General features: G+C 72.4%; 40 protein-coding genes (1 of these 40 cut by a window edge). 30 read left to right on the forward strand and 10 right to left on the reverse strand.

Annotated elements, in window-relative coordinates; all coding sequences use genetic code 11:
- From ACFZCD_RS13880 to ACFZCD_RS13910, 7 genes are all read left to right on the forward strand, one after another.
- On the forward strand, nt 1-1,537 hold the 3' portion of the coding sequence (locus tag ACFZCD_RS13880; RefSeq protein WP_391830277.1) for an acyl-CoA dehydrogenase family protein. It extends 398 nt beyond the left edge of the window; only the last 1,537 of its 1,935 coding nucleotides appear in the window; the start codon falls outside the window, past its left edge; its stop codon occupies nt 1,535-1,537.
- A 228-nt stretch (nt 1,538-1,765) separates the two neighbouring features.
- A complete protein-coding gene (gene dxr, locus ACFZCD_RS13885) occupies nt 1,766-3,043 on the forward strand; it encodes a 1-deoxy-D-xylulose-5-phosphate reductoisomerase (RefSeq protein WP_391830279.1) in 1,278 nt (425 codons plus the stop codon).
- Nucleotides 3,040-4,341, forward strand: a complete 1,302-nt coding sequence (locus tag ACFZCD_RS13890; RefSeq protein ID WP_391830281.1) for a M50 family metallopeptidase — start codon at nt 3,040-3,042, stop codon at nt 4,339-4,341. The genes dxr and ACFZCD_RS13890 overlap by 4 nt, the downstream gene beginning before the upstream one ends.
- Nucleotides 4,342-4,515: 174 nt before the next feature.
- Entirely contained in the window at nt 4,516-5,673 is a 1,158-nt protein-coding gene (ispG, locus tag ACFZCD_RS13895) for a flavodoxin-dependent (E)-4-hydroxy-3-methylbut-2-enyl-diphosphate synthase (RefSeq protein ID WP_391830283.1), read from the forward strand.
- Between the two features lie 210 nt (nt 5,674-5,883).
- Nucleotides 5,884-6,729: a GNAT family N-acetyltransferase gene (locus ACFZCD_RS13900; protein WP_391830285.1), complete on the forward strand. Its 846-nt coding sequence runs from the start codon at nt 5,884-5,886 to the stop codon at nt 6,727-6,729.
- Between the two features lie 45 nt (nt 6,730-6,774).
- Nucleotides 6,775-7,308 carry a GNAT family N-acetyltransferase gene (locus tag ACFZCD_RS13905; RefSeq protein ID WP_391830287.1) on the forward strand — a complete coding sequence of 178 codons (534 nt, stop codon included), beginning with the start codon at nt 6,775-6,777 and terminating at the stop codon, nt 7,306-7,308.
- Nucleotides 7,309-7,506: 198 nt separating this feature from the next.
- A complete protein-coding gene (locus ACFZCD_RS13910) occupies nt 7,507-9,204 on the forward strand; it encodes a proline--tRNA ligase (RefSeq protein ID WP_391830289.1) in 1,698 nt (565 codons plus the stop codon).
- Nucleotides 9,205-9,315: 111 nt separating this feature from the next.
- Here ACFZCD_RS13910 and ACFZCD_RS13915 read toward each other — a convergent pair whose 3' ends face one another.
- Genes ACFZCD_RS13915 through ACFZCD_RS13925 form a run of 3 tightly spaced genes read right to left on the reverse strand, consistent with a single transcriptional unit; the run spans nt 9,316 to nt 10,963 of the window.
- On the reverse strand, nt 9,316-10,245 hold the full coding sequence (locus tag ACFZCD_RS13915) for an aminoglycoside phosphotransferase family protein (RefSeq protein WP_391830291.1): 930 nt from the start codon (nt 10,243-10,245) through the stop codon (nt 9,316-9,318).
- 29 nt (nt 10,246-10,274) lie between these two features.
- Nucleotides 10,275-10,775, reverse strand: a complete 501-nt coding sequence (locus ACFZCD_RS13920; RefSeq protein WP_391830293.1) for a ferritin-like domain-containing protein — start codon at nt 10,773-10,775, stop codon at nt 10,275-10,277.
- Nucleotides 10,772-10,963: a hypothetical protein gene (locus tag ACFZCD_RS13925; RefSeq protein WP_391830295.1), complete on the reverse strand. Its 192-nt coding sequence runs from the start codon at nt 10,961-10,963 to the stop codon at nt 10,772-10,774. Before ACFZCD_RS13925 ends, ACFZCD_RS13920 begins: the two co-directional genes overlap by 4 nt.
- Nucleotides 10,964-11,630: 667 nt before the next feature.
- Here ACFZCD_RS13925 and rimP point away from each other — a divergent pair.
- From rimP to ACFZCD_RS13970, 9 genes are all read left to right on the forward strand, one after another.
- Nucleotides 11,631-12,176, forward strand: a complete 546-nt coding sequence (gene rimP, locus ACFZCD_RS13930; RefSeq protein ID WP_391830296.1) for a ribosome maturation factor RimP — start codon at nt 11,631-11,633, stop codon at nt 12,174-12,176.
- 2 nt (nt 12,177-12,178) lie between these two features.
- Nucleotides 12,179-13,180 (forward strand): transcription termination factor NusA, encoded by a 1,002-nt coding sequence (nusA, locus tag ACFZCD_RS13935; protein ID WP_120759658.1) that lies wholly within the window; start codon nt 12,179-12,181, stop codon nt 13,178-13,180.
- A gap of 118 nt (nt 13,181-13,298) precedes the next feature.
- A complete protein-coding gene (locus ACFZCD_RS13940; RefSeq protein WP_391830297.1) occupies nt 13,299-13,604 on the forward strand; it encodes a YlxR family protein in 306 nt (101 codons plus the stop codon).
- 166 nt (nt 13,605-13,770) lie between these two features.
- On the forward strand, nt 13,771-16,833 hold the full coding sequence (gene infB, locus ACFZCD_RS13945) for a translation initiation factor IF-2 (RefSeq protein WP_391830298.1): 3,063 nt from the start codon (nt 13,771-13,773) through the stop codon (nt 16,831-16,833).
- A 148-nt stretch (nt 16,834-16,981) separates the two neighbouring features.
- On the forward strand, nt 16,982-17,278 hold the full coding sequence (locus tag ACFZCD_RS13950; RefSeq protein ID WP_106679766.1) for a DUF503 domain-containing protein: 297 nt from the start codon (nt 16,982-16,984) through the stop codon (nt 17,276-17,278).
- Between the two features lie 51 nt (nt 17,279-17,329).
- Nucleotides 17,330-17,785 carry a 30S ribosome-binding factor RbfA gene (gene rbfA, locus ACFZCD_RS13955; RefSeq protein WP_120759654.1) on the forward strand — a complete coding sequence of 152 codons (456 nt, stop codon included), beginning with the start codon at nt 17,330-17,332 and terminating at the stop codon, nt 17,783-17,785.
- Complete coding sequence (gene truB / locus ACFZCD_RS13960) at nt 17,782-18,684, forward strand: tRNA pseudouridine(55) synthase TruB (protein WP_391830300.1); 903 nt, start codon at nt 17,782-17,784, stop codon at nt 18,682-18,684. The genes rbfA and truB overlap by 4 nt, the downstream gene beginning before the upstream one ends.
- Nucleotides 18,685-19,041: 357 nt before the next feature.
- On the forward strand, nt 19,042-23,247 hold the full coding sequence (locus ACFZCD_RS13965; protein ID WP_391830302.1) for a serine protease: 4,206 nt from the start codon (nt 19,042-19,044) through the stop codon (nt 23,245-23,247).
- Between the two features lie 51 nt (nt 23,248-23,298).
- Nucleotides 23,299-24,264, forward strand: coding sequence for a bifunctional riboflavin kinase/FAD synthetase (locus ACFZCD_RS13970; protein WP_391830304.1), 966 nt, complete (start codon nt 23,299-23,301; stop codon nt 24,262-24,264).
- 97 nt (nt 24,265-24,361) lie between these two features.
- Here the strand turns inward: ACFZCD_RS13970 and ACFZCD_RS13975 are convergent, their stop codons facing one another.
- Nucleotides 24,362-27,529, reverse strand: a complete 3,168-nt coding sequence (locus ACFZCD_RS13975; protein WP_391830306.1) for an SCO5717 family growth-regulating ATPase — start codon at nt 27,527-27,529, stop codon at nt 24,362-24,364.
- A gap of 1,054 nt (nt 27,530-28,583) precedes the next feature.
- On the opposite strand from ACFZCD_RS13975, the gene ACFZCD_RS13980 reads away from it, so the two are divergent.
- The gene (locus ACFZCD_RS13980; protein WP_391830308.1) at nt 28,584-30,020 is read left to right on the forward strand and encodes a PQQ-binding-like beta-propeller repeat protein; all 1,437 of its coding nucleotides are present in this window, start codon (nt 28,584-28,586) and stop codon (nt 30,018-30,020) included.
- Nucleotides 30,021-30,106: 86 nt separating this feature from the next.
- Here the strand turns inward: ACFZCD_RS13980 and ACFZCD_RS13985 are convergent, their stop codons facing one another.
- Both ACFZCD_RS13985 and eccE read right to left on the reverse strand, forming a co-directional pair.
- Complete coding sequence (locus ACFZCD_RS13985; protein ID WP_391830310.1) at nt 30,107-30,862, reverse strand: hypothetical protein; 756 nt, start codon at nt 30,860-30,862, stop codon at nt 30,107-30,109.
- Complete coding sequence (eccE, locus tag ACFZCD_RS13990; protein ID WP_391830312.1) at nt 30,862-32,142, reverse strand: type VII secretion protein EccE; 1,281 nt, start codon at nt 32,140-32,142, stop codon at nt 30,862-30,864. The genes ACFZCD_RS13985 and eccE overlap by 1 nt, the downstream gene beginning before the upstream one ends.
- A 184-nt stretch (nt 32,143-32,326) precedes the next feature.
- On the opposite strand from eccE, the gene eccB reads away from it, so the two are divergent.
- The 4 genes from eccB (at nt 32,327) to ACFZCD_RS14010 (ending at nt 36,547) form a co-directional block, all read left to right on the forward strand.
- On the forward strand, nt 32,327-33,943 hold the full coding sequence (gene eccB, locus ACFZCD_RS13995) for a type VII secretion protein EccB (RefSeq protein ID WP_391830314.1): 1,617 nt from the start codon (nt 32,327-32,329) through the stop codon (nt 33,941-33,943).
- A 152-nt stretch (nt 33,944-34,095) separates the two neighbouring features.
- Nucleotides 34,096-35,541: a type VII secretion-associated serine protease mycosin gene (mycP, locus tag ACFZCD_RS14000; protein WP_391830396.1), complete on the forward strand. Its 1,446-nt coding sequence runs from the start codon at nt 34,096-34,098 to the stop codon at nt 35,539-35,541.
- 226 nt (nt 35,542-35,767) lie between these two features.
- Nucleotides 35,768-36,160, forward strand: coding sequence for a WXG100 family type VII secretion target (locus ACFZCD_RS14005; protein ID WP_391830316.1), 393 nt, complete (start codon nt 35,768-35,770; stop codon nt 36,158-36,160).
- Between the two features lie 78 nt (nt 36,161-36,238).
- On the forward strand, nt 36,239-36,547 hold the full coding sequence (locus ACFZCD_RS14010; RefSeq protein WP_391830318.1) for a WXG100 family type VII secretion target: 309 nt from the start codon (nt 36,239-36,241) through the stop codon (nt 36,545-36,547).
- A gap of 96 nt (nt 36,548-36,643) precedes the next feature.
- Here ACFZCD_RS14010 and ACFZCD_RS14015 read toward each other — a convergent pair whose 3' ends face one another.
- Both ACFZCD_RS14015 and eccCa read right to left on the reverse strand, forming a co-directional pair.
- Nucleotides 36,644-36,874 (reverse strand): DUF397 domain-containing protein, encoded by a 231-nt coding sequence (locus ACFZCD_RS14015; protein ID WP_391830320.1) that lies wholly within the window; start codon nt 36,872-36,874, stop codon nt 36,644-36,646.
- Between the two features lie 207 nt (nt 36,875-37,081).
- Complete coding sequence (gene eccCa, locus ACFZCD_RS14020; protein ID WP_391830322.1) at nt 37,082-41,038, reverse strand: type VII secretion protein EccCa; 3,957 nt, start codon at nt 41,036-41,038, stop codon at nt 37,082-37,084.
- A gap of 229 nt (nt 41,039-41,267) precedes the next feature.
- Here eccCa and eccD point away from each other — a divergent pair, with 229 nt between their 5' ends.
- The 6 genes from eccD (at nt 41,268) to ACFZCD_RS14050 (ending at nt 48,481) form a co-directional block, all read left to right on the forward strand.
- A complete protein-coding gene (gene eccD / locus ACFZCD_RS14025; protein WP_391830324.1) occupies nt 41,268-42,719 on the forward strand; it encodes a type VII secretion integral membrane protein EccD in 1,452 nt (483 codons plus the stop codon).
- Nucleotides 42,720-43,064: 345 nt separating this feature from the next.
- Nucleotides 43,065-43,352: a 30S ribosomal protein S15 gene (gene rpsO / locus ACFZCD_RS14030; RefSeq protein WP_045934183.1), complete on the forward strand. Its 288-nt coding sequence runs from the start codon at nt 43,065-43,067 to the stop codon at nt 43,350-43,352.
- Nucleotides 43,353-43,617: 265 nt separating this feature from the next.
- Nucleotides 43,618-45,843 (forward strand): polyribonucleotide nucleotidyltransferase, encoded by a 2,226-nt coding sequence (locus ACFZCD_RS14035; RefSeq protein WP_391830326.1) that lies wholly within the window; start codon nt 43,618-43,620, stop codon nt 45,841-45,843.
- Entirely contained in the window at nt 45,840-47,219 is a 1,380-nt protein-coding gene (locus tag ACFZCD_RS14040; RefSeq protein ID WP_391830328.1) for a M16 family metallopeptidase, read from the forward strand. Before ACFZCD_RS14035 ends, ACFZCD_RS14040 begins: the two co-directional genes overlap by 4 nt.
- A 45-nt stretch (nt 47,220-47,264) precedes the next feature.
- Nucleotides 47,265-48,017 carry a 4-hydroxy-tetrahydrodipicolinate reductase gene (gene dapB, locus ACFZCD_RS14045; protein ID WP_391830330.1) on the forward strand — a complete coding sequence of 251 codons (753 nt, stop codon included), beginning with the start codon at nt 47,265-47,267 and terminating at the stop codon, nt 48,015-48,017.
- Between the two features lie 5 nt (nt 48,018-48,022).
- Nucleotides 48,023-48,481, forward strand: coding sequence for a hypothetical protein (locus ACFZCD_RS14050; protein WP_391830332.1), 459 nt, complete (start codon nt 48,023-48,025; stop codon nt 48,479-48,481).
- Between the two features lie 40 nt (nt 48,482-48,521).
- Here ACFZCD_RS14050 and ACFZCD_RS14055 read toward each other — a convergent pair whose 3' ends face one another.
- Nucleotides 48,522-49,091, reverse strand: a complete 570-nt coding sequence (locus ACFZCD_RS14055; RefSeq protein ID WP_391830334.1) for a hypothetical protein — start codon at nt 49,089-49,091, stop codon at nt 48,522-48,524.
- A gap of 125 nt (nt 49,092-49,216) precedes the next feature.
- Nucleotides 49,217-49,459: a hypothetical protein gene (locus tag ACFZCD_RS14060; RefSeq protein WP_120759614.1), complete on the reverse strand. Its 243-nt coding sequence runs from the start codon at nt 49,457-49,459 to the stop codon at nt 49,217-49,219.
- 221 nt (nt 49,460-49,680) lie between these two features.
- Here ACFZCD_RS14060 and thyX point away from each other — a divergent pair, with 221 nt between their 5' ends.
- The 3 genes from thyX to ACFZCD_RS14075 all read left to right on the forward strand — a co-directional run bounded on the left by thyX (nt 49,681) and on the right by ACFZCD_RS14075 (nt 53,399).
- Nucleotides 49,681-50,430: an FAD-dependent thymidylate synthase gene (gene thyX / locus ACFZCD_RS14065; protein ID WP_391830336.1), complete on the forward strand. Its 750-nt coding sequence runs from the start codon at nt 49,681-49,683 to the stop codon at nt 50,428-50,430.
- Between the two features lie 213 nt (nt 50,431-50,643).
- A complete protein-coding gene (gene dapA, locus ACFZCD_RS14070) occupies nt 50,644-51,546 on the forward strand; it encodes a 4-hydroxy-tetrahydrodipicolinate synthase (RefSeq protein ID WP_391830338.1) in 903 nt (300 codons plus the stop codon).
- 167 nt (nt 51,547-51,713) lie between these two features.
- Complete coding sequence (locus ACFZCD_RS14075) at nt 51,714-53,399, forward strand: ribonuclease J (RefSeq protein ID WP_391830340.1); 1,686 nt, start codon at nt 51,714-51,716, stop codon at nt 53,397-53,399.
- Nucleotides 53,400-53,760 lie beyond the last annotated feature (361 nt).

Below are 53,760 nucleotides of genomic sequence, written 5' to 3' on the forward strand. Positions count from 1 at the left end.
GCTGCTCTCCGCCCACCAGTCCATCGGAGTGCCCCAGCCGCTCAAGCTCTTCGGTACGCAGCAGCAGAAGGAAGCCTTCCTCCCGCGCTGCGCCCGTACCGACATCTCGGCCTTCCTCCTCACCGAACCCGACGTGGGGTCCGACCCCGCCCGTCTCGCCACCTCCGCGGTCCCCGACGGGGACGACTACATCCTCGACGGCGTCAAGCTCTGGACGACCAACGGCGTCGTCGCCGACCTGCTCGTCGTGATGGCCAGGGTGCCCAGGAGCGAAGGCCACAAGGGCGGCATCACGGCCTTCGTCGTGGAGGCCACGGCCGAGGGCGTCACCGTCGAGCACCGCAACGCCTTCATGGGTCTGCGCGGCATCGAGAACGGCGTCACGCGTTTCCACCGGGTGCGCGTCCCCGCCGCCAACCGCATCGGTCCGGAGGGCTCGGGGCTCAAGATCGCCCTGACGACGCTCAACACCGGCCGGCTGTCCATCCCCGCCATGTGCGTCGCCGGCGGCAAGTGGGCGCTGAAGATCGCCCGGGAGTGGTCCACGGCGCGCGAGCAGTGGGGAAAGCCCATCGCCAAGCACGAGGCGGTCGGCTCGAAGATCTCCTTCATCGCGGCGACCACCTTCGCCCTGGAGGCCATCCTCGACCTGTCGGGCCAGATGGCCGACGAGGACCGCAACGACATCCGGATCGAGGCCGCCCTGGCCAAGCTGTACGCCAGCGAAATGGCCTGGCTGATGACCGACGAACTCGTGCAGATCCGCGGTGGCCGGGGCTACGAGAGCGCCGCCTCGCTCGCGGCACGGGGCGAGCGCGCGGTGCCCGCCGAACAGATGCTGCGCGACGCCCGCATCAACCGCATCTTCGAAGGCTCCACGGAGATCATGCACCTGCTGATCGCCCGTGAGGCCGTGGACGCCCACCTCTCCGTCGCGGGCGACCTCATCGACCCCGAGAAGTCCCTGGGTGACAAGGCCCGCGCAGGCGCCCGCGCAGGGGGCTTCTACGCCCGCTGGCTGCCCAAGCTGGTCACCGGCCCGGGGCAGCTCCCGCGCACCTACGCCGAATTCCACCCCGCGGGCCACCGCGACCTCGCCACTCACCTGCGTTACGTGGAGCGCTCCTCGCGCAAACTCGCGCGCTCCACGTTCTACGCGATGTCGCGCTGGCAAGGCCGTATGGAGACCAAGCAGGGCTTCCTGGGCCGCATCGTCGACATCGGAGCGGAGCTCTTCGCGATGAGCGCGGCATGCGTCCGCGCGGAGCGGCAGCGCGCCGAGGGCGAGCACGGGGCGGAGGCGTACGAGCTCGCAGACGCCTTCTGCCGGCAGGCCCGTATCCGTACCGAGGAGCTCTTCGGGCGGCTGTGGACCAACACCGACGACCTCGACCGCAAGGTCGTCTCCGGCGTGATGTCCGGGTCGTACGAGTGGCTCGAGGCCGGCATCCTCGACCCCAGCGGCGACGGCCCCTGGATCGCGGACGCCACCCCCGGCCCTGCCAAGACGGACAACGTGCACCGCCCCATCCGCTGAGCTCTGCTGCCTCATGCTGGCGTGGCCCGCCCCATGCGGGCCTTGCCTGCCCCATGCGGTGTCTCCCGCCCCGTGCGGGCATTCCCCCGCCCCGTGCGGGACACCCGCCCCATACGGACGCCCCCGCCCCGTGCAGCCGGTCTTCCGCCCCATGCGGATGTCACCCACCGGCGGGCGGGCGGGGGCTCCCTGTCCGCCCTTCGTGCGGAAGAGGCAACAATGGAGCCCATGACGGACTCCCTTGCTGACCCGCACCTGCGCTACTCCGCCCCGACCCCCGCGGGCGGACCGCGCGAGATCGTGATCCTCGGGTCGACCGGCTCGGTCGGAACCCAGGCCATCGACCTCGTGCTCCGCAACCCCGACCGGTTCCGGGTGACCGGCCTGTCGGCCGCCGGCGGCCGCGTGGGGCTCCTCGCCGAGCAGGCGCGGCAGCTGCGGGTGCGCACCGTCGCCGTGGCCCGTACCGACACGGTGCCCGCGCTGCGCGAGGCGCTGGCGGCGCAGTACGGGGCGGAACCGCAGCCCGAGATCCTCGCGGGCCCCGAGGCGGCCACCGAGCTGGCGCGCAGCGAGTGCCACACCGTCCTGAACGGCATCACCGGCTCGATCGGCCTGGCGCCGACCCTGGCCGCCCTGGAGGCCGGCCGGACGCTCGCGCTGGCCAACAAGGAGTCGCTCATCGTCGGCGGCCCTCTGGTGAAGGCTCTCGCCAAGCCCGGGCAGATCATCCCCGTGGACTCCGAGCACGCCGCGCTCTTCCAGGCGCTGCTGGGCGGCACGCGCGCCGAGGTCCGCAAGCTGGTCGTCACGGCCTCGGGCGGGCCCTTCAGGGGCCGTACGAAGGCCGAGCTGGCCTCCGTGACCCCGCAGGACGCGCTGGCCCACCCGACCTGGTCCATGGGGCCGGTCATCACCATCAACTCCGCCACCCTCGTCAACAAGGGCCTCGAGGTGATCGAGGCCCACCTGCTGTACGACATCCCCTTCGAGCGCATCGAGGTCGTCGTCCACCCGCAGTCCTACGTCCACTCGATGGTGGAGTTCGTCGACGGCTCCACGCTGGCCCAGGCCACGCCGCCCGACATGCGCGGCCCCATCGCGATCGGCCTCGGCTGGCCGGAGCGGATCCCGGACGCGGCGCCCGCCTTCGACTGGTCCACGGCCTCCACCTGGGAGTTCTTCCCGCTCGACGACGATGCCTTCCCGTCCGTCGGGCTCGCCCGGCACGTCGGCGGCCTGGGCGGCACGGCGCCCGCCGTCTTCAACGCCGCCAACGAAGAGTGCGTCGATGCCTTCCTGGCGGGCGGGCTGCCGTTCAACGGGATTGTCGATACGGTCGCGGAGGTGGTGGCGGAACACGGAACGCCCACCACGGGAACCCGCCTCACCGTCGCGGACGTCTTGGAAGCGGAGGCCTGGGCACGCGCCCGGGCCCGTGAACTGGCAGCGCGGACGGCCCCGGCGGCCCGTACCGCGAAGGCGACCTCGGAGGCCCGCGCATGACAACCCTGATGACGGTCCTCGGGATAGTCGTCTTCGTGGTGGGCCTGCTCTTCTCGATCGCCTGGCACGAGCTGGGCCATCTGTCGACCGCGAAGCTCTTCGGCATCCGCGTGCCGCAGTACATGGTCGGTTTCGGGCCGACGATCTTCTCGCGGAAGAAGGGCGAGACCGAGTACGGGGTCAAGGCCATCCCGCTCGGCGGCTACATCCGCATGATCGGCATGTTCCCGCCCGGTGCGGACGGACGGATCACCGCCCGCTCCACCTCGCCGTGGCGCGGCATGATCGAGGACGCCCGTTCGGCCGCCTTCGAGGAGCTCCAGCCCGGTGACGACAGCCGGCTGTTCTACACGCGCAAGCCGTGGAAGCGCGTCATCGTGATGTTCGCCGGCCCGTTCATGAACCTCGTGCTGGCCGTCGCGATCTTCCTCGGCGTGATGATGTCCTTCGGGATCAGCACGCAGACGACGACGGTCTCGACCGTCTCCGAGTGCGTGGTCGCCGCCAGCGCCCCGACCGACAAGTGCGGCAAGGGCAACCCGGACTCCCCGGCCAAGGCCGCCGGCCTCAGGCCGCGCGACAAGATCGTGGCCTTCAACGGGCACCGTACGGCCGACTGGGCCACGCTCCAGAAGGAGATCCGCAAGACCACCGGCCCGGCGACCGTCACGGTCGAGCGCGACGGCGTCCGCAAGACCCTGAGCGCGAACCTCATCTCCAACCAGGTCCAGAAGTACGACAGCAAGGGCATGCCCATCAAGGGGCAGTACGTGACGGCCGGGTTCCTCGGTTTCGCGCCCGCCACGGGCGTCGTGCCGCAGACCTTTGGCCAGTCCGTCGACCGTATGGGCGACATGGTGCAGTCCGGCGTCGAGTCGCTGATCGCCCTGCCCGGCAAGATCCCGGACCTGTGGAACGCCGCGTTCGACGGCGGCGAGCGCAAGGCCGACTCCCCTATGGGTGTCGTGGGGGCGGCACGGGTCGGCGGCGAGGTGTTCAACCTCGACATCCCGCCGTCGCAGCAGATCGCGACCATGCTGTTCCTGGTCGCCGGCTTCAACCTCTCGCTGTTCCTGTTCAACATGCTGCCTCTGCTGCCGCTGGACGGCGGGCACATCGCCGGGGCGCTGTGGGAGTCCGTGCGGCGCACGTTCGCCAAGGTGTTCCGCCGCCCCGACCCGGGGCCGTTCGACGTCGCGAAGCTGATGCCGGTCGCCTATGTGGTGGCGGGAATCTTCATCTGCTTCACTCTCCTCGTCCTCATCGCGGACGTGGTGAACCCCGTGCGGCTCACCTAGCGCGGAGTGGGGACAAACACCCGTTTGTGGCGACCGGCCGGAGCTTGTGGCCGGTCGTCCGTGTTTGAGGGGCCTCCATGGTGGGATGTGCCTCGAACGGACCGGGTGCCGTAATCTCGAAGCGGAGCCCGCCGATCTCGGGACCTTGATTCACACCTTGGGGTTGCTCGCCACATGACTGCGATTTCGCTTGGAATGCCTTCCGTTCCGATCAAGCTCGCCGACCGCAGGGTCAGCCGCAAGATCCAGGTCGGCTCCGTGGCCGTCGGAGGCGACGCACCCGTCTCGGTGCAGTCGATGACGACGACGAGGACGTCGGACATCGGTGCCACGCTGCAGCAGATCGCGGAGTTGACGGCTTCGGGCTGCCAGATCGTGCGGGTGGCGTGTCCGACGCAGGACGATGCGGATGCGCTGCCGGTGATCGCGAAGAAGTCGCAGATCCCGGTGATCGCGGACATTCACTTCCAGCCGAAGTACGTGTTCGCCGCGATCGACGCGGGGTGTGCTGCGGTGCGGGTGAACCCGGGGAACATCAAGCAGTTCGACGACAAGGTCAAGGAGATCGCGAAGGCGGCCTCCGATGCGGGCACCCCGATCCGGATCGGTGTGAACGCGGGGTCGCTGGACCGGCGCCTGCTGCAGAAGTACGGCAAGGCGACGCCTGAGGCGCTGGTGGAGTCGGCGCTGTGGGAGGCGTCGCTGTTCGAGGAGCACGGCTTCCGCGACATCAAGATCTCGGTCAAGCACAACGATCCGGTGGTGATGGTCAATGCGTACCGTCTGCTGGCGGCGCAGTGCGACTACCCGCTGCATCTGGGCGTGACCGAGGCCGGCCCCGCCTTCCAGGGCACGATCAAGTCGGCCGTGGCCTTCGGCGCCCTGCTGTCGGAGGGCATCGGCGACACGATCCGGGTCTCGCTGTCGGCGCCGCCGGCGGAGGAGATCAAGGTCGGCATGCAGATCCTGGAGTCCCTGGGGCTGCGCCAGCGCCGGCTGGAGATCGTCTCCTGCCCGTCGTGCGGCCGTGCGCAGGTGGACGTGTACAAGCTCGCCGACCAGGTCAGCGCCGGTCTGGAGGGCATGGAGGTGCCGCTGCGGGTCGCGGTGATGGGCTGTGTGGTGAACGGCCCGGGCGAGGCGCGTGAGGCCGACCTGGGCGTGGCCTCGGGCAACGGCAAGGGGCAGATCTTCGTCAAGGGCGAGGTCATCAAGACCGTGCCGGAGTCGAAGATCGTGGAGACCCTCATCGAGGAAGCCCTGAAGATCGCCGAGCAGATGGAGAAGGACGGCGTCGCTTCCGGCGAGCCCGAGATCAGCGTCAGCGGCTGACCGCTCCGCCCGCGCCCCGTGCGCCCACGCATGACCGCCCCGTGCACCTCCGCACGGGGCAGTGCCCCGCCTCCCGTCCTGCACGGGGCGGGGCACCGCTGTTTCCTGCCTCATGCGGGCCGCGAGGGGGTACGCCGGAGGGCTGGGAGGTACAGTTCCAAGACCTGTTCTCATGGCCTCGGGCCCCGCGACGGTGAGGCAAAACCACACGTGCTGACGACGACCACCACCAAGGTCCTGGAGCCCGGCGACATCGAGGCCGCTCTCGCCGTCCTCGACCGTGATCCCGTCGCCAACGCCTTCGTCGCCGCCCGCGTCCACGTCGCGGGCCTCGACCCCTGGCGGCTGGGCGGTGAGATGTGGGGCTGGTACTCGGGCGGGCGCCTCGAATCCCTCTGCTACGCCGGTGCCAACCTCGTCCCCATCTGTGCGGGCCCCGAGGCCGTCGCGGCCTTCGCCGAGCGTGCGCGCCGCTCGGGGCGCCGCTGCTCGTCCATCGTCGGCCCCGCGGAGGCCACTGCCGCACTGTGGTCGCTCCTCGAGCCCCACTGGGGCCCCGCGCGCGAGGTCCGTGCCCACCAGCCCCTCATGGTCGCCCGCGCCATGCCGGCAGGCATCGAGCCCGACCCCCTCGTCCGCCGCATCCGCAAGGACGAGATAGACGTGGTCATGCCGGCCTGCGTGGCCATGTTCACCGAAGAGGTCGGGGTCTCCCCGCTCGCCGGCGACGGCGGCCTCCTCTACCAGGCCCGTGTCGCCGAGCTCGTCGGTTCCGGCCGCTCCTTCGCCCGCATCGAGGACGGCCAGGTCGTCTTCAAGGCGGAGATCGGCGCCGCCACCCCCCAGGCCTGCCAGATCCAGGGCGTCTGGGTCGCCCCCGAACACCGCGGCCGCGGCCTGTCCGTCACCGGCATGGCGGCCGTCCTGCGCTACGCCCTCGCCGAGGTGTCGCCCGTCGTCAGCCTTTACGTCAACGACTACAACACCGCCGCACGGGCCGCGTACCGGCGTGTGGGCTTCGAGGAGACCGGCGCGTTCATGAGCGTGCTGTTCTGAGCCGCCCGGCCCCCTGCGCGGCGAACGGACGGGTAGCCTCCCCGCATGGATGACATCGTGGTCGGTCCCCTCGACCTCGCCGCGCGGGTCGACGACGCGCTGGCCGTGCAGGCACTGGCCTTCGGGCTCACCGAGGAAGAGATCGCGGTACGGCGCCACATCGTGCTGCGCCACCTCGCTTCCCGCGGTGCCCGCGCCCTCGGGGCGACCACCCGCAGCGGGCGGCTCGTCGGCTTCGTCTACGGCATGCCGAACGACCGCGGCCACTGGTGGTCGGGGGTCGTCGAACCGTACCTGCGCGCCACCGGCGCCGACGGCTGGCTCGACGAGTCCTTCGTCATCACCGAACTGCACGTGCATCCCGGCTTCCAGAAACAAGGCATCGGCCGGTCCCTCATCACCACGATCACCGACAGCGCTGCCGAGCCCCGCTCCATCCTCTCGGCCATCGACACCGAATCCCCCGCCCGCGCCCTGTACCGCAAGCTCGGATACCGCGACTTGGCACGGCCCGTGCACTTTCCGAGCGCGCCGAGCCCGTACGTGGTGATGGGGGCGCCGCTGCCGCTGCTCGGCTGAGGGCCCCGGGAAAAGGAGGCTCTTCCGGGATCGTTGGAGTGTCCTACGGTTTGTGCGAGGCTGCAGCGTCTCTGTTGGGGTACCCAACGTTTGCGCATGGGGCGGCTGCCGCCACCGCCGCCGAGAACTCGTTTCAGGGGCGCCCCCGGCTCCCGCTAGGCTCCTGGCAATTCCCTACGCCTTGCCAGGAGACCGACCATGGCCCATGTCCAGCGCATGTCCGCGACGCTGCTGAAGACACTGCGCGACGACCCGGCCGACGCGGAGACCGCCAGTCACAAGCTGCTGGTCCGCGCCGGCTACGTCCGCCGCTCGTCCGCCGGTGTCTGGACCTGGCTGCCGCTCGGCAAGAAGGTGCTGGACAACGTCTCCCGCGTGGTGCGGGAGGAGATGGACGCCATCGGGGGCCAGGAGGTCCTGCTTCCTGCGCTGCTGCCCAAGGAGCCCTACGAGGCGAGCGGGCGCTGGGAGGAGTACGGCGACCTCCTCTTCCGCCTCAAGGACCGCAAGGGCGCGGACTACCTGCTGGGCCCCACCCATGAAGAGATCTTCACCCTCACCGTCAAGGACCAGTGCACGTCCTACAAGGACCTGCCCGTGATCCTCTACCAGATCCAGACGAAGTACCGGGACGAGGCCCGCCCCCGTTCCGGCGTGCTGCGCGGGCGCGAGTTCCAGATGAAGGACTCGTACTCCTTCGACACCACCGACGAAGGGCTCGCCGAGTCCTACCGCCTGCACCGCGAGGCGTACACGCGCATCTTCGAGCGTCTCGGCCTCGACTACCGCGTCGTCTCGGCCGTGTCGGGTGCCATGGGCGGCTCGGCGTCCGAGGAGTTCCTGGCGCCCGCCGCGGCGGGCGAGGACACCTTCGTGGACTGCCCCAAGTGCGACTACGCCGCCAACACGGAGGCCGTGACCGTCGTCGTGAGCCCCGCGGACCCCGCCGGGCACGGGGCCGTCGAGGAGCTCGACACGCCGGACACCCCCACCATCGAGACGCTCGCGGCCCACCTCGGCGTGCCGGCCTCCGCCACCCTGAAGAACCTCCTCGTCAAGGTCGACGGCGAGATCACCGCTGTCGGCGTGCCGGGGGACCGCGAGGTCGACCTGGGCAAGCTGGGGGAGCACCTGGCGCCCGCGGTCGTCGAGCTGGTCACCGCCGAGGACTTCGCGGACCGGCCCGACCTCGTACGGGGCTACGTCGGCCCGCAGGGCCTCGGCGTGCGCTACATCGCCGACCCGCGCGTGGCGCCCGGCACCGCGTGGATCACCGGCGCCAACAAGCCCGGCAAGCACGCCCGCAACGTGGTGTGCGGACGGGACTTCGAGGTCGACCAGTACCTCGACGTCGTCGTGGTCGAGCCGGGTGACCCCTGCCCCCGCTGCGGGGCGGGCCTGGAGATCGGGCGGGCGATCGAAATCGGCCACATCTTCCAGCTGGGCCGCAAGTACGCCGACGCGTTCGGCCTCGACGTCCTCGGGCAGAACGGCAAGCCGGTCCGCGTCACCATGGGCTCGTACGGCATCGGCGTCTCGCGCGCCGTGGCGGCCCTCGCGGAGCAGACGCACGACGAGTCCGGCCTGTGCTGGCCCCGGGAGGTCGCGCCCGCCGACGTCCACGTCGTCGCGGCCGGCAAGGCCGTCCAGACCGAACTCGCCCTGGAACTGGCGGACAAGCTGGGCGCGGCGGGTGTCCGCGTCCTCGTGGACGACCGCACCGGCGTCTCCCCGGGCGTGAAGTTCACCGACGCCGAACTGATCGGCATTCCGGCCATCCTGGTCGTCGGCCGTGGCGCGCCCCAGGGCATCGTCGAGCTGAAGGACCGCCGTACGGGCACCCGTGAGGAGCTGCCGGTCGCCGAGGCGATCGAGCGCCTCAGCGCGCTCAGCTGACGGACTGCAGAAAGGCGGCCGGGGCTCCGTGCCCCGGCCGCATGGGGCGGCCCCGTCCGGTCCGCATGGGGCAGCTCCAGCCCCGCCCCACGCCGCCGTCAGAGCATTTCCTCAGAGCATCCCCGCGAACTCCAGGAGGAGTTCGCCCCGTGCGCGGGCGCCGTGGGCGAGTTCGCGGACGCCCGCTTCCGCCGCGCGGAAGAGGGTCCAGTCGCGCAGGCGGTTGGGGTCGACGTCCAGGGCGTCGGCCAGCTTGGCCACCCGCCGGCGTGCGATCGCGGCGGCGCCGGGGGAGGCCATCAGGGTGTCGACGCGGTCCAGGGCGAGCCACGCCAGGTCGTAGGCGCGCTCGCCCACCAGCGGCCTGGGGCCCACGGCCAGCCACGGTGCACGGTCACCCGCCAGCACCTTCCCCTGCTGGTACTCGCCGTGCAGCAGGGACGGCTCCTCGCCGGAGCCGGCCGTCAGCGCGTCCCGCGCTTCCAGCGCCTCGTCGACGACGGTCCGTACGTCGGCCGCCCACGGCTCCTCGGACTGCTTTCGCAGCACCTCGGCGAGCCGGGCCGTGTGGTCGCCCACCGTCGTGAAGGAACGGCCCTCTGCGGGTCGTACCCACAGCCGTTGCAGCGTCGCGGTCGCTTCCAGGACGGCCTTCGCCTCCGCCAGGGACCGCAGGCTCACATCGGCCTGGAGCCGCTCCAGGAGGAGCGCACCCGCCGCGGGCTCGGCGCGCAGGACCCGCACCGCCCCCAGGCCGTTCCAGCGCGTGAGCGCCGCGTGCTCCGACTCGGCGTCCGCGCCCGGCTTCTGCAGCTTGAGCGCGGCGCCCGTGCCGTCCGGCAGGCGCACGAGGACGACCACGCTGCTCCGCCCGCCCGGCAGATGCACCCGCTCGGGCGTCAACTCCCAGCGCTCCGCGAACTCACTCACCCGCTCGGGCAGCGACGCCAGCCACTGCCGCTCCGCCCCGTCCGCCGGCCCGGAGCCCAGGGCCCGCACAAGCCGCTCCGGTGGCACGAAGCGGTCGTCGGCGTTGCTCATCCCTGTGCTGTCCTTTTCGTCCTTGCCGGTCAAGTGCGGTCCGGTGACACGCCGGGCGTGGCCGAAGCATTTCGCTCCGTGAGCCCAGGGAAGGCTACGCCGCCGCCGTGCCGCCAGCGCACGGCGCGTACCGCCGCCTCCTTCAGCGCACCGGCGGCCTCGCCCCGCAGGGCACCGCCGGCGGCGCCCACGAGGTCCGCGTACACCGCCGCGACGCGCGCTTCCAGTTCCGCCGCCAGCCGCACGGCGGCATCCGCGTCGTTGACGGCGAACGGCAGCGCGTACCCGGCGGCCGCGGCCTCCGGCACGCCGCCCAGGTCCCGCACGGCGCGGCTCATCGCGTCCCGCCGGGCCCGGTGCGCCGCGTACGCCTCGCGGGCCTCTGCCGCCCGCTCCTGCGCCGCACGCGCGCCGACCACCCCGTAGCCGTACACGGCCGCATGCTCGGCCGAGAGCGCGGCCTGGGCGGCCTGCAGGGCCCGGCGCGCGGCGGGGTCCTTCGGCGCGCGGGTACCGGCGGTCCCGGTCATGAGTCGCTCCCCAGCAGGTAGGCATGGGCCGCCCCCGCAGCTGCCACGGAGGCGAGCAGCCTGGCGAGTTCGGGCGGGGCGGAGCCGAGAGCCTTGGTGTGACTGTCCGCCGTGCGGCGCTCGGCGTCGGCCAGCGCCGCCAGGGCGTCCTTCTCGTCGCCCGGCACTCCGTCCGCATGGGGCGGCACAGAAGAATCCGCATGAGGCGGCGCAGAAGACGAACCGGAAGCCTGTGAAGCAGAAGACGAACCGGAAGCCTGCGGAGGAGAAGCGGAAGAACCCGAAGGAGCCGCCTCCGGCGCCCCATGCGGCTCCTCGCCCGCCGCCCCATGCGCCGCCCCGCCCCCCGGCGGCGCCGCCCCATGCGGCACGCCCGACGCCCCCCGCGCCGCGCCGAAAGCCTCCGCATGGCGCGCCACCTCCTCCCGCAACGGCCTCAGCCGCTCCGCGAGCCCCCCGTGCGCCGCGATCGTCGCGTCGTAGCGGGCCAGCAGCGCCGCCGAGTCGCGTCCCGCCGCGGCCCGCAGCCGCTCCTCGGGGGACGGCCCGGCAGCCGCCTTCGGGCCGCCGGCACAGCCGGTGAGCAACCCACCGGCCGCCGCGCTCAGCAGAGCCGCCGCGCCCCCTGCCAGTACCCTGCGTCGGGGCGGGCCGGCCGGGCCCCGCGTCGTCGTCGTGAACGCCACGTTCCTCTTTCCGCCGGTCCGGTCATGATCACCGCACGTGAGCGTACCGGCGCGCCACCCGGTGGCCGCGGACGAGGCACCGAATCGTCAGTCGGCTGCCGGAACAGATAGGCTTTGACCTGACACGCGACTTTCCCACAACAGCACACGCGGCCGAGGAGTCACCCGGATGAGCACCACCCAGAGCGAGCGGCTGCGCGAGCTGCTGGCCCCTCTCGTGAGCGCGCGGGAGCTGGATCTGGAAGAGATCGAGGTGACCACGGCGGGCAAGCGGCGTGTGCTGCGCATCGTGGTGGACTCCGATGCCGGCGTCGAGCTGGACGAGTGTGCGGAAGTCAGCCGTGCCGTCTCCGAGAAGCTCGACGAGACGGACGCCATGGGCGGCGCCCCGTACGTTCTGGAAGTCACCTCTCCCGGCGCCGACCGCCCTCTGACCGAGCACCGTCATTACGTGCGTGCCACCGGCCGTCTGATCAAGGCGCAGCTCGCCGAGGGCGGCGAGCTCGTGGCCCGCATCGTCGCGGTGGACGACGAGGGGCTGGACCTGGAGGTCCCCGGGGTCAAGGGCCGCAAGCCGACCTCGCGGCGACTGGCCTTCGGCGAGATCGCCAAGGCGCGCGTGGAGATCGAGTTCAACCGCAAGGCCGCGGAGAAGACCGCAGGCACGGCGGCAGAGGCCGCCGACGAAACCGACGAGAGCCAAGAGGAGGCGTAGCCGTGGACATCGACATGAGTGCCCTGCGGGGTCTGGTGCGAGAGAAGGAGATCTCCTTCGACCTGCTGGTCGAGGCGATCGAGTCGGCCCTCCTCATCGCCTACCACCGCACCGAGGGAAGCCGCCGCCGCGCCCGCGTGGAGCTGGACCGGTCGACCGGTCACGTGACGGTGTGGGCCAAGGAGGACCCGCAGGACCTCGCCGAGGGCGAGGAGCCCCGCGAGTTCGACGACACGCCGTCCGGTTTCGGCCGGATCGCCGCGACCACCGCCAAGCAGGTCATCCTCCAGCGTCTGCGCGACGCCGAGGACGAGATCACTTTCGGTGAGTTCGCGGGCCGCGAGGGCGACGTCGTCGCGGGCATCGTGCAGCAGGGCAAGGACCCGAAGAACGTCCTGGTCGACATCGGCAAGCTGGAGGCCATCCTGCCGGTGCAGGAGCAGGTCCCCGGCGAGGAGTACAAGCACGGCACGCGCCTGCGCACGTACGTCGTACGGGTGGCGAAGGGCGTGCGCGGTCCGTCCGTCACGCTCTCGCGCACCCACCCGAATCTGGTCAAGAAGCTCTTCGCCCTCGAGGTGCCGGAGATCGCGGACGGCTCCGTGGAGATCGCCGCCATCGCCCGTGAGGCGGGCCACCGCACCAAGATCGCGGTCCGCTCCACGCGCTCCGGCCTCAACGCCAAGGGTGCCTGCATCGGCCCCATGGGCGGCCGGGTCCGCAACGTCATGGCGGAGCTGCACGGCGAGAAGATCGACATCGTCGACTGGTCGGACGACCCCGCCGAACTGGTGGCCCACGCACTGTCCCCCGCGCGGGTGAGCAAGGTCGAGATCGTGGATCTCGCCGCGCGCTCCGCCCGGGTGACCGTGCCCGACTACCAGCTCTCCCTGGCGATCGGCAAGGAAGGGCAGAACGCCCGCCTGGCCGCACGCCTGACCGGGTGGCGCATCGACATCCGCCCGGACACCGAGCAGCCCGACCGGGAATCCGGCCGAGCCTGATCACGTTCATGACACCGGGGCCCGCGAAATCGGGGGCCCCGGCATCGTGGCCGAAACGCATACGTGCCCGATCACTGCCCCCCAGGGGTGGGGTGGGCGCGGGGAGGTAGACTGAATAGTGTCTGGCCGGACGCATGCCCGCGCATGCCCTGAGCGAACCTGTGTGGGATGCCGGGAGCGTGCGGCCAAGGGCGATCTGCTGCGGATCGTGATGATCGAGGGCGCCTGCGTCCCCGATCCTCGCGGTACGCTGCCCGGCCGGGGTGCCTCCGTGCACCCCACACTGGTCTGTCTCGACCTGGCGGTCCGCCGCCGGGCGTTCCCCCGGGCCTTCAAAAGCCAGGGGCCGCTCGATACAGCGGAGCTGCGCCAGTACGTCGAACAGGCCGATGGTTCGGGCATCGCCCGGCAGGCAACACCGTAAGAAGCACGGCACGTCCGTAAGAAGCACGGCACGGGTGACCGTGCGGTCAGGTACCTCGCGAGTTGGAAGTAGGTCGAGATTGCGATGAGCACTCGATGAGTACGCGATGAGTACGCCCATGAAGTAGCGACGGTCCGGTGGACACCCCGGACCTAGAAGGAGCGAAGTGGCTAAGGTCCGGGTATACGAACTCGCCAAGGAGTTCGGAGTGGAGAGCAAGGTCGTCATGGCCAAGCTCCAAGAACTTGGTGAATTCGTCCGTTCGGCGTCCTCGACGATCGAGGCGCCGGTTGTCCGCAAGTTGACTGACGCACTGCAGGGACCCGGCGGCGCCGGCAAGCCCGGTGCGAAGCCCGCGGCGCCGCGTAAGTCCGCGGCCCCCAAGCCGGGTGCCCCCACTCCGGGTGCGCCCCGTCCCGCCGCCCCCAAGCCGGCGGCGGAGGCAGCTGCCCCCAAGCCGGCCCAGGCCGCGCCGGCCCCCGGCCCGCGCCCGGGTCCGAAGCCTGCCCCGGCGGCTCCGGCCAAGCCGGCCCCGGTCACCCCGGTGCCCGCTGCGGAGTTCTCCGCTCCGGCGCCGGCCCAGCAGACCCCGTCCGCGCAGACCCCGTCCGCGCCGCGTCCCGGCGCGACCCCCGGTCCGCGTCCCGGCGGCGCCCGCCCCGGCCCCGCCGGTCAGCGTGACGGCGGCCGTCCCGAGCGCGGTCCGCGTCCCGGTGGTGCGGGCGAGCGTGCCCCGCGTCCCGGTGGCGCCCGTCCGGCCGGTCCCCGTCCGGGCAACAACCCCTTCACCTCCGGTGGCTCCACGGGCATGGCCCGTCCGCAGGCCCCCCGTCCCGGTGGCGCCCCGCGTCCCGGTGGTCAGGGTGCCCCGGGCGCTCCGCGTCCGCAGGGCGGTCCCGGCGGTGCTCCCCGTCCGCAGGGTCCGGGCGGCGCCCGTCCGACCCCGGGCGGCATGCCCCGTCCGCAGGGTGCCCCCGGTGGCGCCCCGCGTCCCGGTGGCGCTCCCTCCGGCAACCGCCCGAACCCGGGCATGATGCCGCAGCGTCCGGCTGCCGGCCCGCGTCCGGGCCCCGGTGGCGGCGGTCGCGGTCCCGGCGGCGGCGCGGGCCGTCCCGGCGGCGGTGCCGGTCGTCCCGGCTTCGCCGGTCGTCCGGCCGGTCCCGGTGGCGGCGGTCGTCCCGGTGGCGGCGGCGGCTTCGCCGGTCGTCCCGGTGGCGGTGGCCCCGGTGGCGGTGGCGGCGGCTTCGGTGGCGGTCGTCCCGGCTTCGGTGGCCGTCCCGGCGGTCCGGGTGCCCGTGGCGGCACGCAGGGCGCCTTCGGCCGTCCCGGCGGTCCGGCGCGTCGTGGCCGCAAGTCCAAGCGTCAGCGTCGCCAGGAGTACGAGGCCATGCAGGCCCCGTCCGTCGGCGGCGTGATGCTGCCGCGCGGCAACGGCGAGTCCATTCGCCTGTCGCGTGGTGCCTCCCTCACCGACTTCGCGGAGAAGATCGGCGCCAACCCGGCGTCGCTCGTCGCCGTGATGATGAACCTCGGCGAGATGGTCACGGCCACGCAGTCGGTCTCGGACGAGACGCTGCAGCTCCTCGGCGGCGAGATGAACTACACGGTTCAGATCGTCAGCCCCGAGGAGGAGGACCGCGAACTGCTCGAGTCCTTCGACATCGAGTTCGGTGAGAACGAGGGCGGCGAGGAGATGCTCGTCGCGCGTCCGCCGGTCGTGACCGTCATGGGTCACGTCGACCACGGTAAGACGCGACTCCTCGACGCGATCCGCAAGACCAACGTGGTCGCGGGCGAGGCCGGTGGCATCACCCAGCACATCGGTGCCTACCAGGTCTCCACCGAGGTCAACGACGAAGAGCGCAAGATCACCTTCATCGACACCCCGGGTCACGAGGCGTTCACCGCCATGCGTGCCCGTGGTGCCAAGTCGACCGACATCGCGATCCTCGTGGTGGCGGCCAACGACGGTGTCATGCCGCAGACGATCGAGGCCCTGAACCACGCCAAGGCGGCCGACGTGCCGATCGTGGTCGCGGTCAACAAGATCGACGTCGAGGGCGCCGACCCGACCAAGGTGCGCGGTCAGCTCACCGAGTTCGGTCTGGTGGCCGAGGAGTACGGCGGCGACACGATGTTCGTCGACATCTCCGCCAAGCAGGGTCTGAACATCGACAAGCTGCTCGAGGCCGTCGTCCTCACCGCCGACGCCGCGCTCGACCTGCGCGCCAACGCGGAGCAGGACGCGCAGGGCATCGCGATCGAGGCCCACCTCGACCGCGGTCGCGGCGCCGTGGCCACCGTGCTCGTCCAGCGCGGTACCCTCCGCGTCGGTGACACGATGGTTGCCGGTGACGCCTACGGCCGAGTCCGCGCCATGCTCGACGACAAGGGCCAGAACGTCGAGGAAGCGGGTCCGTCGACCCCCGTCCTCGTCCTCGGTCTCACCAACGTCCCGGGCGCGGGCGACAACTTCCTCGTCGTCGACGAGGACCGTACGGCCCGCCAGATCGCCGAGAAGCGCGCTGCGCGCGAGCGCAACGCCGCCTTCGCCAAGCGCACCCGCCGGGTGTCCCTCGAGGACCTCGACAAGGTGCTCAAGGCCGGCCTGGTGCAGGACCTCAACATCATCATCAAGGGCGACGCGTCCGGTTCGGTGGAGGCTCTCGAGTCCTCGCTGCTCCAGCTCGACGTCGGCGAAGAGGTCGAGATCCGGATCCTGCACCGCGGTGTGGGTGCGGTCACCGAGTCCGACATCAACCTGGCGACCGGCTCCGACGCCATCGTCATCGGCTTCAACGTCCGCGCCGAGGGCCGTGCCACGCAGATGGCCGAGCGCGAGGGCGTCGACGTCCGGTACTACTCGGTCATCTACCAGGCGATCGAGGAGATCGAGGCGGCCCTCAAGGGCATGCTGAAGCCGGAGTACGAAGAGGTCGAGCTGGGTACGGCGGAGATCCGCGAGATCTTCCGCTCGTCCAAGCTGGGCAACATCGCGGGTGTCCTCATCCGTTCCGGCGAGGTCAAGCGCAACACCAAGGCGCGCCTCATCCGCGACGGCAAGGTCATCGCGGAGGAGCTCAACATCGTCGGCCTGCGTCGCTTCAAGGACGACGTCACCGAGATCCGCGAAGGCTTCGAGGGCGGTATCAACCTCGGAAACTTCAACGACATCAAGATCGACGACGTCATCGCGACGTACGAGATGCGCGAGAAGCCGCGCGGCTGAATCGCATAGCTCGACCCCGGGGCCGGTCGGCGGAGACATATTCCGTCGATCGGCCCCGGCCGTTGCGTGTACGGTTCGAAGAGCTCGTACACCGACACGTACCGGCAGGTACACCTCACGCCTCCCGGGTGGGCCTCACCCGTCACGCATGTATGCAGGGACTCTGTCCTTCGACCTCCTCCTCGGCGACGTACGGTCGCTGAAGGAGAAGCGCTCCGTCGTCCGCCCGATCATCGCCGAGCTGCACCGCAAGTACGCGGTGAGCGTGGCGGAGGTCGGCGACCAGGACCTCTACCGCCGGGCGACAATCGGCGTGGCGGCGGTCTCGGGGGACGCGGGGCACCTCACCGACCTACTGGACCGCTGCGAGCGCTGGGTCGCCGCACGTCCCGAAGTGGAGCTGCTCTCGGTCAGGCGGCGGTTCCACGGCGACCACGACGACTGAGCGCGTCACCGGCGCCACAAGCACAATGGACAAGAAGAAGGAGACGGACCAGTGGCCGACAACGCGCGTGCGAAAAGGCTGGCGGACCTCATCCGCGAGGTGATCGCCCAGAAGCTGCAGCGCGGAATCAAGGACCCGCGGCTCGGCTCGCATGTGACCATCACGGACACCCGGGTCACCGGCGACCTGCGGGAGGCTACGGTCTTCTACACGGTCTACGGGGACGACGAGGAGCGCGCGAGCGCGGCCGCCGGGCTGGAGAGCGCCAAGGGCATCCTGCGCTCGGAGGTCGGCCGCGCGGCCGGCATCAAGTTCACGCCGACCCTGACGTTCGTGGCGGACGCCCTGCCGGAGAACGCCCGCACCATCGAGGACCTCCTCGACCGGGCGCGCGCCTCCGACGCCCAGGTGCGCGAGGCGTCCTCCGGTGCGGCCTACGCGGGCGAGGCCGACCCGTACCGCAAGCCGGGCGAGGACGAGGACGACAAGGACGCTGCCGGCGAATGAAGCACAAGGAGACACCGCCGGACGGCCTCGTCATCGTCGACAAGCCGGCCGGCTTCACCTCGCACGACGTCGTCGCGAAGATGCGCGGCATCGCGCGGACCCGGCGCGTGGGGCACGCGGGGACGCTCGACCCGATGGCGACGGGCGTCCTCGTCCTCGGCATCGAGCGGGCGACCAAGCTCCTCGGCCACCTCGCGCTGACCGAGAAGGAGTACGTCGCGACGATCCGCCTGGGGCAGAACACCGTGACGGACGACGCGGAGGGCGAGATCATCTCCTCCGCGGACGCCTCCGGGGTCACGCGTGAGGCGATCGACGCCGGCGTCGCCGGGCTCACCGGCGCGATCATGCAGGTGCCGTCGAAGGTCAGCGCGATCAAGATCGACGGCAAGCGGTCGTACAAGCGGGCGCGCGAGGGCGAGGACTTCGAGATCCCGGCCCGCCCCGTGACCGTCTCGTCCTTCACGGTGCACGCCGTCACCCCGGCCGAGGCCGCGGACGGCACCCCCGTGCAGGACCTGCTGGTCTCCGTCGTCTGCTCCTCCGGCACGTACGTGCGCGCCCTCGCGCGCGACCTGGGGGCCGGCGCGGGCGTGGGGGGCCATCTGACCGCCCTGCGGCGCACGCGCGTCGGCCCGTACGGGCTGGGCGACGCCCGCACGCTGGACCAGCTCCAGGAGGAGCTGACCATCATGCCCGTCGCCGAGGCGGCCGCCGCCGCCTTCCAGCGCTGGGACGTCACGGAGGAGCAGGCGCGCCTGCTCGCCAACGGCGTGCGGGTACGAGTGCCGCTCTTCGAGACGACGGGGCCGATCGCGGCCTTCGGCCCGGACGGGCGCTTCCTGCTCCTGCTGGAGAACCAGGGCGGGCGGGCGAAGAGCCTGGCGGCCTTCGGCTAGACCCGGGTGCCCGCTCCGGCGGGCTCCGGGCGCCGCGGCGCCGTACGGCGGCCGGCGCGACCGCCGGCCGCGGCCTGATGCCGCTGCGGGCACGGGGCGCGGGAGCCCGGCACCCGCCGGGGCAGCCGCGCTCACAGGCCCCACTGCCGTGGGGCGGGAGGCTGCACCGCTGCTCCCCGCCCCACGATCCCCCTCCTCACAGCTGTCTATCCGTACCGCTCCCACAATTCACCCCAATGGGCAGGCGCTCGGAGTGAATGGCGGGAGTGGAAGGGGGCGCGTTGCCGCTGTGATCTGGTCCTGCCGATCATCCCCTGCCTACGGTCGGGGTAAGTGCACGGCGGGGAGGTTCGGCGGATGAGCGGTCGGCGGACCGATGCGGACGAGTTCCTGGTACGCATCAGAGACCTCGCCGGGAGGCCGCGCGGTACGGGCTTCATCGCCGATGACCGCGGCACGATGATCACCAGCCATGAGGCCGTCGACGGCCTGGCGCGCCTCGTGCTGCTGGCACCGGGCGACCGTACGTGCCTGGTGGGTGCCGAGGCGGTGACGTCCCTTCCGGGCTGCGACCTGGCACTGGTGCGTACGGAGGGGCTCGGAGTGGCCCCGTTGCCGGTCGCGGCCGCGGAGCGCATCGAGGACGGGGCGAGCGTCCGCCTGCGGGCCGGCCACTGGCAGCGCGCACAGGTCATCGGCGAGGCCCTCGTCACGTACACGGCCACGGACCGCTTCCATCTGCTCGACGCCGCGGTCGAGCTCTCCCTGGGCGAGCGCGACGGCCTGAGGCTCGGCGAGGAGGCCACCGGAGGGCCGGTCCTCGACGCCCGTACGGGCACCGTCGTCGCCGTCCTCGGTACCGCGCTCCATGCGGAACGCCGCTCCGGAGGTTTCGCGATCCCGCTCCGTGCCGCGGCCGCCGCCTCCCCGGACGGCCCCCTGGCGGTGCTCCTGGACCGGAACGCGGCCACGGTCCCCGCCTTCGGCCCGGACCTCAACCTCGCCGGTGCCCTCCAGCTGACGGCGACCTCCCTCGGCCCGATCATCACGGCACGCGACTGGCGCGACCCCGTGGAGCGCCCGGAGATCGCCCGGGAGTTCACCCGCTTCCTGGAGCCGGACGAAGAGCCGGACGACCAGGAGAGCGCGGGCGCCGCTGCCGACGCGCCCGTGGACGGCGGCGAGTGGATGCCCGGGGAAGGCAGTGGGCCGATGCCCGGGGATGCCGGCGAGCCGTCCGTCCCCGAACCGCCGCCCGACGAACAGGGCCCCGTGCCCGGCGGCGCTCCGGGGGCGCCGGGCGTCCTGGTGGTGACCGTCCCGCCGAGCGCCTGGCGCGGCACCCCGGGCGGTGGTCCCGGCGGGCGCTGGATCGGGGACCTGCCCGGCGCGCGGAGCCCCGCAGACCCGCCGGAGCCCCCCGCGCCCCCCGCCCCGGACGGCCCGGGCTCCCAGGACGGTCCCGCGCCCGCCGTCCTCGGACTCGTCGGCGGCCCCGGGACAGGCCGTACGACCGAGCTCCTCTCCCTCGCCTCGCGCCGCGCACGGGGCGCCGAACCGGCCCCCACCCTGTGGCTGCGCGGTGCGGACCTGGAGGAGGGCGACACCAGCCTGCGGGACGCGATCGCGCGCGCCCTCGCCGCCGCCGCCCGGATCGTCACGGCCTCCGCAGGAGCCGCGGGCACGGTGGGCGACCCGGCCGAGGCCACGCCCGAGGCGGTGGCAGCCCTGGGGCACCGCATGGGGCGGCCGCTCCTCGTCGTCCTGGACGGCCCGGAGGAAGTGCCTCCCGTCCTCGCCCACGCCTTGCCTGCCTGGACCGCGGCGACCGCCGCGTGGCTGGAGGAGACGTCCGCCCGGCTCGTCGTGGCCTGCCGCCCCGAGCACTGGGAGACGGCCGGTGACCTCTTCCCGCGCACGGCGCTCCACGTGTCGGCGACGTCGGCCACTCCGCGCAGCCTCCCGCCGTGCGTCAGCCTGACCGACCTCGGCCCCCTGCAGGCCGAGCGGGCCCGTGCCCTCTACGGCATCCCGGCCGACGCCATTCACCCGACGGACGCCGCCCACCCGCTCGCCCTCCGGCTGCTCTCCGAGGTGCGGGCGGCGCTCCCGGACGGCACCGCGCCCGGCGGGCGGGCCGGGGAGGACGGGGCCAGGCCCCCGGACCGCTGGGACATCTTCTCCGCCTACCTGGACCTCGTCTGCCTGCGCATCGCCGTGCGGCTGGCCGCCGAGCGCCGCCCCGCGCTGCGCGGCACGGCCGTGCGCCGGCTCGCCGCACGCGTGGCCGGGCAGGTGCATGAGGCGGCCCGCAGGTGCCTCGGCCCCGGGCAGGGCGAGCTGGAGCGCGAGGCCTTCGAGGAGCTCTTCCCGTGGCGCAACGGCTGGGCTTCGGCCGTCCTCACGGAGGGGCTGCTCGTCCCGGCCGGCACGGGCTACCGCTTCGCGCACGAGGAGTTCGCCGACTGGCTGCAGGGCGCCCACCTCGACCTCGACGCCGCCCTGCACGCCCTCGTGCACCGCTGGTACGAGCCCGAGAACGGCTCCGGCGAGCACGACGCGCGCCTGCCGTCACGGCCGGGCGGCGGGCCCGCGCCGGAGGGCCACGTGCCGCCGCCCCCCGGGTCCAGCCGGGCGCGCTCCACGGCCGCACGGCGCCGCAGCCGCCGCGCGGCCCGGCAGAGGGCCCGCAGGCCGCTGCCCGTGCCGCGGCACCGCATCGGGCCCGTCCTCCAGGCGCTCCTGCTCCTGGCGCGGCGCTCCGGACCGGACGCCCTCGCCCGCCGGCTGGGCGCCCTGGTGGACGCCGTCGCGGCGCTCCCGCCGTCCGAGCAGGCCGCGGCCGCGGACGGCGAACGCCGCCCCGCGCTGCCCGACCCCGCCTGGTGGGCGGCGCACCTCCTCGGCGAGACCCTCCTGCGCGTACCCGACGCCACCCCGTACCTGGGAGCCCTCCGGCTCCTCGCCGAGCGCCTCACGGCCCGCTCCCTGGCCCTCGGCGGCTTCGACAGCGGGGCGACGCGGTCCCTGGGCGGCCTCGCCGAATTCGGGCCCTGGTTCTGGCTCCGGCTGCCCCTCGGGCTCGCCGAGCGGCTCGACCTGCTGCGGCTCCTGCTGCCCGCCGACGCCCCGCCCCCCGGGCAGAGCCCGTACCAGCCCCATGCGCTGGAGAGCTCCGCCCCGGGCTCCGCGCAGCCCCAGCAGACGCCCCAGCCGCCGCACACGGACCGCTTCCTGCCAGCCGTCATGAACGTGCTCGCCGAGGAGCCGTGCGCTGCGCAGGCCCTGCTGTGCCGCTGGTTCTCCGACGAGCGCCCCCTGCAGGCCGCCCCGTACGGCGATCACCTCAGGCTCACCGTCTCCACGGCCGCCCAGGTCCTCCTCCACACGCACCGGCACCGCGCCGTCGACGACCTCGCCGAGGCCCTCGTGGACGCCGCCCACCCCCGCGCCGACGAGCTCCTCGCCGCCCTCGCCGAGGACGAGCCGTCCGCGATCTGCCGCGCCGTGGACCGGTGGGCCCACGACGACCGCATCGAGCGGCACGTGGCGGCGGCCGCGTACGCCCTCAAGGCCGTCCCGCACGTGACCACCACCGCCGACCGCGAGCTGCTGCGCTACGCCGCGCTCGCCCTGCTGGCCCGCCCGGCGGAGGGCGCCCTGCACGGCAGCGCGCTCGCCCTGCTCGTCCGCGATCGCGAGACCCGCGCCAAGCACCTCCAGCGCGCCCTCGACCTCTTCGCCGCACGCGACCCGCACCTGCCCGCCGGCGCCCTCGCCCCGGCCCTGACCACCCACCCCGAACCCGTCCTCGCCGCCTACCGCGCGCGCCTCTACGTACGCGGCGACGGCCCCGGAGACGTGCTGCGCACCCTCGCCGAGGTCACCACGCCCGCGCTCGCCCGGCGGGCCGCCGCCCTCGTCCAGGAGTACGTCGAGCACCATCCCGAGGGGTCGGAGCTCGCGGCCGCCTTCGTGGACCGCCGGCTCGAGGAGGGCCCCGCGGCCCGCTCCGTCCTCTTCCCGCTCGTCGTCCACCTGCTCAGCAGCCGCCCGCCCCAGGTGCGCCGCGCCCTCGCCCCCGTCCTGGCCCACCCGGGCACGCCGCTGTCGCGGCCGCTGCGGCAGGAGCTGCTGGAGGTGCTGCTGGAGCGCGAGCAGTACGGGCCCTTCGAGCGCGACGTCACCGTCCTGGACGCCCTCCTGCGCGCGGTCGCCGCGGGTGCTGCCGAGCGCACCGAGGCCCGCACCCGCGACCTGGTGCACCGCACCGGTCTGCTGATGGCCCGCAGCCCCGAGGGGGCGGCCTGTTTCGACCGCCGCATGGTGCAGCTGTCCCGCGAGATCCCCGTCTTCGGGGAGCAGGTGCTGCGCTGGCTGCGCTCCGCGCCCGCGCAGTGGGCCGTCGTGGTCGGCCCGCGGGCGCGCATCAAGCTCACCGCTTGGGCGGGGGACGAGAGCGCAGAGGGCGCCGCGGACCACTCCGGGCGGGGCGGGGGCCCTGACCTGACAGTCACGGGACCGGCCGATGCGGGGCGCCGAGAACCGGCATGGCACTCTTAGTCCTGCGTAATCGACAGACAAAAGTTCGGGTTCGGGCGAGGAGCGGGCACAGTGCAGCGCTGGCGTGGCTTGGAGGACATCCCCCAGGACTGGGGGCGCAGCGTCGTCACCATCGGCTCGTACGACGGTGTGCACCGCGGGCACCAGCTGATCATCGGGCGGGCCGTGGAGCGGGCGCGCGAGCTCGGCGTGCCCTCGGTCGTGGTGACCTTCGACCCGCACCCGAGCGAGGTCGTGCGGCCGGGCAGCCACCCGCCGCTGCTGGCGCCGCACCACCGGCGTGCGGAGCTCATGGCCGAGCTGGGTGTCGACGCGGTGCTGATCCTGCCGTTCACGGCGGAGTTCTCGAAGCTCTCGCCCGCCGAGTTCGTGGTGAAGGTGCTGGTCGACAAGCTGCACGCCAAGCTGGTCGTGGAGGGCCCCAACTTCCGCTTCGGCCACCGCGCCGCGGGCACCGTCGACTTCCTCGCGGAGCTCGGCGCCACGTACGACTACGACGTGGAGGTCATCGACCTCTACGTGAGCGGCGAGGCGGGCGGCGGGGAGCCGTTCTCCTCCACCCTGACGCGCCGTCTGGTCGCCGAGGGCGACGTCGCGGGGGCCATGGAGATCCTGGGCCGCCCGCACCGCGTCGAGGGCGTCGTGGTGCGCGGCGCGCAGCGGGGCCGTGAACTCGGCTACCCGACGGCCAACGTGGAGACGCTGCCCCACACCGCGATCCCCGCCGACGGCGTCTACGCCGGCTGGCTGACCGCCGGCGGCGAGTCGATGCCCGCGGCGATCTCCGTCGGCACGAACGTGCAGTTCGACGCGACCGAGCGCACCGTCGAGGCCTACGCCATCGACCGGACCGATCTCGACCTCTACGGGCTCCATGCGGCCGTGGACTTCCTCGCCTACCTGCGCGGCATGGAGAAGTTCGAGTCGATCGAGGCGCTGCTGCTGTGCATGGCGGGCGACGTGAAGCGGGCGCGGGACCTGGTGGCGGCGTACGAGAAGGAGAAGGACGCCGCCTGACCGGCCGGCGCTCTGCCTGAGACGTGAGGAAGGGCCCCATGCGGCGATCGATCGCCGCATGGGGCCCTTCCTCGTGCGCTCTGCGCCCCGTGCGGTGCTACTGCTGCGGGTAGCCGTACGCACCCGGCTGACCGGGCTGGCCCTGCTGCGGGTACGGGCCGGGCTGCTGGGGCTGCGCGCCGCCGTACGGGCCCTGCGGGGCGTACGGGTGGTGGTACGGGGCGGCGGCCGGCTGGCCGGGCTGCTGTGCCTGCTCCGGGGCGTACGGGGCGGCTGGCATCTGCCCCATGGGGGCGGCCTGCTGCGGCTGCTGGGGCGTGGGTTCGCCGCCCCATACGCCGCGCTGCTGCTGGGCGCGGGTGAAGTCCTCCGCGACCATGGCCGAGAGGTTGAAGTACGCCTCGCGGGTCTTCGGTCGCATCATCTCCAGGTCGACCTCGGCGCCCGTCGCCAGGTGCTCGTCGAACGGGACGACGACCACGCCGCGGCACCGCTGCTCGAAGTGCGACACGATGTCCTCGACCTTGATCATCTTGCCGGTCTCGCGGACCCCGGAGATCACCGTGACGCTGCGCGAGACGAGATCGGCGTAGCCGTGCGCGTGGAGCCAGTCGAGCGTGGTGCTGGCGCTGCTCGCGCCGTCGACGGACGGCGTGGAGACGATGATCAGCTGGTCGGCGAGGTCGAGGACGCCGCGCATGGCGCTGTAGAGGAGACCGGTGCCCGAGTCGGTGAGGATGATCGGGTACTGCCGGCCCAGCAGGTCTATCGCCCGCCGGTAGTCCTCGTCGTTGAAGGTCGTCGAGACCGCGGGGTCCACGTCGTTGGCGATGATCTCCAGGCCGGAGGGCGCCTGCGACGTGTACCGGCGGATGTCCATGTAGCTGTGCAGGCTCGGGATCGCCGAGACGAGGTCACGGATCGTCGCGCCGGTCTCGCGGCGCACGCGGCGGCCCAGCGTGCCCGCGTCGGGGTTGGCGTCGATCGCGAGGATCTTGTCCTGGCGCTCGCTGGCGAGCGTCGCACCGAGCGCGGTGGTCGTGGTCGTCTTGCCGACGCCGCCCTTGAGGCTGATCACGGCGATCCGGTAGCAGGAGAGGACGGGCGTACGGATCAGCTCCAGCTTGCGCTGCCGCTCCGCCTCCTCCTTCTTGCCGCCGAACTTGAAGCGGGGCGTGGCGATCTGCTTCTTCGGCTTCGGCTTGTTGCGCAGCAGCCGTTCCGAGGAGAGCTCCATGGAGGCGGTGAACCCGAGCGGGGCCCCGTGCACGGACCGCTGCCGCTGCTCCGGCGTCACCGTGGGCCAGCCTCCGGCGCGCGGGTCGCTGGGCAGCCCGGCCTGGGCGCCGTCCGCGGCGGGCGGGAGGCCGTTGTCGCCGTACGGGGTCTGGGCGTACGGGGAGGGGGCGGGAGCAGGTGCCGCGGCCGCCTCATGCGCGCCCGTGGGGCCCGGCTGCGCCTGCACGGCCGGCGGCAGCGCGGGGGAGCCGCTGAAGCCGTGGTGGGCCTGCGGGAGTTGCTGAGGGTCGGCATGGGGCACGGGGGCCGGTGCCGGGGCCGCAGGGGCCTGCTGGGCATCGGGGTGCGGGAGACCGTCGTGGGGCGGCGGTACGGGGGCGCCGTGCGCGTCGGGGCGCGGGGCACCGTCGAGCGCGGGTGGCACCGGGGCATGGGGCGCCGGGGCATGAGGCGCCGGGGCGTCCGGGCGCGGGTACCCGTAACCACCCTGCAGTGCCTGGGGGTTCGGGGCGGGCGGCATGGACGGCGCGGGGGCCTCATGCGGCCCCGTGAGGCCCTGCGGCGTCGGGGCGGCCGTGTTCTGCGCGGGGGGCAGGGCGGGGGCCTGCTGCGGCTGCTGTGCCTGCTGCGGTTGTGCCTGGGGCGCAGGGAAGGGCTGGGGTGCCGGTGCCGGCGCGGCTGCCCCATGCGCGTCGGGGCGCGGGTACCCGTAGCCGTCCTGCGGTACGGGGGTGTTGAACGGCGGCGGCACAGGGGGACCCTGAGGGGACGGCTGCTGAAGAGGAGGCGTCGATGGGTACGGCGCAGGCACCGCATCGTGCGGCGGGACCGGGGCGTTACCGGCCCCGTGCGGGGCCGCCTGAGGCACGGCAGGCGCCTGCGGAGCCTCGCCGGCAGCAGGCACGGCCGGACCGTCGTCCTGCTGGGCCTGGGCCTGCGCCTGGGGCGCGGCGTACGGGCCCGGAGCGGGCGGGAAGCCCTGCGGAGCCGGGTGAGGAGGATTCGCGGGCACGGCGGCCGCCTGCTGCGCATCCGGCGCCGGGGCCGCCGGGGCGAAGTCCGGCGGGAGAGGCGGCAGGGCGGCCTGGGGGATGGGCGGCGGGGCCCACGTGGCCCCCTGCGCGTCCTGTTCCGCTTCCGCAGGCTCCCTCGCGCTGTCCTCGGCCGTACGGTCGGCAACCCTGTCCCGCAGAGCGGCGGCGGAGAACCGCATGGTGCCCTCGGGGCGCGAGGGGGCGGCTTCGGGCTCGGAAGCGTTGCCCGCGCTCCCGGAAGCCGACGCGCCCTCAGAGCCGTTTCCGGCATCCCCGGAGACGGCGGGGGAGGCAGGCGCGGGAGCGGTGGCGGGCGTGGCCGTCGCAGAGGTCTGTTCGGCCGCCGCGGCATCGCCGGCAGCACTGCTTGCGGAAGGAATGCTCGCGTCCGCCGCCGGGTTCACACCCGGCTCGGGGCTCGCTGCGTGGTGACCCGCGTCGGCCCCGTGCGCCTGCCCCGTGCCGGCCTCGGCGTCGGCCCCGTGCGGGCTCGCCGAGGGCGTGTCAGCTGAAGCAGGGGCGGCGTCACCGGCGGGAGGCGTGGCAGCCGGACCCGTGACGCCGGCTGCCGCGCTCTCCGTGCCGGACGTGGATCCGCCGGCCTGCCCTGCGGCCTCTGCCCGTACCGGCGCAGGGGAGAAGCGCATCGTGGCAGGACTGCTGATTGCGCCTCCTGCGGGAGTGGAGGAGAACGCTTCAGGAGCGGGCTCCGTGCGGTCGTTCTGCTCGCTGCCCGCCGGGGGCGCCATGCGCAGCGGTTCACCCGAAGGCGGGGGTGGCAGCACCGGTGCCGCCTCACCCCCGGTGCCACCCTGGCCCGTCGCCGGTGACACGGCGGAAGAGGCGTTCTGCGTGTACCAGGCGGGTGGGGTGTAGTCGATGGTGAACTCGCCCAGGGTGTCGGGCCCCTGCTCGTGCTCGTGACCGGCGTCGGACCGGTCCTCGCCGGCTGCGGACCCGCCTGCTCGGATCTCGTCCCGATCGCTGCTCACATTGCCTCCTGGTGTGGTCTAGCGCCCATGAAATGCCTGTCGGGCCCGACCGTTCCCGTCGTCCGACCGCCCGGGTGTCCCCCGTTTGCGACGGGGGATGCCATGGAGGCCCCCCGTCCGTACACCCACCCAGCCTAATCGTCATACGCACCATGGGGGCAGGCCCGCCCCCACCCCACCGGCCGACCTGTGCATCACCGTCGGCCCCGGGCCGCAGCAACCGGACCGGTGGGGCACGGGAGGCGGGTGATACAAAGATTCCCCGCTCGAGTGCCACAACAGCGCGGGATCCACGCCCGATTCGCTCCTTTCCGGCGGAATCGCCAACGTATTCCACCCGGATCGCGGGGGGAGGCAGAACGAGCGACGGACCCCGCACACAAGAGGTATTGCGCTGATGGCCCAGCCGCCCCCGCCCCCACCGACGCCGCCGAACGAGCCTCCGCAGGACGGCTCCGGCACACCGCAGGACCAGGCTCCGAACGCTCCGCAGCAGCCGCATGAGGCGCCGGCCCAGCAACCGCACGGGGCGCCGGCCCAACAGCCGCATGAGGCCCTGGCCGCGCCGCGGCATGAGGCGCCGGCTCAGCAGCCGCACGAAGCCCCGGTCGCGCCGCCGCACGAGGCCCCCGCCCAGCAGCAGCCTCAGGCCCCGGTCGCACCGCCTCAGGCACCCGCCGCGCAGCCCCACTCCCTGACCAAGCCGCCTCAGGCCTCCGCCCAGGAGCCCGAGGCCCCCGCTGCCCCGCCGGCCCAGGAGCCCCAGGCCCCTGCCGCGCCGCCCGTTCAGCCGCCGCAGACCTTTGCCGCGCCGCCGGTTCAGCCGCCCCAGGCCCCGGTGGTCCCCCCCACCCCGCCACCGCCCGCTGTTCCGCCCGTGCCGCCCGCATGGGGCGGCGCTCCGAGCGCCCCCGCGGCTCCCGGCGGACCGGCCCCCGCCGCCTTCCCGCCGCCCAACCCGAACCCGTACGCACAGCAGCAGATGCCACTGCAGCCCGGCCCGTACGGCGCCTACCCGCCCCCGGGGCAGCCCTTCGGCGCTCCGCTGCCCCCCATGCCTCCCGCCGGAGGCCCGGGCAAGAAGCGGACGGCCGTCATCATCGGTGCGGCCGTCGCCGTCCTGCTCGCCGCCGGAGGTGGCGTGTGGGCCCTGACGGGCGGCAGCGGCGGTTCCGACGGGCCGAAGGGGCACCACAGCGCCTCGCCCACGCCGCACGGGAGCACCGGCAGCGACAGCGACAGCGGCGGCACGGCGGGCCCGCGCGACGGCGGGGACGACGACGATCCCAACAACGGCCGCCAGGCCGGCGAGGTCAAGATCCTCATCAACCAGAACGGTCCCGAAGCCGAGCGCGCGGGCTCCGCGTCGCCCGGCGTGTGGGCGTTCAGCGACTACGTCGTCAAGGCCGTCCAGGAGAAGGTCATCGCCTACTCCACGGCCGACGGCAAGGAGAAGTGGTCCATCGCGCTGCCCAAGAGGGTCTGTGCGGCGCCCGCGAACCTCACCGACGACGGCAAGGTCGTGGTGGCGTACGAAGGCAACGAGAAGGACACCTGCGGCTATTACGCCATGCTCGACCTCAAGAACGGGAAGAAGGGCTGGGACAAGCCCATTCCCAAGTCGGGCGGGTTCGCCGAGAGCTTCATCGGCCTGGACATGGCCCTCAGCGGCAATGCCGTAGGCGCCGCCTGGTTCGGCGGCTCCGGCATGATCCGGGTGAGCGACGGAGAGCCCATCTCCACCCCCGAGCTGGATTCCGGCTGCTCCGTCGACGGCTTCGCGGGCGGCAAGGCGCTGCTGCGCTCGTGGCAGTGCATCAGCGACAACACGTCGCACATCGAGAAGCTCGACCCGTCCACCGGCAAGCCGGTGTGGACGTACGACGGTCGCAAGGGGCTGGAGACCAAGAAGATCTACTCGACCGAGCCGGCCGTCGTCTCCCTCCTGTCGGACGACAAGAAGTCCGGCGGCGTCATCGCCCTCAAGGACGGCAAGGAGCGCTCGGTCATCGACCTCGGCAAGGAGTCGTACGCCCCCACGTGCGGCATGTCGTTCGTGGGGCACGACCTCGGCGGCTGCCAGGGCGTCGCCGCGACCGACGACACCCTCTACCTGCCGACGGGGGGCGAGGACAGCTACACCACCGGCAACGAGGTCCACGCCTTCGACCTCAACACCGGCAAGCGCAAGTGGGCGTCGAAGAAGACCAAGCCCGAACTCATGCCGATCCGGGCGGAGGGCGACAAGGTCTTCGCCTACCAGAAGCCCTCCTACGACAAGGCGGGTGCGCTGGTGAGCATCGGCCCCGACGGCGAACCGAAGGTCGTGCTGCAGGCCCCTCAGGCCACCATGCACGCCGAGAACCTCTTCTTCAGCGCCAAGTACTTGTACGAGGGTGACCACCTCGTCATCGCCACCACCCGCCTGTCGAGCAGCAGCTCGGAGGGCAGCGACGCCAACAAGCTGCTCCTCGCCTTCGGCAAGGGCTGACGCAGCAGGCCGGCCGGCGCAGCGGCCGTACGGACACCGCATGGGGCGCACCAACCGGTGCGCCCCATGCCGTAGGCCCGAAGCGGTCAGTCCACGCGGCGTGGGGCCCCCAGCAGCCCCGTCTCGGCCTCCGTCACCCGCACGTCGACATACGTCCACGACCCGCGGGCGCACCACAGCGTCACGGTCTCGGGAAGCGTGGGCAGCGCCTCGACGTCGGCCTGGGGCAGCCCCAGGAGCCGGCCCAGCAGCTGCGCCTCCTCCGGGGAGACCCGCTGGACGCCGACGAGGTCCACGCCGCCCAGCAGACGCGGTGCGTCCGGCCCCGCGAAGGGCAGCAGCGTCAGGACGGACTGCCAGGGCGCCGTCACGACGCGTCCGCGGGGCGGCCGCGCGCCGCAGTCGCGCACGACCAGCACGGGGCTGTGCACCGACGGGCCCTGCGGCGGCACCCGGCCCACGTCGTGCAGGGTGACGCACGGCTGCCCGCCGTTGGCGGCCTGTGCGAGCGCGGTCCACAGCCGGCGGCGGCCGGTCTCCACGGCGATCCGGGCACCCGTACCGGCCGTACGCAGGGCGATTACCTGAGCCGTCCAGACGCCGCCGATCAGGACGGCTTCGAACGGCACGGGGCGGGCCACCCCGAGCACCGCCGGCGCCTCATGGGGGCCGGTGCCGATCACCACACCGTCGTCGCCGACGGGCAGCGCCAGTGCCTCGAACTCCTCGGCCGCGAGCTCGTGCCGCCCGCGGCGCGGCCCGAGCAGCCCGCGGCCGGCCCGCAGCCACCCCGCCCCGGAAGCCGGAGGGACGGCGGCAGGGGAAGGCGTAGTGGCGGCCATCAGCGCGTACCTCCGAGGGGCAGAGTGGCGAGCATGCCGGGCACCTGCTCGTGGTCCAGCCGCACGAGGCCGGCGCGCGCGGTGCGCGCCGCACGTTCCAGGTCCCGTCGTGTGGCCGCGAGTTCGTCGGAGCTGCGCCCGGTCACCCGGACGTGCAAGGTCACCGTCGGTGCATGACGCCCGCCGCGCAGGCCGCCGCGGCCCAGTGTCAGGCTCAGCGTCGTCGCCAGGGCGGGCAGCGAGGTGAGCAGTGCGGCGAGCTGCGGCAGGGGAGTGGCCCCGGGCCCGAGCTGCGGCCAGCGCGCGAGCCAGTACGTCGTGTGCCAGCGGTCGTCGCACCGCAGCGCACGGGCGCTCTCCAGCGTGCGCCGTGCGGGTGCGGCGGACCGCGCGGCCTGGGCCGACGCCAGCGGGTTGACGTTCGCCGCCGTGGATATCGCGGCCGTGAGCTCTTCCTCGGACAGCAGCACTGCCCGGAAGCCGGCCCCCTGCAGCCGGCTCGCCAGCTGGTCCGCCACGCGCAGCACGCAGCGCCGCGCGCCCTCCTCGCCCCCGCCGCGTGCCTCGACCGCCTCCCGGCACAGCTCGGGGTCGAGCTTCAGCGCCACCCACGTCGTCCGTACCGCCGGAGCCCCGGACAGGGCCTGCAGGGGCGCGTAGTTCCGCGCGGCCAGTGTCTCGGAAGGCAGGTGCGGGGCCGGGGCGGGCAGGGTGCTCTGCACCACCTGTACGGACTCCAGCCGGATGCCGTCGACATCCAGTGCGTCCCGCAACAGGGCCAGCGGCAGGGCCTTTTCGGTCCGCACGGGGCGGAGGGGCGCGTCCACGGCGTCGACGCGCAGCACGGCCGTCACGAACGTCCCGTCCCCGACGAGGCCGACGGCGCGCTGCTCGCGGCCCGTGAACGTGCTCGTCCGCAGTGCCGGTTCGCACTCCAGGACCGGGGCGATCGACGGATCCGTGCCCAAGGGCGCCGGTTCCACCCGCCGGGCGCGGGCGCTCAGCGCCAGTGAGGCCAGCAGGGACTCCGCCACCGGCCGCTGGCCCAGGGGCACCAGCGCGAGCAGCACCAGCATCACGGCCACCGCGGCGGCCGGTGCGAGCACCAGCGGGCCGAGCGCCCACCCGAGCAGCACCAGGCCCGCGGCGACCTCCAGCAGCACCAGCTGCTGCAGCCGCACCGGCCCGGCGCTCCCGCCCCGCGCCGAGGACCGCGGGACGACGACCGCCGCCCCGGGCCCGGCATCTCCCGGCGCCCGTACCTGCGTTGCGGCACCCATGCCCGTCACAGTCCCCTCAGCCGTCGCCGGCCGCTTCCGCGGACCGGCCGGAAATCCCCGATCAGCGGAAGGCCCTGACGGACGTGCTGATCCCTACGGGCATAGTAGGGGGCCGGTACGACTACCCGACCAGGTGCAGCGGGTGCCGGCCGACGCCGACGACCAGGGGAGAAAGCGGCTACACATGGCATCACGGCGGGATGAGCTCAACGCCTACATCTTCGCGAGGAAGCGCACGATCGCGGCCTTCCTGCAACCTTCGCCCGGCGGAACGGAGGAGGGAGCGCCCCGCCCCCTGCGAGCGGTCCTGCCCGGCCTCGTCGCCGGGGCGGTGCTGATCGCCGGGTTCGGCGCCTGGGGCATGTTCCGGCCGACCGCGCCCAAGGGCTGGGACGACGAGGAGGCGCACGTCATCGTCGGCAGCCAGTCCACCACCCGTTACGTCGTCCTGGTGACGGACGGGAAGAAGCAACTGCACCCCGTCCTCAACTTCGCCTCCGCCAAGCTGCTCCTCGCCCCCGACAAGTCCACCGTCATCAAGGTGAAGGAGGAGGAGCTCGACAACGGCCACATCCCCCGCGGCCCCACGCTCGGCATCCCGTACGCCCCCGACCGCATGCCCGGCGCGGACGAGGCGGGTAAGCAGAAGCAGTGGGCCGTCTGCGAGCAGTACGGCGGCACGGGGCGGGCCACGCAGAAGGCCGTCTTCCTGTTCGCCGGACGGGATCCGAAGCTGAAGAAGCTCACCGGCGACCAGCGGCTGCACGACAACCAGGCCCTGTACGTGCAGGGGCCGGACGGGGCCCGCTACCTCGTCGATCCCCGGGGCACCAAGTACTTGCTCGGCGGTGACGACTGGCGGTCCGCCGACGCCTCCGACCACAACCTGCTGCTCCGCTCCGTCTTCAACGACGGGGCCCAGGCCCAGCCCGTCACCAAGGACTGGCTGGACACGCTGCACGACGGCGCGCCCATCGTCTTCCCGGAGACCGGCGGCGACATCGGCGCGGACGCCGGCATCGGCACGCTCCCCGCCAAGGCCAACCGCGTCGGCACCGTTCTGGAGGCCCCGACGGGCACCGGTACCCAGAACTACGTGGTGCTCCGCGGCAAGGTCCAGCGCGTCTCGCCCTTCGTCGCCAAGCTCCTCCTCAACAGCAGGAAGCTGGCCCCGCTCGGCCAGGCCGGCGTGCCCGAGCGGGTGAGCGCGGCCGCCTTCACCCCGGCGGAGGACGAGTTCTACGGGCAGAACCACTGGCCCGCAAGGGTGCCCCAGCAGGCCAACTTCACGGGGACGGGGGACGCCGTCAAGAAGACCGTGTGCAGCATCTTCAGCGGCATGTCCGCCGGCGGCACCACCGAACTCGCCACCTGGGCGGGCACCGCGTACCCGGCGACGATCCCCGACGGCGCCACCAGCGCGTACGTCACCCCGGGCTCCGGGCTCCTCTACCGCCAGGTCACCGGCCGCCAGACCAACAGCGGATCGGTCTTCCTCGTCACCGACACGGGGCTGCGCTACGCGGTCCAGTCGAACAGCGACAGCGGCGCGGACAAGTCGAAGATCGGCGAGAAGGCGTCCCCGCCGGCGGGCCAGGACGGCTCGTCCGAGGCGGCGCATGAGGCGCCGCACGGGGCGGCGGACGCCGGCTCCGCCGGACCCGCCGAATCCGACCAGGCGCGCATCAGGCTCGGCTACGGCAAGGTCGACCCCTTGCCGGTGCCGGCGAACTGGTCGCAGTTCCTGCCGACGGGCCCCCGGCTGGACACCAACAGCGCCAAGCAGCCCCAGGGGTCGTGAGACAGCCGATGCCACGAACGACGACATCCCTCACTCTTGCCCTGGCGGCGACGCTCACGGCGGGAGCGACCGGGGCACCCGCCCTTGCCGAAGCGTCCTCCGCAGCGGCAGTGCAGACCGCCCCTGCGCCGTCCGGTGCGTCACCCGTGCCGGTGAACCCGCACCTGGACGGCAGCGGGGAGTGCACCTACCCCGCCAAGCCCATCAAGGGCACCCCTTGGTCCCTCCAGCGGATTCTCCTCGACCGTCTCTGGCAGGACACCAAGGGCCGGGACAGCGCGGGCCGGCCGGTCCGCGTCGCCGTCATCGACACCGGCGTCGACGTCAGGAACCCGCAACTCAAGGGTGCCGTCGACGTCGAGAGCGGGGCCGACCTGCTCACAGGCATGCCGGAAGCAACCAAGAACGGCGCCGTGGACGGCGGCGCCAAGGACGGCACCGGAGTGACCGCGGACGCCAAGGACGCCCCCCGGGCACCCGGGCCCGGCCCGTCCCCCGGCCCGTCGGCAGGCGCGAAGGACGGGAAGAAGGACAAGAGCACGCCGCCGGCGAGCCCGTCCGCGAGCCCGTCGGCCGGTGACAAGAACGAGTCGAAGAAGCCGGAGAAGTCGCCCGAGCCGAGCCCGTCCAAGAGCCCGGAGAAGAGCCCCGAAAAGCCGCCGGAGAAGGAGCCCGAGAAGCCGAAGCCCGATCCGGCCCTGGACCTCGTGGGGCACGGCACCAAAGTCGCCGGCATCATCGCGGCCCGCCCGTCCCCCGCCAGCGGATTCGTCGGCATCGCCCCCGAGTCGGTCATCATCCCGATCCGCCAGAACGACGAGAAGGGCACCGGGACCACCCGCACCCTGGCCCAGGGCATCGGCCTCGCCGTGGCCGCCGGAGCGCGCGTCATCAACATCTCCCAGGACACCCAGGACCCGGCGAAGCTCCTGCGCCCCGACTCCGACCTCGAACGCGCCGTCAAGGACGCCCTGGAGAAGGACGTCGTCGTGGTCGCGTCGGCCGGCAACGACGGCCTCGGGGGCGAGGTCAAGGAGACCTACCCGGCGGCGTACAAGGGCGTCCTGGCGGTCGCCGCTTCCGACCGCAACAACGAGCGCGCGTCCTTCTCGCAGCCCGGCGAGTTCGTGGGCGTCGCCGCGCCCGGCGTGGAGATGGTCTCCACCGTCCCCCTGGGCGGCCAGTGCGTCGACAACGGCACCAGTTTCTCCGCCCCGTACGTGGCCGGAGTCGCCGCCCTCATCCGCGCCAAGCACCCCGACTGGAAGCAGCACCAGGTCGTCGCCCAGATCGAGCAGACCGCGGAACGCGCCACCAACGGCCACGACCGCTACATCGGCTGGGGCGTCGTCGATCCGGTCCGCGCCCTCACGGAGGACGCTCGCCCCCTCGACCGCGTCACCCCGGCGAAGCCCGCGGCCCGCACCGTACGGGCCCCCGACGTGGCCCCGCTCGCCGCCGGCGAGACCCCGCAGCAGCGGAAGGAACGCCTCGCCACGTATGCCCTGGGCGGTGCGGCCGTGCTCGTCGCGACCATCGCCGGCGCGGCCCTCGTGGGCCGGGAACACCGGCGGCGGAGGGGCCTGCGCGGCATGTGACGGCCTGTGACGGCCGTCAAACTCTCTTGATATGTCTGTGGTTGGGGCACGCGATACGAGTGGCTAGAGTGGCAGGGGCGTCCTTCGTGGGCGCTTGAGGGGGAGGGTTCGAGGTTCCGACCCGGGACACGGGCATTGAGGCTCACCGGACGACCGGCCCCGCGCGGCCGGCGGCCGGCTTTATGCACACATCGCGAGACAGGCCCCTCGGGGGGAAAGGCGGAACATGTCGGAGAACGAGCGGCAGAAGGTCAGTGACGAGGCGTTCAAGGCCTTCACGGACGCCATCGACAAGACCAGCTCGCATTTCTCGGCCAACCTGCGGCAGCTGGCGAATGTGATCGCCACGCTCGACGGCGGCAGCTCGTGGAAGGGCGAGGCGCACAAGGCCTTCCGCAAGGCCCAGAGCGACCTGAACGACGACCACGACCGCGTGCGCCGGATGATCGACCGGGTGCGCGAGGCCGTCGTTCTGACGCACCGTGCGTCCGGGGCGACCGACGGGGAAATCGCGGCCCAGATGAAGGGCATCGACGTCAGCGGCGGCGGCTCGGCGGCCGCCGGTGCCGGCGGGGGCCACGGCGAGCAGCCCCGCAGCGGGATCGACGCCTACAGCTGATGCGGCCCGGCGCGTACGCCCGCCGGCCCTTTCGATCCTTTCCGACCGACGAACGACACCACAAAGGGTGGGGAAACAATGGCAGACCAGGGTGGAGAGCTTGTAGTCAACTACGCCTCCCTTCAGACCACGGCCACTGACATCAAGAAGGCCGCGGCCGTGATCGAGCGGGAGCTGGAATCCATGCGCGCCGCCGTGAACAAGGTCGCGGCCGGCTGGGAGGGCGAGGCCCACCAGATGATGCTGCACGTGGACGCGGAGTTCCGGCGGCGGAGCGCGCACATCCAGGAGACGCTCAAGCAGGTCTCGGACCTCGTGCTCCAGGGCGGCGAGAACTTCCACGCGACCGACAAGAAGGCGTCGCAGCTCTTCGACATCAGCTACTGAAAGCCGCAGCGGCGCACCGCGGCTGAAGCTGCTCGGGGCGGGCGGCCGGGAACACCGGCCACCTGCCCCCGAGCGCGTCCGGGCCCGTAAACCGGGTCACTTCAGATCGAACTCGCCGTCGCGCGCCCCCAGCACGAACGCCCGCCACTCGGACGGGGTGTAGCGCAGGACGGTGTCGGGATCCGTCGACGACCGCATCGCCACCGCACCGTCGGAGAAGTAGGCGATCTCGACGCGCTCTTCGTCCTCCTTGGCTTCGGGCGCGCTCAGCCATTCGAGACCGGAGATGTCGCGGGCGTACAGCTCGTCCTTCTCGTGTTCGTCCATGGGGGCAGGGGCCGCCTTTCGGGTGCGCAATTCCGCCGGATCCCTGCGCGCATCACGCCAGTTGACGCCCGTAGGGAGAACAATCGTCAGCAGCGTACTGCGGATGGATCCGCGGCAGAGCCGGTTCCGGAACGGTGCTTGCGAAGAGCCCGGATTCCGCGCGGAAGGTGATATAGGAAGGCTCCGTCCGGGCCGTCACCGTGCCCCTCACGCCTCCTCCGGCACCCACCCCACCTGCACCAGCGGCACGCCCCGCTTCCGCGACACGAAGTACCCGCGCCCCGGCGGCATCTGGTGCGGCCGCACGCCGCCCAGCAGGTCGCCCTCACCCGGGTCTCCGGACAGGAGCACGCCCTGTGCGCCGAGCTCCTTCACCCGCTGCATGAAGGTCTCGTACATCGACCGGGACGCGCCCGCCGAGCTGCGCGCGATGATGAAGCGCACGCCGACGTCGCGCGCGAAGGGCAGGTTCTCGGTGAGGACGGCGAGCGGGTTGCCGCTGCCGGTGGAGACGAGCTCGTAGTCGTCGACGATGACGAAGAAGCGCGGGCCCGACCACCAGCTGCGGTCGCGCAGCTGCTGCGGCGTGATGTCGGGCTGCGGAGCGCGCCGCTCCATGAGGCCGTTGAGGGCGTTGGCGTGCACGGTGAGGGCCGAGGCGACCGGCGCGTACTCCAGCAGGTGCGTGGAGGGGACGACGTCGAGGAGCGTCCGGCGGTAGTCGCCCACCACGATCTTCGCCTCGTCCGGGCCGTACCGCTCGGTGATCTGCTTGGCCAGGAGGCGCAGCAGTGCGGTCTTGCCGGACTCGCTCTCGCCGAAGACGAGGAAGAACGGGTCCGTCTCGAAGTCGACGAAGACCGGCTCCAGGTTGGTCTCGTCGATGCCGAAGGCCACGCCGTGCTGCGGGTACTCGAAGCCCTTCGGCAGGTCGTCGGCGCGCAGCCGGCGCGGCAGGAGCCGCACACCGGGCGCGCCGGGGCCGCTCCACGCCTCGCTGACGGCGCGGACCATGGCGGCGGTGCCGTCCGTGAGGGTCTCGGGGTCGCTGTCCGAGTCGATGCGGGGCACCGAGGCCATGAAGTGGAGCTTCTCGGGGAGCTGGCCGCGGCCGGGCACGCCGGCCGGGACGTTCGCGGCGACCTTGCGGTCGAACTCGGAGTCCATGGTGTCGCCGAGCCGCAGTTCGAGCCGGTTGAGGAGCTGGTCCTTCAGCGAGGCGCGCACCTCCATGTTGCGGGAGGCGGTGACGACGACGTGGACGCCGTAGCCCAGGCCGCGCGCCGCGATGTCGGCGACGACGCCCTCCAGCATCTCGTACGCCTGCCGGAAGCTGGCCCACCCGTCGACGATGAGGAAGACGTCGCCCCACGGCTGGTCCGTGATCTCGCCGGACGCCCGCATCCGCCGGAACGTGCCGATCGAGTCGATGCCGTTGGCCCGGAAGTACTCCTCGCGGCGGGCGAGGACGCCCGCCACCTCGGCGACCGTACGGCGCACCCGCTCGGGGTCGAGCCGGGACGCCACGCCGCCCACGTGCGGCAGCCCGGCGATGGCGCTCATGCCGCCGCCGCCGAAGTCCAGCCCGTAGAACTGCACCTCGGCCGGGGTGTGCGTCAGCGCGAAGGCCGACACCAGCGTCCGCACCAGCGTGGACTTGCCGGACTGCGGGCCGCCGACGATGAGCATGTTGCCCGCCGCGCCGGAGAAGTCGCGGTACAGCACGTCGCGGCGCTGCTCGAAGGGCTTGTCGACCAGGCCGATCGGGACGCTGAGGCGGCCGAGGCGCGGGTGCTCGGGCGCCGTCAGGCCGCGGCCGGGGACGGCCGACAGGGGCGGCAGGAGCTCGTCCAGGGCCGCGGCCCGGTCGAGCGGCGGCAGCCACACCTGGTGGGCCGGCGGGCCCTGGCCCTCCAGCCGGCGCACGATCACGTCGAGGACCGTGTCGGCCAGCGCGTCGTCGCCCGGGGCGGGCGCCGCCGGCGCCACGGAGGCGGGGGCGGTGTACGTGACGGGGACCGGCTCGGCGGTGAACAGGACCGGGCGCCGCTCGATCGGCAGGGGCCCCGTGCCGGGCCCCGTGCCCGCGTTCGACCGGTACGTGCCCGAGACGTACGCCGCCTTGAAGCGCGTCATCTCGTCCGTGCCGAACTTCAGGTAGCCGGAGCCCGGCACGGACGGCAGGTGGTACGCGTCCGGCACGCCGAGCGCCGTGCGCGACTCGGCGGCCGAGAACGTCCGCAGGCCGATCCGGTACGACAGGTACGTCTCCAGGCCGCGCAGCCGGCCCTCCTCCAGCCGCTGCGAGGCCAGCAGCAGGTGCACGCCCAGGGATCGGCCGATGCGGCCGATCTGGATGAACATGTCGATGAAGTCGGGCTTGGCCGTCAACAGCTCGCTGAACTCGTCGATCACCAGGACGAGTGAGGCCAGCGGCTCCAGCGCGGCGCCGGCCGCCCGCGCCTTCTCGTAGTCGTGGATGTTGGCGTAGTTGCCCGCGGAGCGCAGCAGCTCCTGGCGGCGCTGCAGCTCACCGGTGATCGAGTCGCGCATGCGGTCGACGAGCGTCAGGTCGTCGGCCAGGTTGGTGATCACGGCGGCGACGTGCGGCATCTCCGACATGCCCGCGAACGTCGCACCGCCCTTGAAGTCGGCGAGGACGAAGTTCAGCGTCTCGGAGCTGTGGGTGACCGCGAGCCCCAGGACCAGGGTGCGCAGCAGCTCGGACTTGCCGGAGCCGGTCGCCCCGACACACAGGCCGTGCGGCCCCATGCCGTCCTGCGCGGCCTCCTTCAGGTCCAGCATGACGGGGGCGCCGTCCTCGCTCACACCGATCGGCACCCGCAGCCGCTCGGCGGCCGACCGCGGCCGCCACGTGCGCGCCACGTCGACCGAGCCCGCGTCGCCCAGCCCCAGCAGGTCGGTGAAGTCCAGGTTCGCCAGCAGCGGCTCGTCGCCGTCGCCGCCCCCGCCCATGCGCATCGGCGCCAGCTGCCGCGCGAGCGCCTCCGCCGCCTCCATGGCGAGCGTGTCGGGCACTCCTTCGTAGACCGCCACCTGGGACATCAACCGGAGCGTGCCCGGCTGCACGACCACCGACAGCCCGCCGCGCGGCTCTCCCAGGTCGCCCGTCACCACCTCGACGACGGTGACGCCCTGCAGCCCCTCGGGCGCCGCGAACACCGAGTCCGCCGGCACCGCCGCACCGTCCAGCACGACCACCACGTGCGGCTGGTCCAGCAGCGGCTGGCCGTCCCGGCTGAAGCGCGTACGGCCCTCCAGACGGGGCCGCAGCAGGTCCTCCAGCTCCGTCAGGTCGTCGCCGATCAGCCTCCGCGCGCCGGCCCCGTCCACCGCCCCGGGCACCTGCACGTGGGGCAGCCACTTCGCCCACTCCCAGTACGAGGCCGCGCCCCGTGCCGAGACCACGGCCACCACGAGGTCCTCCGGCGAATGCAGCGTCACCAGCTGCGCCAGCAGGGCCCGCGCCGTCCCGTGCACCGCCTCGGGCTCGCCCGACAGCGTCACGTGGTAGAAGGCGCGCAACGACAGCGCCACCGGCATGCCGTCCAGCGAGCCGTGCGTCGCCAGGAACTGCTGCATCGCCCCCGTCGTCAGCGGCTCCAGCTCGTCTATCGGCGCCGTCTCCGGCGCCACCAGCGGCGTCGCGAGCTGCTGCGTGCCCAGCCCGATGCGCACCTGCGCGAAGTCGTCGTCGCTCGCACGCCGCTCCCACAGCCGCGTGCCCTCGGCGACCACCGACCACAGCTGGTCGGGGGAGGGGTGCAGGTAGAACTGCGCGTCCCGCTGCGCCCTGGCCGTGCGCTGCACGGTGCGCCGGGTCTGCGCCAAGTACTTGAGGTAGTCGCGGCGCATGTCCGCGGTCCGCCCCTGGGTGCCCTGCCGGTGCCGGACGATCATCGCGATGGTCATGCCGAGCGTCGAGCACATCATCAGCACGCCCATGATCTTCATCATCGGGGCGGCACCCGGCATGAAGAAGTAGACCATCGAGGAGGCCATGCCGAGCGTCGGCAGCAGCTGCATCAGCAGCCCTTCCTGACGGTCCCTCGGCAGCTCGGGCGGCGCCTCCAGAAGGACCTCCTCGCCGGGCACCTCCGGCGGCAGGGCCCTCGGGGGACGACTGACCACGATCTGGCTCACCGGATGCCTCAACCCCTCCGCACGGCAAGGACAGTTCCGCGTGGTACCGCCTGTCGCCCCGTCGGCGACGGCCCCCCTGCGCGGAACGGTGATCCTATCGGCGTACGGAACGGAAGCCCCCGATAGGGTGGCCGGACTGCCGAGCACGTCGGGCACCGTGCATCCGCAACAGCCGGGCACGGTGAACGAACACAGTGAACGAACACAGTTGAATCAAGGGGCCTGATAGGTGAGTACGTCTGCTGCGACCGGCTTCTGCAGAGTGACCGTCGTCGCACCCGACAGCCGCATCGACGTCGCCCTGCCGGACGACATCGCCGTCGCCGACGTGTACCCGGAGATCCTGCGCCTGACCGGCCAGACCCAGCCGGCCGGCGCCCCCACCGGCTACCACCTCGTCCGCCGCGACGGCACCGTCCTCGACAGCGCCCGTTCGCTCGCCGCCCAGCGCGTCCTGGACGGCGACCTGCTCGCGCTGCGCCCCTTCGCGGAGTCCCTGCCGCCCGCCGTGCACGACGACGTCAGCGACGCCATCGCCTCCGCCGTCACCCGTGACCACACGCTCTGGAACGACGGCCTCCTGCGCGCCTGCGGCCTGGCGGGCGGGGCGCTGCTGCTCGCCCTCATGGGCCTCGCCCTGTGGTTCGCCGACCCCGTCCGGCACGACATGCACGGCCTGCCCGGCGCCGTCGCTGCAGCCGCCGGCGTCCTGCTGACGGCCCTCGCGGGCGTACGGGCCCGGGTCTACGCCGACCGCGCCTCCGCCGTCGCCCTGGGCCTCGCCGCCCTCCCGCACGTGATGATCGCCGGCGCGGGCATCCTCGCCCCCGCCCCGGGCGAGGGAGCCGGCCGGCTGCAGTTCCTGCTGGGCTGCGCGGCCGTGCTCGTCGCCTCCGCCGCGCTCGTCGGCATCCTGCCCACGGGCGACGCCCCCTTCGTTGCCGCGCTGGCGGCCGCGGCCACCGGCACCATGGCCGCCTTCTGCGCGATCCTCACCGAGGCGCGACCGGCCGATGCCGCCGCCGTCTGCGCCGTCGCCGCCATAGGAGCCATCGCGTTCCTGCCCGGCCTCTCCGCCCGCGTCGCCCGCCTCCCCATCGGCTACGCCGCCCCGCGCGCCGCGGCCACCACCGACCGGTCGTCCGCCGCCGGCGGCCCGCAGGCCGACCCCGTGGACGCCGCCCGCATCGCCGCCCAGGTCCGCCGCGGCCACGAGCTGCTCCTGGGCCTCGTGGGCGGCTGCGCGGCCGTCGTCACCGGCTCCACGGCCGTCCTGGCCTTCGCCGCGGGCGGCAGCCCCTGGCCCCGCCTCCTGGCCCTGACCGCCGGCCTCGCGATGCTGCTGCGCGCCCGCCTCTTCCGCTACACCGCCCAGGTCGCGGCCGTCCTCGGTGCGGGCCTCGCCGCCCTCGTCCTGCTCGTCCTCGGCCTCTCGCTCCTGCCCCCCGCCGACGGGGCCGGCGGCTCCCTCGACGTCCGTACGCTCTGGCTGGCCGCCTCCGTCACCCTCGGTGGGGCACTGCTCACCGCCGTCGCGCTGATCGTCCCCGCCAAGGGCCTGTCACCCTTCTGGGGGCGGGTCTCCGACCTGGCCGAGAGCGCCCTGCTGCTGGCGCTCGTACCCTTGTGCCTGGCGGTCCTCGACCTGTACTCGACGGCCCGCAGCCTGTCCGCGGGGTAGAGCCCCGGGGCTGAGGGGCCGGCCGGAAGGGCTGCGGCCCGCATGGGGCGCCCTACGCGGGCCGCCCCATGCCGTGCCCCGTGCGGCCCGCCCCATGCGGTCCGCCCCGGCCTCCCCCCGGGCCGCCCCATGCGGCCCGCCCGCCCTACGTCCGGGCCGTCCTGCCGGGAGAGCTGGTCCGGGCTGGTACTCTGTGCAACGGCCGTTTGTGTACGCGCCTCCGGAGTGCCTTCACCGGTCTCTGGGGACAGCGCCCAGCGGACCCCGCCTCCCGAGTAACGGAAGCTCCCCTGAGAAAAAGACCAGGGGCACTCGGTGGCCAAAAGTCACTCAGAAGGAGTACGCGTGTCGCTCGACGCCGCTACGAAGAAGCAGATCATGGCCGAGTTCGCCACCAAGGAGGGCGACACCGGCTCCCCCGAGGTCCAGGTTGCGATGCTCACCCGCCGCATCTCGGACCTGACCGAGCACCTGAAGCAGCACAAGCACGACCACCACTCGCGTCGTGGCCTGCTGCTCCTGGTCGGCCAGCGTCGCCGCCTGCTGCAGTACCTGGCCAAGAAGGACATCACGCGCTTCCGCGCCCTGGTCGAGCGCCTCGGCATCCGCCGCGGTGCCGCCGGCGCCAAGTAAGACACCGTGAAGGGAGCGGTTCCCACCATCTGGGGGCCGCTCCCTTTGCGTATCTCGTGGATAGCAGAAGCTTTGTAGTCTGGTTTCCACAACGGCATCCGTGCCGAACCGTATGAGGAGGAGCGCTCCGCTCGCCGCCGGTCCTCGGTAGTGGCCCCCGGATCAGGGAAATCCGGGTGCTTCGATCGAAGACCGGCCAGCACCGACGCTCCTCCGCCCCCGTCCCCGCCACACGGGCCGGGACGTAGACGAGGAGATATCCCTGGTGGAGAACGAGACCCACTACGCCGAGGCCGTCATCGACAACGGCGCCTTCGGCACCCGCACCATCCGCTTCGAGACGGGCCGCCTGGCCAAGCAGGCCGCCGGTTCCGCCGTGGCGTACCTGGACGACGACACCATGGTGCTGTCGGCCACCTCCGCTTCCAAGAAGCCCAAGGACCAGCTCGACTTCTTCCCCCTCACGGTGGACGTCGAAGAGCGCATGTACGCGGCCGGCAAGATCCCCGGCTCCTTCTTCCGCCGCGAGGGCCGCCCCTCCGAGGACGCGGTCCTCACCTGCCGTCTGATCGACCGGCCGCTGCGCCCCTCCTTCAAGAAGGGCCTGCGCAACGAGATCCAGATCGTCGAGACGGTCATGGCCCTCAACCCCGACCACCTCTACGACGTGGTCGCGATCAACGCCGCCTCCTGCTCCACGCAGCTCGCGGGCCTGCCCTTCTCCGGTCCGATCGGCGCCACCCGCGTCGCTCTGATCAAGGGCCAGTGGGTCGCGTTCCCGACCCACACCGAGCTCGAGGACGCCGTCTTCGACATGGTCGTGGCCGGCCGCGTCCTGGAGGACGGCGACGTCGCGATCATGATGGTCGAGGCCGAGGCCACCGAGAAGACCGTCCAGCTGGTCAAGGACGGCGCCGAGGCCCCCACCGAGGAGGTCGTCGCCGCCGGTCTCGAGGCCGCGAAGCCCTTCATCAAGGTGCTGTGCCGCGCCCAGTCCGAGCTCGCCTCGAAGGCCGCCAAGCCCGAGGGCGAGTTCCCGGTCTTCCTGGACTACCAGGACGACGTCCTGGCCGCCCTGACCAAGGCCGTCCGCGACGAGCTCGCCCAGGCGCTCACCATCGCCGGCAAGCAGGAGCGCGAGGCCGAGATCGACCGCGTCAAGGAGCTCGCCGCCGAGAAGCTCCTGCCGGAGTTCGAGGGCCGCGAGAAGGAGATCTCCGCCGCGTACCGCTCGCTGACCAAGTCCCTGGTCCGTGAGCGCGTCATCAAGGAGAAGAAGCGCATCGACGGCCGCGGCGTGACGGACATCCGTACGCTCGCCGCCGAGGTCGAGGCCATCCCGCGCGTGCACGGCTCCGCCCTGTTCGAGCGTGGCGAGACCCAGATCCTGGGCGTCACCACCCTCAACATGCTCCGCATGGAGCAGCAGCTGGACACCCTCTCCCCGGTGACCCGCAAGCGCTACATGCACAACTACAACTTCCCGCCGTACTCCGTCGGCGAGACCGGCCGCGTCGGTTCGCCGAAGCGCCGCGAGATCGGCCACGGCGCCCTGGCCGAGCGGGCCATCGTGCCCGTGCTGCCGACGCGCGAGGAGTTCCCCTACGCCATCCGCCAGGTCTCCGAGGCGCTGGGCTCCAACGGCTCGACGTCCATGGGCTCGGTCTGCGCCTCCACCATGTCGCTGCTGAACGCCGGTGTGCCCCTGAAGGCCCCCGTCGCCGGCATCGCCATGGGCCTGATCTCCCAGGAGATCGACGGCAAGACGCACTACGTCGCCCTCACCGACATCCTCGGTGCGGAGGACGCCTTCGGCGACATGGACTTCAAGGTCGCCGGCACGAAGGAGTTCGTGACCGCCCTCCAGCTCGACACCAAGCTGGACGGCATCCCGGCCTCCGTCCTGGCCGCGGCCCTCAAGCAGGCCCGCGACGCGCGTCTGCACATCCTCGACGTGATGATGGAGGCCATCGACACGCCGGACGAGATGTCCGCCTACGCCCCGCGGATCATCACCGTCAAGATCCCGGTGGACAAGATCGGTGAGGTCATCGGCCCCAAGGGCAAGATGATCAACCAGATCCAGGAGGACACCGGCGCCGAGATCACGATCGAGGACGACGGCACCATCTACATCGGTGCCGCCGACGGCCCCTCCGCCGAGGCCGCCCGCGCCACGATCAACGGCATCGCCAACCCGACCATGCCGGAGGTCGGCGAGCGCTACCTGGGTACGGTCGTCAAGACCACCACCTTCGGTGCCTTCGTCTCCCTCATGCCGGGCAAGGACGGTCTGCTGCACATCTCGCAGATCCGCAAGCTCGCCGGCGGCAAGCGCGTGGAGAACGTCGAGGACGTGCTCGGCGTGGGCCAGAAGGTCCAGGTCGAGATCGCCGAGATCGACCAGCGCGGCAAGCTCTCCCTGATCCCCGTGATCGAGGGCGAGGACGGCGACAAGGCCGACGAGACCAAGGACGAGTCCGCCAAGTGACGTCCCGTAGTACACGGAAGACGGCCCGCACCTCCTCGGAGGGGCGGGCCGTCGCCCGTACCCAAACGCTTCTCAAGGGCGAGAACGGCATCGGCACGGTCCGCCGCACCACCCTCCCGGGCGGTCTGCGCATCGTCACCGAGACCCTGCCGTCCGTACGCTCCGCGACCTTCGGCATCTGGGCCAACGTCGGCTCCCGCGACGAGACCCCGGCCCTCAACGGCGCCACCCACTACCTGGAGCACTTGCTCTTCAAGGGCACGGGCAAGCGGAGCGCGCTGGACATCTCCTCGGCCATCGACGCCGTCGGCGGCGAGATGAACGCGTTCACGGCCAAGGAGTACACGTGCTACTACGCGCGCGTGCTCGACACCGACCTGCCGCTGGCCATCGACGTGGTCTGCGACATGCTCACCGGCTCGCTGATCGACCCGGCCGACGTCGACGCCGAGCGCGGCGTGATCCTCGAAGAGATCGCGATGACGGAGGACGACCCCGGCGACTGCGTGCACGACCTGTTCGCGCACACCATGCTGGGCGACACCCCCCTCGGCCGCCCCGTCCTCGGCACGGTCGACACCATCAACGCCCTCACCCGCGACCAGATCGCCCGCTTCTACAAGAAGCACTACGACCCCACGCGCCTCGTCGTGGCCGCCGCGGGCAACGTCGACCACGCGAAGGTCGTCCGCCAGGTGCGCGCCGCCTTCGAGAAGGCCGGCGCCCTGGGCCGTACGGACGCGGAGCCCGTCGCCCCGCGCTCCGGCTCCCGGACGATCCGCACCGCCGGCCGCGTGGAGGTCCTCGGCCGCAAGACCGAGCAGGCGCACGTCGTCCTCGGCATGCCGGGCCTCGCGCGCACCGACGAGCGCCGCTGGGCGCTCGGCGTGCTCAACACCGCCCTCGGCGGCGGCATGAGCTCCCGCCTCTTCCAGGAGGTCCGGGAGAAGCGCGGCCTCGCCTACTCGGTGTACTCGTACACCTCGGGCTACGCCGACTGCGGCCTCTTCGGCGTCTACGCGGGCTGCCGCCCGAGCCAGGTCCACGACGTGCTGAAGATCTGCCGCGAGGAGCTGGACAAGGTCGCCTCGGAGGGCCTGCCGGACGAGGAGATCAGCCGCGCCGTCGGACAGCTCGCCGGCTCCACCGTGCTCGGCCTGGAGGACACCGGTGCGCTCATGAACCGCATCGGCAAGAGCGAGCTGTGCTGGGGCGACCAGATGTCCGTCGACGACATGCTGGCGCGCATCTCGGCCGTGACCCCGGACGAGGTCCGCGAGGTGGCCCGCGATGTACTGGGGCAGCGTCCTTCGCTGTCCGTCATCGGCCCGTTGAAGGACAAGCAGGCGGCACGCCTGCACGAGGCCGTTTCTTAGTTCACCGCGGGATGTAGTTCACCGCTGTAGAGGGAAGCAGGGACGATGAGCAAGCTGCGCGTGGCGGTCATCGGCGCCAAGGGCCGGATCGGCTCCGAGGCCGTGCGGGCCGTCGAGGCCGCCGACGACATGGAGCTGGTGGCCGCGCTGGGACGGGGCGACAAGCTGGAGGCGCTGACCGAGGCGGGGGCCCAGGTCGCGGTCGAGCTGACGCACCCGGGCTCGGTGATGGAGAACCTGGAGTTCTGCGTCCGCAACGGCATCCACGGCGTCGTCGGCACCACCGGCTGGACCGAGGAGCGCCTCGCGCAGCTGGAGTCCTGGCTCGGCGCCTCCCCGTCGACCGGTGTGCTCATCGCCCCGAACTTCTCCATCGGGGCCGTGCTCACCATGACCTTCGCCCGGCAGGCGGCCCGCTTCTTCGAGTCCGCCGAGGTCGTCGAGCTGCACCACCCGAACAAGGCCGACGCCCCCTCCGGCACGGCCACCCGCACCGCGCAGCTCATCGCCGCCGCACGGCGCGAGGCGGGCTGCCCCCCGCAGCCCGACGCCACGACGACCGCCCTGGAGGGCGCACGGGGCGCCGACGTCGACGGCGTGCCCGTGCACGCCGTGCGGCTCCGTGGCCTCCTGGCCCACCAGGAAGTGCTGTTCGGCGACACCGGCGAGACGCTCACCATCCGGCACGACTCGCTGCACCACAGCTGCTTCATGCCGGGCATCCTGCTCGGCGCGCGGCGCGTCGTCTCCACCCCGGGGCTGACGTTCGGCCTGGAACACTTCCTGGACCTGGGCTGAGCACCGTGCGCGCCAAAATCGTCTACTTCGCCCTGGCCGCCGTCCTGGTCGTCTACTTCGTCCTGGTCGGCAGCCGCGGAGTGATGCTCATCCAGCAGGGCACCGCCGTCACCGTCGCCTTCGGCGCGGCGGTGCTGGTGCTGCCGTTCATCGGCGCCTGGTTCCTGTACCACACCACCAAGTTCGCGCGCGACGCCAACCGGCTGGCGCGGGAGCTGGAGGCCGAGGGCGGCCTGCCGGTGGACGAACTGGTACGGACGCCGGGCGGCCGCATCGACCGCGACTCCGCGGACGCGGTCTTCGCCAAGCGCAAGGCCGAGACGGAGGACGCCCCGTCCGACTGGCGCGCCTGGTTCCGGCTGGCCGTCGCCTATCACGACGCCCGCGACACCCCGCGCGCCCGCAAGGCCATGCAGCGGGCGATCGCGCTCCACGACGGCAAACCGGTACGGGTGGACGCGTAGGCCCGGGCGGCCGCGCGTCCGCCGCGGTCCGCCGGACGGGCTAGGCGCGGCGGAAGTCCGCCGCCCAGCCCTCCACCGCGTCGCACGCGATGTCGAACGCCTGGGGCCGGCCGAGGAAGTCCGCCCCGTGGCTGGTGACGAGGGTGGCCAGCGGCGCGCCGCCGGCGCGCTCCACGACGACCGCCCGGCCCTGCACGGTGCGGGGGAGCCCCAGCCACCGCACGGGCTGCTGCACGAGGCGCACGGCCGTCACCTCCGCCCAGGGCACCGTCCTGGCGGACAGCAGCCGCACGTGCCGCAGCCCGCGCTCGCCCACCCACACGCCGACCCGCACGAGGCGCACGGCCGTCAGGATCACCAGGACGGCGACGGCGACGCAGATGCCCGCCGCGGGGAGGGACCCGGCCACCGCGATGATCATCGCGGCGAAGAGGACGTACGAGGCGAGGAGCAGCAGCAGCGCGGTGACGCCGACGCGCCACGGGCCGGGCCGGTACGGGCGGCGCCAGCGGGCCGAGTCCTCGTCGTGGCCCCCGGGCGGGACGGCCGCGGCGCCGGCGGGCGCGAGCTCCTCGACGTCGCGGTCGGCGGTCAGAAAGGGCAGGGGCACGACGTTTCCTCACTCATCAGCACGCACGCTCGAATGGCTGTGCCCGGTGAGGCTATAGAAAAGGGCGGGACCCGGGCACACCAGGGTCGGTGCGCCGGGTCCCACCCGTCATGATCAACCGCAGGTCAGCGGCCGTCCGAGGCCTCGGAACGCTGCGACTGGTGCGTGTCCTGCACGCTGGGCTGCAGGGACGGCATCCCGAACAGCAGCGCTCCGACCAGCCCCGTCGCCACCGTCAGACCCACGAGCACACGGCCGGCTATCTGCGAGCGGCTCGCGCGTTCTCGGGGCGGCGGCGTGACGTTGCTGCGGTAGCGCTCTGCCTCGGCGACGAAGGCGAACGGCACGGGCTCTCGCCGGCGGAACATGATGAGGGCTCTCCTAGGAACCTCGAAAATCTGCTGTCGTACGTAAGGACGATCGAAGACGGCTGCCGGTGCCCGTTTTCGGTGACTTCTGTGAAAAATCTCAACCAGTGGGCACCTTCCCCCGGCCGCGCCGGGGCCGTAGGGGCCGCTTGGGACCGGTTGTCAGTGGGGGCCCGTAGGCTGGGCGCCGCCCGAGCACTGCAACTGGAAGGACCCCGCCGGTGACCGACAGCCCCACCGAGACCGCCAAGGAAGCCGAGCCGACGTTTCGCGGTGACGTGACCGTCGAGCTGGTCAAGCACAGCGCGGCCGACTCCGACGTGCTGTGGGCGGCCCGCGTCTCCACCGCCGGCGAGCAGTCCCTGGAAGAGATCACCAAGGACCCCGAGCGGTCCAAGGGGCTCATCAACTTCCTGATGCGCGACCGTCACGGCAGCCCCTTCGAGCACAACTCGATGACGTTCTTCATCAGCGCGCCGATCTTCGTCTTCCGCGAGTTCATGCGCCACCGCGTGGGCTGGTCGTACAACGAGGAGTCCGGCCGCTACCGCGAGCTGCAGCCCGTCTTCTACGTCCCGGACGCCGAGCGCAAGCTCGTCCAGGAGGGCCGCCCCGGCAAGTACGTCTTCGTCGAGGGCACCGAGGCGCAGCACGAGCTCACCTCGCGCGTCATGGAGAACACCTACCGCGAGGCCTACGAGGCCTACCAGGAGATGCTGGCCGCCGGCGTCGCCCGCGAGGTCGCGCGCTCGGTCCTGCCGGTCGGCCTGTTCTCGTCCATGTACGCCACGTGCAACGCGCGCTCGCTGATGCACTTCCTCGGCCTGCGCACCCAGCACGAGCAGGCGGCCGTGCCCTCGTTCCCGCAGCGCGAGATTGAGATGGTCGGCGAGAAGATGGAGGCGGAGTGGGCGAAGCTCATGCCGCTCACGTACGCCGCGTTCAACAAGAACGGCCGCGTCGCCCCGTGACGGGATCCGCGAAGGACCGCTCGTGACGGGTCCGGCGCGGAGGAGCCGTACGGGCCGGTAGCTTAGGTGTCCGTATTGCGGCTTTTCGTGGCTTTAATCTAGTCTGAAAAGACGGACCCGGCACTGCTTGAACCCCCGAGCAGGCAGTGCCGGGATCCCTTTGGCACTCCCCGAGGGGGCACCTCACGGTGAGCAACGAGTAGCGTGGCCCTCATGGCTCCGACCTCCACACCGCACACGCCCTTCGGGCGGGTCCTGACCGCCATGGTCACGCCCTTCACCGCTGACGGTGCCCTCGACCTCGACGGCGCTCAGCGGCTCGCCACCCACCTCGTGGACGCCGGTAACGACGGCCTGATCGTCAACGGCACCACCGGCGAGTCCCCCACCACCAGCGATGCGGAGAAAGCCCAGCTCGTCAGGGCCGTGGTCGAGGCGGTCGGAGACCGTGCCCACGTGGTCGCCGGAGCCGGCACCAACCACACGCACCACAGCGTCGAGCTGGCCCGCGCCGCCGAGAAGGCGGGCGCGAGCGGCCTCCTCGTCGTCACGCCGTACTACAACAAGCCCCCGCAGGAGGGCCTGGTCCGGCACTTCACCGCCGTCGCCGACGCCACCGGCCTCCCGGCGATGGTCTACGACATCCCCGGCCGCAGCGGCGTCGCCATCGACACCGAGACGCTCGTCCGGCTGGCGGAGCACCCCCGCATCGTCGCCAACAAGGATGCCAAGGGCGACCTGTGCGCGACGAGCTGGGCCATCGCACGCTCGGGGCTCGCCTGGTACTCGGGCGACGACATGCTCAACCTGCCGCAGCTCGCCGTCGGCGCCGTCGGCTTCGTCTCCGTCGCCGGCCACTTCGTCGCCGGCGACCTGCGCGCCATGGCCGACGCCTACGCGTCCGGTGACGTCGCCAAGGCCACCGCGATCCACCAGAAGCTGCTCCCCGTCTTCACCGGCCTCTTCCGCACCCAGGGCGTCATGACCACCAAGGCCGCCCTGGGCCTGCAGGGACTGCCCGCGGGCCCCGTCCGGCTGCCGCTCGTCGAGCTCACCGAGCAGGAGACCGAGCAGCTCAAGCGCGACCTCACGGCGGGCGGCGTCCGGCTCGGCTGACCGCGCGCGCCCCCAGGGAACCGGGCCCCGGCCCGGCCCGCTCACAGACTTCACAACTGAATAGCCCGAGGACTTCACGACTGAAGACCGAAAACAACTGCAAGTGCACGAGGTCACGCGCGCCATATGTCCCGAGGACATGTGGCGTGCGTGGTGAGGAGATACTTTTGAGCCACCCGCATCCTGAACTTGGTCCCCCGCCGAAGCTCCCCGAGGGCGGCCTGCGCGTCACACCGCTCGGCGGCCTGGGGGAGATCGGCCGCAACATGACGGTCTTCGAGTACGGCGGCCGTCTGCTGATCGTCGACTGCGGAGTGCTCTTCCCCGAGGAGGAGCAGCCCGGAATCGACCTGATCCTGCCCGACTTCTCGTCCATCCGTGACCGCCTGGACGACATCGACGGCATCGTGCTCACGCACGGCCACGAGGACCACATCGGCGGCGTCCCCTACCTGCTCCGCGAGAAGCCGGACATCCCGCTGATCGGCTCCAAGCTGACCCTGGCCCTCATCGAGGCCAAGCTGCAGGAGCACCGCATCCGCCCGTACACCCTCGAGGTCGTCGAGGGCCACCGCGAGCGCATCGGCCCCTTCGACTGCGAGTTCATCGCGGTCAACCACTCCATCCCGGACGCGCTGGCCGTCGCCATCCGCACCCCCGCCGGCATGGCCGTGCACACCGGTGACTTCAAGATGGACCAGCTCCCGCTGGACCGCCGCCTCACCGACCTGCCGGCCTTCGCCAAGCTGGGCGAGGAGGGCATCGACCTGCTGCTCGTGGACTCCACGAACGCCGAGGTCCCCGGCTTCGTCCCGCCGGAGCGCGACATCTCCGGCGTGCTGCGCCAGGTGTTCGCCAATGCCCAGAAGCGCATCATCGTGGCCAGCTTCGCCAGCCACGTGCACCGCATCCAGCAGATCCTCGACGCCGCCCACGAGTACGGGCGCCGTGTCGCCTTCGTCGGCCGTTCGATGGTCCGCAACATGGGCATCGCCCGCGACCTGGGCTACCTGCGGATCCCCGCCGGCCTCGTCGTGGACGTGAAGACGCTGGACGACCTGCCGGACGACGAGGTCGTGCTGGTGTGCACGGGCTCCCAGGGCGAGCCGATGGCGGCCCTGTCCCGCATGGCCAACCGCGACCACCAGATCCGGATCGTCCAGGGCGACACGGTCATCCTGGCCTCGTCGCTCATCCCGGGCAACGAGAACGCGGTCTACCGCGTGATCAACGGCCTGACCCGCTGGGGCGCGAACGTCGTCCACAAGGGCAACGCCCGTGTCCACGTCTCGGGCCACGCCTCCGCCGGCGAGCTGCTGTACTTCTACAACATCTGCAAGCCCAGGAACCTCATGCCGGTGCACGGCGAGTGGCGCCACCTGCGGGCCAACGCGGAGCTCGGCGCACTGACGGGCGTTCCCAAGAACCACATCGTGATCGCCGAGGACGGCGTCGTGGTGGACCTGGTGAACGGCGCGGCGAAGATCGTCGGCAAGGTCCAGGCGGGCTACGTGTACGTGGACGGCCTCTCGGTCGGCGATGTCACCGAGACCTCGCTCAAGGACCGCCGCATCCTCGGCGACGAGGGCATCATCTCCGTCTTCGTCGTGGTCGACAGCACGACGGGCAAGGTGGTGAGCGGGCCGCAGATCCAGGCGCGCGGCTCGGGCATCGAGGACGCCGCGTTCTCGGCCGTCATTCCCAAGATCGAGGAAGCGATCGGCAAGTCCGCGTCCGACGGGGTCGTGGAGCCGCACCAGCTCCAGCAGCTCATCCGCCGGACGATGGGCAAGTGGGTGTCCGACACCTACCGCCGCCGCCCGATGATCCTCCCTGTGGTCGTCGAGGTCTGACGCTTCGTCAACCGAACGGACGGCCGCCCCGGTGCCGATTTGCATCCGGGCGCGGCCGTCCAGTAGGTTTACGGCTCCACCGCGAGGGGAACGCCCGGACGTTCGTGACGAACGTGCAGGATCGTTCCGAGGCGGTGGGAATTCCGACCGGAGAGATCTGATAAAGTCGGGATCACCGCCGGAAAGCGAAAGCTGAAAGGCGAAACCCCGCTCCAACAGGGGGCCGGAAAAGGGATTCGGACCGACTGCTTCATTGAGAAGCGGGGGGAACGGAAAACGGATCTGGTAAGGTTGGAAACAACGAAGGGAAGCGCCCGGAGGAAAGCCCGAGAGGGTGAGTACAAAGGAAGCGTCCGTTCCT

Origin of the sequence: Streptomyces sp. NPDC008001 (assembly GCF_042958085.1) — a bacterium.
Lineage (GTDB): Bacteria > Actinomycetota > Actinomycetes > Streptomycetales > Streptomycetaceae > Streptomyces.

Coding starts and splice junctions, on each gene's coding strand:
- dxr (WP_391830279.1), top strand. CDS start 1,766: ATGACGGACTCCCTTGCTGACCCGCACCTGCGCTACTCCGCCCCGACC.
- ACFZCD_RS13890 (WP_391830281.1), top strand. CDS start 3,040: ATGACAACCCTGATGACGGTCCTCGGGATAGTCGTCTTCGTGGTGGGC.
- ispG (WP_391830283.1), top strand. CDS start 4,516: ATGACTGCGATTTCGCTTGGAATGCCTTCCGTTCCGATCAAGCTCGCC.
- ACFZCD_RS13905 (WP_391830287.1), top strand. CDS start 6,775: ATGGATGACATCGTGGTCGGTCCCCTCGACCTCGCCGCGCGGGTCGAC.
- ACFZCD_RS13910 (WP_391830289.1), top strand. CDS start 7,507: ATGGCCCATGTCCAGCGCATGTCCGCGACGCTGCTGAAGACACTGCGC.
- ACFZCD_RS13915 (WP_391830291.1), bottom strand. CDS start 10,245: ATGAGCAACGCCGACGACCGCTTCGTGCCACCGGAGCGGCTTGTGCGG.
- ACFZCD_RS13920 (WP_391830293.1), bottom strand. CDS start 10,775: ATGACCGGGACCGCCGGTACCCGCGCGCCGAAGGACCCCGCCGCGCGC.
- rimP (WP_391830296.1), top strand. CDS start 11,631: ATGAGCACCACCCAGAGCGAGCGGCTGCGCGAGCTGCTGGCCCCTCTC.
- ACFZCD_RS13950 (WP_106679766.1), top strand. CDS start 16,982: ATGTATGCAGGGACTCTGTCCTTCGACCTCCTCCTCGGCGACGTACGG.
- truB (WP_391830300.1), top strand. CDS start 17,782: ATGAAGCACAAGGAGACACCGCCGGACGGCCTCGTCATCGTCGACAAG.
- ACFZCD_RS13965 (WP_391830302.1), top strand. CDS start 19,042: ATGAGCGGTCGGCGGACCGATGCGGACGAGTTCCTGGTACGCATCAGA.
- ACFZCD_RS13980 (WP_391830308.1), top strand. CDS start 28,584: ATGCCTCCCGCCGGAGGCCCGGGCAAGAAGCGGACGGCCGTCATCATC.
- ACFZCD_RS13985 (WP_391830310.1), bottom strand. CDS start 30,862: ATGGCCGCCACTACGCCTTCCCCTGCCGCCGTCCCTCCGGCTTCCGGG.
- eccE (WP_391830312.1), bottom strand. CDS start 32,142: ATGGGTGCCGCAACGCAGGTACGGGCGCCGGGAGATGCCGGGCCCGGG.
- eccB (WP_391830314.1), top strand. CDS start 32,327: ATGGCATCACGGCGGGATGAGCTCAACGCCTACATCTTCGCGAGGAAG.
- ACFZCD_RS14005 (WP_391830316.1), top strand. CDS start 35,768: ATGTCGGAGAACGAGCGGCAGAAGGTCAGTGACGAGGCGTTCAAGGCC.
- ACFZCD_RS14010 (WP_391830318.1), top strand. CDS start 36,239: ATGGCAGACCAGGGTGGAGAGCTTGTAGTCAACTACGCCTCCCTTCAG.
- ACFZCD_RS14015 (WP_391830320.1), bottom strand. CDS start 36,874: ATGGACGAACACGAGAAGGACGAGCTGTACGCCCGCGACATCTCCGGT.
- dapB (WP_391830330.1), top strand. CDS start 47,265: ATGAGCAAGCTGCGCGTGGCGGTCATCGGCGCCAAGGGCCGGATCGGC.
- ACFZCD_RS14060 (WP_120759614.1), bottom strand. CDS start 49,459: ATGTTCCGCCGGCGAGAGCCCGTGCCGTTCGCCTTCGTCGCCGAGGCA.
- dapA (WP_391830338.1), top strand. CDS start 50,644: ATGGCTCCGACCTCCACACCGCACACGCCCTTCGGGCGGGTCCTGACC.